Raw genomic sequence first — 57,671 nt, forward strand, 5'->3', positions numbered from 1 at the left:
GCATCAGCAGAATGGTCAGCCACGATCCCGTGCCAATCAGGCTATCAAGCAAAAAATACGCTCCGAACAGTGCCGTGCCGATACCGATCAGGAGCCAGTAGCGGCCAAGCGTTGCCAGCGGATGCCGCAAGACCAGCCGGCCTGCTTTGCCAAACGCCCGTAAGCCGCCCTGTTCATCTTCCATGAACAGCAGCACTTTTGCATAATCGCTGATGCAGAGCACCAGTGTTGCCAGTACAAACCCAACCGAAAAACCGCCGGAGACGATCCAGAACAAACCGCGTTCGGTGAACTGCTCTTCGGCCAGAACGGCCAGTAAAATCCCTGCCAGCAGTGGTATCAGCAAGGCGGCTAGCAGAAAAGGTAGTGTAACGGCAAACAGCCGCAGGTACCGGCGGATATAATGGAGGCAGGCCTGCCAGAACAGGCTGACCGGCAGCGGGGCAGCTGGCCGGGCAAACACCATCAGGATACCCCCCGTAAACCAGATGCTCAGAAACAGGTAAACTATACCGGTCCAGCGGCCCACGCTCAGCAGCGGACTGATGGCTTCTCCATGTTTATGCATGAAATCCTGATATACGGTATAATCGAAACCTGCCAGCAGTTCGTTGAACGCCAGTGAATTGCCGTCGAGTCGGGTAAGTGTCGCGTACATCGGCAGGGCCACCAGCAGGCCGAGGACGGTTGAGGTCAGATAGATCAGGATCAGGACGCGGCCGGAGCGCAGCGTTTGTCGTAAACTTGTCAGCATGGGTATGATGGGGTTATGCCAGCCAGGCCAGCCAGTGAAGCCAGTTTTGAATCCAGAAAAGTACTTTTGCCGCATACTTCGCCGCCGGTGCCGATGACGGCTGTCGGGTCAGGCTGTTGTTGTTGAAGTTCGTGTCGATATAAAGCTTTTGCTTCGGGTCGGCTTTGGCCCAGATCAGTTCTCCGGATTCGGTGACCGTGAAGGTTTTAGTCCGGCCCTTGCCGTCCCAGAACAACATCAGTTCCTTGCCGTCGGCAAAGTGCAGCAGTACATCAACCGGCATCCGCGCATCGCCCAGGCGGTCGACGCGCACCGTTGAGGTGTATTGTTTCCCCTGTTTTTTGCTGGAGACCGAGACGAGTTTATAGTCGCAGACATTGTCGCCATACAGTACCTGATCGAAAAACCAGTTCATGTCATTACCATACCGGAAACCGGTGCGGGCGGGGGCAATTTCGTTGACAATGGCGATGAAGCTGTTGGCATTCGGGTGTTTAAACTGCCAGCGGTCGAAATACGTCTGCATGATTTCGTCCATAATTTTCCGGCCCAGCAGCCCTTCCAGCGTACGGAGCCAGGTAGCGGTTTTGCTATACGTCAGGACGCCGTAGTAGTTGTCCGGCAGTTGCCAGGTGTTCCCGAACGAAGCACCAATGGCCGGATTATCGAGGTGTACATAGCCGTCGCGGGAGTTTTCCAGATCGCCGAGCCGGTAGCCGAACAGGTCGGCGGCCGACGTTTTGGGGCCATAGGTTTCGTCCATGATCCGGCCTTCGTAATACTGGTTAAAGCCCTCGTCGAGCCAGGCTTCTTCAAACTCATTGCTGGCCAGCAGCTGCATAAAATACTGGTGGCCGAACTCATGCACGGTCACCATTTCCGGCATCCGTATGCCCTTCGGAATTTGCCAGGCCGTACCGGCGGTGATAAACGTCGGGTACTCCATACCGGCCGCGCCCATGGCATGGATGGGCGGGTCAACTACGGTCAGGTTGGGAAACGGATATTTACCGAGGTATTTATCAAAATACGCCAGGGCGGCCGTGGCAGCATCAATGTGCCGCTGTGCCTGATCCGCGTGTTCGGGCTGGAGCAGAACCGTAATTTTAACGTGCTTCCACTGGCTGGTTGCTTCCTGAAAATGAGGGGAGGCAGTCCAGGCAAAATCCACGACATCTTCGGCATGGTAGCGCAGGGTTTTGGTGCCGTTTTTGTGCATGACCTCTCCCTGCATAAGGCCGGTGGCCTCTACCCAGTACTCCTTCGGCGTGGTAATGTCAACATCATACACGCCGTAATCGGCATAAAACTCCGAATGGGCGTGAAACTGATGGCAGTTCCATTGGCCCTGCCGCGCGTAACGGGTACCGGCCGGTTCATAGACCCCGATTTTCGGAAACCACTGGCCGACCAGGAAGAAGTCACGGCTGAAGCCGGTGCGGGCAAAAATCTTCGGGAGTTTGGCCTCAAACGCTATGTCGAGCGTAATGCTCTGGCCCGGACCAAGGGGCTTACTCAGCGGCACACGGATCACCGTGCGGTCATCGGTGTTCAGGTCGTCGGGCTGGATAAACTGCCAGGCCAGCGCCTCGCCGCCTTGTACCTTCATGGATTTGAGGTTTGTCCAGCCCCACGCCTCCTTGTCGTCGGCGTCGATGTAGTCGCCCCGCAGCTGGCCGCCCGATTCACGCATGAAGGTAGACTTCCGGTCCTTAAATGCATTCAGGTAAAGGTGAAACTGCAATTCGCGGATAACATCGCCGGAGGTATTGCGCCAGGTCAGCGTTTCCTGACCCGCCAGGCGTTTGGTTGCCGGGTTAAGGCTGACCCTGATCTGATAGTTGGCAATACGGGGGCTCAGGGGCGCCGGAAAAATGGGTTTCGGTGCCGGCAACTGCCCGTACGACAGGAGCGGCAGAAGACATAATCCAATCCGGAAAAGCCGGTAGAACGTGTGCATGAACGTAGCGGTTTAGTAACTGCAATCTACAAAAAACAGGTTCCGGACGCTTGTATTATGGTATGAAAGTGAGTTAATACAGCGATCGGCCAAAATATCAACTAAACACTAAACGTTTGGTTCTGTTGTTAATCTAACAGATGCACTGTATCAGACAGGTACGTTGTTAACGGAATAAGGCTATGAAAAGGATTGTCCTGGCGGTCATGCTGGCCGGCATCACAGGTGGAGTATATGGGGTGCAGGCGCGTCCGGTCCGTGCAATGCGGGGAGATACGGCCATGCCGGTTGAAAACCGGAGACTGCCCCGGCCGGCGATAATTCCGGGGGGCGGCCTTGATACGACCCTGAGCCGTTTGCCGGCGCAGGATCAGGGAATTCATGCGGTCGTACCGGACTGGCTGCGGAACCGGAGTACCAGCCGGCCGCTGTATATTATTGACGGGAAAGTGGCCACGGTAAACCAGATGAAAGCACTGCGGGCAGATGATGTCGTGTCAGTAAATCAGATGGATGGCCGGCGGGCCCTGACTACCTACGGATCAAATGCCCGCAACGGACTGGTCATGATCACGACCAGAAAGGGAATGTAATACTTAGCGCAGATCGACTACCTCAACGCCCGGGTACTTAGCCTTGTCGAAGACAAAATAGCTGTCGGTTACCCCGGCGTTTGGTACGAATTTGTTGATTGCGTAGCTGGTTTTCTTACCGGTTTTGTCGGTAGTTGTCCAGCTGCGTACCGATTTGTCAGCCTTATCCACGTTAATCTGGATTTTGCTGATCTGGGCATTTTTCTTTTCCGGCGTCAGCTCAATCTGTTCGAGCGTGCGGGCACCTTCTTTTTTCTCACCCACAAACCGGTAGTTGAATCCTTTGTTGTAAATCGTGTAAATCCGGGCAGGGTTGAGGTCGCTGTTATCCGAGCCGTCGTAATCCTGAACGTTTACTTCGTTTGATTCCTTTACGTAGGTGTGCATGGTTTTTCCATCATTAAAAACCTCCTGTCCACCCAGTTTCAGCCGGAATTTAGTATCCTTAACTGTCAGATCTCCTTTATACGATTCCTTTGCGCCAGCTCCTTCGGTCGTAAACGTAAACGCTGCCTGATACGTCTTCAGCGTTTTATACTTTTTGCTCATTGCGTCCAGAATGTCTTTTGCGCGCTTGTCCTTTTGGGCAGCAGCCGAACCGACAAAGCCGGCCACCAGACAGAATATCAGCATTAATCTTCTCATTGTCAAACTTCAGGTTAGTGAATTTGCCGTAAAATTGGCAATACATTTAATGTTAGACAGCTAACAACCGGAAAAAGTTTAATTTTTGTTTCCTTTACTACTGATCCCGCAACTTGCGGAGAACTTCTTCCAGATGCTGCGGATCCGAGATAAGCACTTCCCGGGCCTTGCTGCCTTCAAACGCGCCGACAATACCGGCCGCTTCCAGCTGATCGATCAGCCGGCCGGCGCGGTTGTAGCCCAGTTTCAGGCGGCGCTGAATGAGTGAGGTACTGCCTTGCTGGTGAATCACAACCAGGCGTGCGGCTTCGTCGAACATCACATCGCGGTTGCCCAGGTCGATTTCCCGCTCCTCAATGTCCTGACCGCCTTCATCGCCGACGTATTCCGGCAGGGCATAGGCTTCGTCGTAACCGCGTTGTCCGCTCACAAAATCACACAGCTCGTCGATTTCTTCGGTATCGACAAACGGGCACTGCAACCGGATCAGGTCGGAGTTGGACGACAGCAGCATATCGCCCATACCGACCAGCTGTTCGGCCCCGCCGGTATCCAGAATCGTCCGCGAGTCGATTTTCGACGTTACCTTGAACGACAAACGTGCCGGGAAGTTGGCCTTGATCAGACCGGTAATGACGTTGACCGATGGCCGCTGCGTGGCAACCACCAGGTGAATACCGATGGCGCGGGCCAGCTGGGCGAGCCGTGCAATCGGCTGTTCGACCTCCTTGCCGGCGGTCATCATCAGGTCGGCCAGCTCGTCAATGATCAGAACGATGTACGGCATGAACCGGTGACCTTTTTCCGGATTCAGCTTGCGGTTGGTAAACTTGGTATTATACTCCTTGATGTTCCGGACACCAGCGTCTTTCAGCAGGTTATACCGGTTATCCATCTCCACACACAGCGAATTCAGGGTATTCACCACCTTTTTCGTATCCGTAATGATGGCCTCTTCGCTGTCCGGGAGCTTGGCCAGGAAATGGCGTTCGATCTTGTTATACAGGGCCAGTTCCACCTTTTTCGGGTCAACCAGGACCAGTTTCAGGTGGGCAGGGTGTTTTTTGTAGATCAGTGATGTCAGCAATACGTTCAGACCTACCGACTTACCCTGACCTGTAGCACCCGCCATCAGCAGGTGGGGCATTTTGGCCAGGTCGGCGATATAAATCTCATTGGAGATGGTTTTGCCGAGAATGACCGGAAGCTCAAAATTGCTTTTTGAAAACTTCTCATTGGTGATCACCGACCGCATCGAAACCATTTCGCGGTTTTTGTTCGGCACCTCAATCCCGATGGTTCCCTTGCCCGGCATCGGGGCAATAATCCGGATACCGAGTGCCGAAAGGCTCAGGGCAATGTCGTCTTCCAGACTTTTGATTTTGGAAATACGCACCCCGTCGGCCGGAATAATCTCATACAGCGTAACCGTCGGCCCGACTTCGGCAAAGATTTTCTTGATGCCGATGCCGAATTTCAGCAGCGTGTCCTCAATCCGGTTTTTATTTTCGGTGAGCTCAATTTCGGATACCTGTGCGCCTTTGCTCGGGTAATCCGTCAGTAGCTCGACGCCCGGATACTGATAGTGTGGCAGGTCGAGCGTGGCGTCATACGGCCCATGCTCTGCCACAAGGCTATCGCTGCTGGCTTCACCAACCGGCACATCAAAGGTCGGGGCTACCGGCTCCTGCGTCTCACCCGGCTGTTTTACCACAAAATCGCTGGCGGGGGCCGTTGCGGCTGCGGCAGGTACCGGTTTACCGTTTTTCGGCGGATCATCAAACGAGATAATCCGGCTGGTACGGGCTGCTTCACCGGCGGCTACGGCCGGTTCGGGCTCACTGGTCACTGCTGCTGCTACCGGCGCGGCTACCGGTGCCGCACGAACGTCGGGTTCCGGTTCGGGTACCGGCGGTACGGCGACCGGCGGCGCAGGCGTTGCGACGGGCTTGCCGTTTGCTGCCGGTTTAGCGACCGGTTTTTCGGCTTCTTCTTCGTCCTCATAATCCTCAATTGCATCGTCCTCGTAATCATCGGTATGCGCCGGTTTCAGGTTTGGCCAGTTAATTTTCCAGTTAAACGACCAGGATGCGGCGTCGAAATAGAAAATGATGAATACAAACAGCAGGAAGCCGATCAAAACGATGCTGCCACCGCCCAGCAACGTAGCCAGTACCTGGTTTATCTCATAGCCAACGCCCCCGCACCATACGCTGGCACTGGAGACACTCCCCGTAATACGGACAAAATAACCGATAAACAGGCTGGTCCAGATCGTAAAGAACAGCATCCCTTTGGTGAGGCGGGCGAGCGGTAGCAGTTCGCGGCCAAACGTAAGCTTCCAGCCAGCCAGAAAGACCACAACCGGCAGCCCAAGGGCGCCCACGCCAAACCACCGGAACACAAATACGTGGGCAATAGACGCGCCGGCGAGTCCCAGCCAGTTTTTGGTTTCGGGAGCGGCGTCCCGTGCCGAATCGTTGACGGCCGCCCGGACCACACTCTGGTCGGCGGGGCCGTGGAGCAGATAAGAAATAAACGCGACAAATAAGCCAATGCCAATCAGAATAAGTAAAACCCCGAATGCGAGCGTAGACCGGTGATCATAAATCCAGCGGTCGAGCCTGCTCACCCAATCCGTTTTACCGGCTTTAGATGACTGTGTTTGTTGTTTAGTCTGTTCACGTTGGCGTGGGGTATTTTTTCCGGCTGGTTGCTTGGCCATATAGGTTAGGTCAATGACTGATGAGGTAAATTTCCGGCTTTTTAACGAAAAAACAGTGCCCCGATACCTGTGCGGTTATGTAGTTTTTTTATCGGCAACGGCAACTTCCTGCTTATTACCGGGAAGCAGTCACCAAGCCTTTGCAGATATTTTTTACAAGGCCCGGCCCTTCGTAAATGAAGCCGGTATAGACCTGCACGAGGGCGGCACCGGCGTCGAGTTTTTCCCGTGCATCAGCCGCCGTAAAAATACCACCGACCCCGATTATCGGGAACGCACCCTGCGAATGGGTATGCAGGTACCGGATCACTTCCGTTGAACGGCTGCGGACCGGTGCTCCGCTCACGCCACCGGCTCCGATGGCGGCCACCTGTTCGGCGTCCGTCCGCAGGTTGTCGCGGCTGATGGTGGTATTGGTCGCAATAACGCCCGCAATCTGTGTATCGCCGACGATGGCAATAATATCATCCAGCTGGCTGTCGGTCAGGTCGGGGGCAATCTTCAGCAGAATAGGTTTAGGCGCTGGTTTTGCCTTGTTTTCCTGCTGTAATGCCTGGAGAATCCGGGTGAGCGGTTCACGTTCCTGCAGGTCGCGCAGGCCGGGCGTATTGGGCGAACTGACGTTGACCACGAAATAATCCACACTGTCGAACAGTTCACGGAAGCTCAGCAGGTAATCGGTCAGGGCGTTTTCATTGGCGGTATCTTTATTTTTACCGATGTTGCCGCCGACGATAATGCCTTTCCGGCGTTCGCGCAGCCGTTGGGCGGCCGGTCCGGCACCTTTGTTGTTGAACCCCATCCGGTTGATCAGTCCGCCGTCGGCTTTGAGCCGGAACAGACGCGGCAGTGGGTTGCCGGGCTGCGGGCGGGGCGTAACGGTACCGATTTCGATAAAGCCGAACCCGAGGTCGCTGAGTTCATTGATCAGTTCGGCGTTTTTGTCAAATCCGGCGGCCAGGCCTACCGGATTCGGAAAGGTAATGCCAAAGACCGTGCGTTGCAGCGATGGGTCGGTGACGACAAACTGTTTGCGGGCCAGCCATGACATGCCGGGAATCGACAGAACGAATTTTAACGAGCTGGTAGCAAAGTGGTGAATCGTTTCGGCGTCGAAACGGAAGAGAATGGGGAGCAGCAAGCGTTTGTACATGCTGCAAATTTACGAGACAGGAAACAGAATGCCCATACTTTTTGCATCTGCTTCCTGTCGTTAGGCCGTAAGGCTAAAGCATTTCGCTTTTGGCCAGCATCTCGCGCGCTACCGTATCATCCTTGCGGACATGCGGGCGAATGATGATCCGCGTACCCCGATCATAGGTGAAGAAGCGGTAGAGCCAGTTGCTGAGGACAATGAGTTTGCTGCGGAAACCGATCAGGTACCAGATATGCACAAACAGCCAGGCTACCCAGGCTACAAAACCGCTCAGGTGCAGTTTTTTCGGCAGATCAGCTACGGCGCGGTAACGCCCGATAATGGCCAGTGACCCCTTATCGAAGTACTTAAATGGTTCCGGCGCCTGCTGTTTGCTGAGCCGGAGCAGGTTTTTGGCCAGTAACGAACCCTGCTGAATGGCAGGCTGCGCCACGCCGGGGTGCCCGTTCGGATAGTCGGTTGTTTTCATCAGCGCCACGTCGCCGATGGCAAATACGTCGCGGGTGCCGTTTACCTGACTGATTTCGTTGACCAGAATCCGCGACCGTTCGATGGCGTCGGCCGGTAGCCCGTCAATGAGCGAGCCCTGAACACCGGCCGCCCAGATCAGGGTCTGGGTCCGGATCTGCTCACCGCCTTTGAAGGTAACCGTCTCGCCGTCGTAGCTTTCGACCATGGTTTTTACCTTGATCTGAATGCCCATTTCGTCCAGGTACTTCCGTGTTTTTTCGCTGGCTTCGGGCGACATCGGCGGCAACACCCGGTCGAGCCCTTCGACGAGATAAATGTTCATCCGCGAAAAGTCTAGGCCCGGATAGTCCGATGGCAGCACGTGTTTCCGCATTTCGGCCAGGGAACCTGCCAGCTCCACACCGGTCGGACCGCCGCCTACAATTACGAAATTGAGCAGGGCCTGCCGGATGTCGGGGTCTTTGGTCATGCTGGCCTGTTCGAACGATTGAAGCAGCTGACTGCGCAGGTTCAGGGCGTCGGTCATCTGTTTCATCGGGAAGGCATTCTGCTGAATCTGCTTGTTGCCGAAATAGTTGGTTTTTGAGCCGCTGGCAATCACCAGATAGTCGTAAGGCAGTTCGCCGATCAGCGTCCTGACCACCTTCCGGGTGGTGTCGACGCCGGTTACCTTCACCAGCCGGAAATGAAAATCATCGCAGTCGTCGAAGAGTTTCCGGAGCGGTTCGGCAATGGCATCTGGTTCAAGCCCGGCCGTTGCTACCTGATAAAGCAGGGGCCAGAACCCGTGATAGTTCTGCTTGTCGAACATCACAATCTGGAAATCGTCGCTCTTCAGGTTTTTGGCAAGATTGATACCCCCGAAGCCCCCGCCGATAATGACGACGCGCGGCTTTTTGGTATCCGGTATATTAAGCGAAAGTTGATCGTATTGAAGCATGGCTGTATTCGGTTGAGTCTTAACAAAGCCACTGATTATGCGTACTTTGTGTTTATAGATATAACAAAAAAGGTTGGTGTGTGGTGCTAAAAAAGCGGTGAAAATGATGTATTGGGAAAGGCTTAAGGACTTTTAACAAAAACTTCTTCCAACTGTCCTATACCACTCCGGGTCCTGTCAGCGTTACTGCAACACACACATGATTTACTTTTTATGCGATTAACGTTTCCTCTTTTCTTTTTACTAAGCCTGTGCGGACTCCACACGTTTGCTCAGCAATCCGACAAAAATCTGATAACCGTTAGCGGGTATGTGCGCGAGGCGGGTAGTCAGGAGGCCCTGATCGGGGTGAATGTCTATCTGGCGCAGACAGCGGCGGGGGCGCGTTCGGTTGGGACTACCACGAATACGTACGGGTTTTACTCGATGACGCTGCCCGCGCAGGATTCCGTCCGGCTTAATTTTTCGTTTGTGGGCTATGGTCTGGAAGAACGGACGGTTGGCCTCCGCCAAAACCGGACGGTCAATGTGCTGCTGACGCCCGGCAAAACGCTCACGGAAGTCACCGTAACATCGACCCGGGAAGCTGACCGCGTCAGTGAAAGTGCGCAGATGAGCCAGATCGATGTGCCGATTTCGCAGATTAAGAAAATACCGACCCTGCTGGGTGAAAAGGACGTGCTGAAGGTGCTGCAACTGATGCCGGGCGTACAGAAAGGCTCCGAAGGGCAGACCGGCGTGTATGTGCGTGGGGGAGGCCCCGACCAGAACCTGATCATTCTCGACGACGCCATTGTTTACAACGCTAACCACCTGTTCGGGTTCTTTTCGGTCTTTAATGGCGATGCGCTCAAAAGTGTGGAACTGACCAAAGGCGGTTTCCCGGCGCGGTTTGGCGGCCGGCTATCGTCGGTGATTGACCTGAATATGAAGGAGGGCAATAAGGAAAAACTGCACGGCGAAGGGGGGATCGGCCTGATCTCGTCGCGGCTGACGCTGGAAGGGCCGCTCAAGCGGAAGCGCGACTCCACCGCCCGGTCGTCGTTTCTGGTTTCCGGCCGGCGTACGTACCTCGATGTGCTGGCGCGTCCGTTTATTACCGCTGCAACTAAGGGCGAATCCGTGGCTGGTTATTACTTCTATGACTTTAATGCCAAGGTAAATTATGATTTCGGGCCTAAAAATAAGCTGTATCTGAGCGGCTATTTTGGCCGTGACCGCTTCTATTTCCGCGAGAAAGACCAGAATCCGAATAGCAGTGGCGGGCAAAGCGAAGCGGGGTTGTTCTGGGGCAACAGCACCGGTACACTGCGCTGGAACCACCTGTTTAATGAAAAACTGTTTGCCAATACCTCGCTGATTTTCAGTGATTATAAGTTTCAGATTTTTTCGAACGAGGAGTCCACCCGGTCGGGCGGGCAGACAGATGTCTACCGGTTACGGTACAATTCCGGCATCCGTGACTTTTCCCTTAAATATGACCTCGATTATTACCCGAGCCCGCAGCATTCGCTGCGGTTCGGGCTGCTGAGCATCTACCACCGGTTTACGCCGAGTGCTATCGTCCTGCGCGATTCGCAGAAGGAGCAGTTCCGGCAGGCTATTGATAATATCGATATACTGGAGTCAGGGGTTTATGCCGAAGACCTCTGGAAACCGACTGATCAATGGCGGATTAATGCGGGTATGCGCCTGAGCCACTATTGGCATAAAGATGCAGGGTATGTGCGGCCCGAGCCGCGGATTTCGGCCGCTTACCGCCTCCGGCCCTCGCTCTCGCTGAAGGGGTCGTATGCGCTGATGAATCAGTATGTTCATTTGCTGTCGAACACCGGTATCGGCCTGCCAACGGATCTGTGGGTGCCAACCACCGACAGGGTGAAGCCACAGCAGTCGCAGCAGGTAGCGGTCGGGATCGCGAAGGATTTCGACCGGAGCTGGCTGGGCAAAGGCGTCACCCTGACCGTCGAAGGGTATTACAAAACAATGGCCAACATCATCAACTATCGCGAAGGGGCCAGTTTTCTGCTCATCAACAATCCGGAGTCGGCAGAACAGGTGCGCTGGGAAGATAACGTTACAAGTGGTAAGGGCTGGTCTTACGGGGCAGAATTTCTGTTGCAGAAAAAGGTCGGCCGCTTTTCGGGTTGGCTGGGTTATACGCTCTCGTGGACGCAATGGCAGTTTGCCGAGCTGAACTTCGGTAAAAAGTTCTTTCCGCGTTACGACCGCCGCCACGATATGTCGGTGGTTGGTATTTATGAAATCAGTCCGAAAATTACCCTCTCGGGCACATGGGTATACGGCACCGGTCAGGCCCTGACCCTGCCGGTCGGTAAGTATGAGGCAATGGAAAACGGTTATCCGGGCGGTTATTACTCGTCGGGGACAATTCCTCAATTGTCGCGGCAACTGGCCAATGCGCTTCAGGTGAATGATTATGGCCCTAAGAACAGTTTCCGTGCCGAGCCGTATCACCGGTTCGACGTAGGTATCCAGTTCCATAAGAAAATGAAGCGCCACGAACGGACCTGGGAGTTTAGCCTGTATAATGCCTACAACCGGCGTAATCCGTTTTTTTATCAGCTAAACACCAAATACCAAGGGCAGAACCAGCCGGCAAAGACTGTGTTGCAGCGGATCTCGGTGTTTCCGGTAGTGCCTTCATTCAGTTATAATTTCACATTTTAAGCCAGCCCGCCATGATTCGTTATGTATTCTTAGGTATACTCGTCAGTTCAGTTCTGTTTATGGCAGGCTGCGGAAGCCTGGTGCAGGATGTGCCGGATGCCAAAGTGCCGCAGGAGTCGGAAAAACCGGTTGTCGTCAGCTTTATCTCGCCGCAGGATAGCTTACTGGCGGTCAGTGTCCAGCTAACCCGGACCGTGCTGGGAACGTATCAGTCAGGTACGATCGTCAGTAATGCCGTGGTAACGATTGCCGACGGAAACCGGTTTATTGCCCTGCCGTATGTACAGGGTTCAAACGGCATCTATGCAGCGCCCGCCCGGAATTTCCCGTTGCAGGCGGGTAAGACATACACCTTATCGGTGAAGATGGCATCCGGACAGGAATTATCGTCGTCGGCTACCATTCCGGAAAATATCCCGGTTCAGTCTGTTATCATTGATTCGACGGTGGCCATCTATAATGGCGCCCAACCGGTTTATCGTCATACCGCGCAACTCAAATGGGAAGACGTAGCCGGGCAGGCCGATTACTACCGGATTCGCGGCGATCAGGTAGTCACCAGGGTTGTGACTGGCCCGAACACCCAGACACAGACCGCTTCGTATGTAACGGCGGTTTTGTTTGACAATCAGCCAAACCGTTACCTGATTTCTGATCTGAATCAGGATGGGTTGGTATTGACATCGGCAAAAGGACTTTATGCGCGGTTTACAGAAAATACGACAGGACAACCAGCAGGGCCGGCAAATACGGTTAACTTATATCTGCTGCACACCGATAAAATGTATTATGACTACCACAATGCGCTGAAGAATTACAGTGAATCCGACGGCAATCCGTTTGCGGAGCCGGTTTTACTGCCCGGCAATATCCGGGGAGGGGGGCTCGGGTGCTTTGCTGCCTTCAACCAGTCGGTAGTGCGGTTTACACCAAAATAAAGGCAAGGTCAGGGCCGGAGCAATCCGGCCCTGATCACTTCAGGGCATCGTCGTATCGTTGGCATCTGCCAGCAGTTGCGGGTACTTTTTCCGCAGCCGGTACCGTGTCTTCTTGAGCGATTCCGGTGAAATGGCGAGCATATTGGCTATGTTCCGCGACGGGAGCTGCAGGTGCTGAAGGGCCAGTAACCGCGTTTCGGCGGGGGTGAGGTCCGGATAGCGGCTCCGCAGCTTGGTGAAAAACTCCGGAAACGCCTTGTCAAAACGCGTTTTAAACTCTTTCCAGTGATCTTCGGTCAACAGAATACTTTCATGCAGGCTGCGGATGGCAGCAGGCTCCTGCGCCGGTTCTGCGCTATCCGGCTGTTGCCCGGTTGCTGATTTAAGCCGGAGCGTGATGTCTTCAATCAAGGCATTGCGCTCATTCAGAAAGCGGACATATTCCTCCAGCTGTTTGGTTGCGTTGGCCAGTTGTTCTTCCGTTTGCCGCTGCCGGATTGCCTGTTGCCGGATGGTCTGGTGGCGGCGTTTGTTCAGCCAGAAGAGCAGGCCGGTGAAAATGACGATCAGCGCGCCGATAATCAGGTTCCGGCGCAGAACGGCACGTTGTACCTTCTTTTGTCCGGCTAAATATTTCTCTGCCTGAAGGGTGCTCTCCAGCACCGTGATTTTCTTGTAGTCAAATTCCTGCTTCAACGAATCTTTAAGCGCCAGAAGCGAGTCCTTGTATGCCGCGGCAGTCCGGAAATCACCGGTTTTGTGGTGATAAAGGCCTAACGTCTCATATCGGATCAGGTCATAGCCGGGGTGCGTCCACACAGGCATCACCACGGCCGGAGGAGCCAGATAGGTTTTTGCCTTACTGACAGAATCGAGGTGCAGAAGCGCATTGGCGGCATAAAACCGGCTGATAACCGCATTCTCAGGAATTACTTTTTCGTTGGTCCGGATATCCTGGTATAAAAAGGGGAGCGCTTCTCTATAGTTGCCCTGAAGGCGTAGTACATTGCCCAGGTTACCTGTAATTAAGGCTTCGTAATCCTGCCGCTTCTCTTGTCTGCATGCCTGGATACCTGCCTCAAAAGCCGTTTTTGCTTTGTCAAAGCGTCTCATTTTCAGGTAGGAAAGTCCAAGGTTATTCCATACGCCGGAACGGGCAAAGATATCGGAGTGACCGTGTTTCAGCGCCAGCCGTGAGTAATAGGCAGCCGTGTTGTAATCTTCGTAATAGTAATAGACCTCGAAAAAACCTTTTAAATAAAACTGAGGCAATGCCGATGGATCAGGATACGCTTCGTCAAAAATGGCCTTTGCCCGGAATAGGTCGGGCAGGGCTTTACTATACTGATTAGCATAGAATGCGGCCATTCCTTTCATGTAAAATAAATAGCCTTTCAGGTCTGTATACGGCGATTGCTCGACGTAGGCTGTCAGCGCAGCGTCCTGTTTCAGATCTGCTTTATTCAGCTGCTGATGCTGGAGACCGACAACGTGAACGTAATGTGTTAACCGGTGGTCGCCCAGGGTAGCCGCTGCCGTCTGCAGGCTGTCAAGGTAGGACGGGCGCAGGTACACAATCCCTGTCCGGAATACTATGTTGAGTAACTGTTCGATCCGCTGATCGGGGGTAAACCGGGCAAGCTCCTGTACAAGCAGTGGGGGCTGACTATAAACGTATGGTAGTAAAAAGTAGAGTAGTCCGGTAAGTATAGCTATCTTTCTGTGTGTCCTTTGGGTAAAAGCGTAAAGAGAATACTCAGTAAAGATGATTTTACACATACGGCAGTTCCTGATCAACCTGTTAGGGGGCACTTACACAAAGGTATAAAAAAAGCGATGGCACAACTGAACCAGTTGTGCCATCGCTTCTAGTAATCAGGGACTGACTTACGCTTCAGCGCTGTTCATCACCTCTGTTTGCTTACGGATCGACTCCATGTGAATAATCTTGTAGATCTCTTCAACCAGCTCCGGATACAGACCGAATTTCTTCGCCTGCTCGGTACGGGTATTCAGAATCTCCTTCCAGCGGTCAGGCTGGAACAGGGTCACATTGTTGTCGCGTTTGTATTCGGCCAGTTTCTCTACCAGGGCCATACGGGCCGCCAGCATCTCTACCAGTTGGCGGTCTGTATTGTCAATTTTCTGGCGGAGTTGTTCCAGAGCGCCTTTAAACTCAAGGTTTTCTGACTGTACCGTACGGATGTGCAGGTGGTCCAGCATTTCGCCGAAAGCGGCAGGGGTCAGCTGCTGGGCAGCGTCACTCCATGCTTTGTCCGGGTCAATGTGCGATTCCACGATCAGACCGTCATAGTTCAGGTCCATCGCCATCTGTGCCAGTTCGTACAGGTATGCACGCTTGCCGGCCATGTGGCTTGGGTCACCGATCATTGGCAATTGCGGGAAGATCGACTTCAGTTCGATCGCCAGCTGCCACATCGGAATGTTGCGGTACTTGCTTGATTCGCCTGTTGAGAAACCACGGTGAATGGCACCCAGCTTGGTGATACCGGCTCCGGCGATACGCTCAAACGCACCTACCCAGAGAGCCAGATCCGGGTTAACCGGGTTTTTAATCAGTACCGGAACGTCAACACCACGCAGGGCGTCAGCAATTTCCTGTACGTTAAACGGGTTAACCGTCGTACGTGCGCCGATCCACAGAATATCTACGCCATATTTCAGGGCTAATTCAATGTGCTCAGGCGTTGCCACTTCCACAGCAAACGGCAGTCCCGTTTCTGCTTTAGCGCGCTGAATCCACGGCAAAGCCGCTTCGCCCATGCCTTCAAAACTGCCTGGACGTGTACGGGGTTTCCATACACCGGCCCGAATGACATGAACCGCGTTTTGTTGCGCCAACTGGCGTGCGGTTTCACAAAGTTGTTCTTCGGTCTCTGCGCTACAGGGACCCGCAATAATTAGAGGTTTGCCGTCGGTCTTGATCCACGATGCTAACGGCTCAACGGCTAAATCTGGCTTCATGACAGATAAAAACAAGTTATGTACTCAACTACCTTAACTAGGAACTTTCAATTTAAATTTTTGGTATATTTGCAAGTGAAACCACTGTGTTTCAAGTTGATTTCATCATTTGTATTGTACGATTATTAGTCTGTTGAAGTAGTAGCGTTTAGGTTGATTAACCGAATATACCGAAATTTCGTTTAACTTTCGGAGCTGTTTAAAAAACCGCTGTATTATTCATTGCTAATCGCTCCTTCAGCGGCACAAACGTATGTCGAACCGCAGTAATTCAATGCTAACGACTGTCCAAAGACTTGCCGACCCACAATCGGGCGAGGCTAGTCCTGTCTCATTTGAGGACACTTCAATTGCTTTTTTATCCCAGTCCGACTTTAAATTAAAGAAAACGTACTGGCTCTTTGCGTTGATGAATAAGGGATGGCTTGTAAAAGTAGGGACTTTTTTTATAAAAATTGCCCTTAAGTTACAGTTACCCATCAAAAAAATCATCAAAACGACAATTTTCGAACAGTTCTGCGGCGGGGAAACCATCCGTGACTGCGAAAAGACGATTCAGACGCTGCACAACGCCCGCGTCGGAACCATTCTCGACTACTCTGTGGAAGGAGAAGACAACGAAAAGAGTTTCGATGAGACGGTTCTGGAAATTATCCGGACCATCGAACGGGCACACGATTCTGTGGACATCCCCTTCTCTGTCTTTAAGGTAACCGGCGTAGCCTCAACGGAACTGCTTGAAGCAGTGCAGTGTGGTGACCCGCTCACCGATGAGCAGAAAGCGGCTTTCGAACGGGTACGCCAGCGGGTAGATGCCCTCTGCCGCCGGGCTTACGAGAAGAACGTGAAAATCTTTGTCGATGCCGAGGAAAGCTGGATTCAGGATACCATTGATATGCTGGCGTATGAGATGATGGACCGGTATAACCACGAAAGTCCGATTGTCTATAACACCTTCCAGATGTATCGCTGGGAAATGTACGATAAGTTTGTGAAGGCAACTGAACAGGCGCGTGCGCACGGCTATGCCCTCGGTGCAAAACTGGTACGGGGTGCTTATCTGGAGAAAGAACGGATCCGGGCTCACGAAGGTGAATATCAGGACCCGATCCATGCTACCAAACAGGATACAGACCGCGATTACAACCGGGCAATCGACTATGCGCTCGAGCACCGCGATGTTATCTCCATTTGTCTGGGTACGCACAACGAGTATAGTTGTCAGTACACGATTCAGAAAATGAAGGACATGGACATTGCCGGTAACGACAAGCACATCTGGTTTGCACAGCTTCTGGGTATGAGCGATAATATTTCGTTTAACCTGGCGAATGCCGGCTACAATGTCGCTAAATACGTGCCATACGGGCCGGTAGAAGCGGTAATGCCGTATTTGTTCCGCCGTGCCGAGGAGAATAAGTCCATTGCCGGACAGAGCAGCCGGGAATATACACTTGTTAAAAAAGAGCTTTTCCGCCGGAAAGGTTGCCGGGTATAGTTTTTCATGCGCAGCAAAAGCGCTGTGCCAGCCGCGAAAGCGGCTGCTTTTTTTTCATCGTGCAGTGACGGCGGCAATAGCCGCAGTAAGCTGCCAGGTACACATATGATCCAGAAAAGCCCTCTTAAGTATTTTCTTTTTGCCATTGTGCTCATTGCCGTTGATCAGGCCGTTAAAATGGCGGTACATCATTTCATGGCCCCCGGTTTTGCCGGACAGATTAAGCTGGTCGGTGACTGGTTTAAACTGCATTATGTCCTGAATCCGGGCATGGCGTTTGGCATGCAGCTCAGCCATACCTATGGTAAACTGATTCTGAGTGTATTCAGGTTATTTGCGATGGCGGGCATTGGCTGGTATCTGGTCTATCTGGCACGGCGCGGGGCACCCGATGGCTTATTGTGGGCCATGGCGATGATCCTGGCCGGGGCTGTGGGTAACGTCATTGACAGTACGTTTTATGGTGTGTTGCTGGGCAATGCCCCCTACGATGCGCCGACGCCGTGGTTCCACGGTCAGGTAATCGATATGGTTTTTATTGATGTCTGGGAGGGTTTCATTCCGGAGTGGGTGCCGGTCTGGGGCGGTCAGTATTATTCGACGCCGATCTTTAACATTGCCGATGCCTGTATTTTTGTCGGGGTATGTTTTATTCTCTTCTTCCAGCGCCGCTATTTCGGCGAGCATCCGGCAGAGGAAGAATCCTACTTGCCCGACGACGTGATGCCGGATGCCAATGAAGCCTCGGTAGTACCGACCCCAACCGACGGATTTACCGACGAAACGCCACAGGCGGAAGCCGTTACCGGCGAAGAACAACCGGCCACCGGTACAGAAGCAGACCAGCCGGTCGCTGATGCCGAAATCCCTGCCGTTGCGGCTGAGGAGCATCCTGATGTAATTACGCCGCATGCCGTAGCCGATAATGCATCGGTTTCTGAACCGGAGCAAAAGGAAGAAAAATAGCCCCTTCCGGAGCGTGTAAGCTGCTCAGCTCATCACTAACCGCATAAAGCAGAAGCGCCCGTTTTCATCACGAAAACGGGCGCTTCTGCTTTATATCCGAAAGAAACTTACTGAATCTCCTCCAGCGGAGTAAAGTCTTTAAACGTACGCTTAATGGCTTTATCCGTAGCTTCTTTTTTGTTCTGCCAGTTGGCATCCAGCTCCAGGGCGACCAGACCGCTCAGACTCATGATTGCCCGGAAGTCATCCAGGCGTTTCACGAAATCACCGCCGCGGCGGGAAGCTTTCAGGGCAAATTCACGGGCAAAGACATCCCCTTTGTTCTGGATTTCGGTTTTCTTACCCAGTACGTAGTTATAGCGTTCGAGCAGGTCTTTCATCGACTTACCGATTACTTCTGTCGCTTCGAGCGTACCCATGGTCAGTACGGCTGTACCGCCAACCGCCGATACATAACGCATATTGGTCTGAACGCTCTGGCTTTTGTTATTGGCAATGATAGCCGGTGTTATCCCGCCAACGGCGCCGAGTGAGGCATTGGCCACTGAGCGGTTACGTTTGCCTTTTTTGGCTTTGCGGTAGCTCCGTTTCAGTTCTTCTTCCTTTTCGCTGAGCTGCTCAACCAGATTCCAGGCACTAACCAGTACCTGCCGGTATTGCGCATACAAGGCGCGGTCCTTTGCCTCCTCATTAATGGCGTTCTGTACCGTAAAGGTAATTTTACGTTCATCGCGGTTCTGGGCCTTATCGAGGGCATAGAACGTAATCTGCACCTGTAACGTATCCAACGGATCTTTCACGAAATCGTAGCCGGGCGTCCAGATAAACTCATACTGATTGTCCGTATTCTTTATCAGGGCGCTTTTCGGTATATTCTGATTATCGGAAAGAAAATCAAAGGCCGATATATCGTCGTCTCCGTTGGGGTCAGAAAGGTAAAACTTCAGGTTTACCGACGCGTTTTCCTTCACCTTGTAGCGTTGTTCTTTAGGAACCACCGTAATGTCCGGCGGCAGATCCATTTGGGTAACTTCTACTTTCAGGCGGCCTTTTGTGCGGCTTTTTGCCGGCTGGTCTTCGACCCAGAATTCAATATAAATAAACTTCTCGTTTTTAAGCTTATTGAACTGGTTCAACGATAGCGTCCAGGTCATTTCTCCCTGCGAACTAAGCTTGCTGCCTTCCGGCATCTGATCGCTGATCGGAATAAAGACAATCGGATCATTGTCTTCGTCCTTAATGGCCGAAGGGTCCATTTTGTACACATTCTGCGTACGGTACCGTACGTAGAACGGCGGGAGCTCACCAATAACCGGCGGGCGGTTTACGTGCCGGACTTTCAGGTCAATACTTTGCGTGGCCGACTCGCCAAACTGGTTATGTACTTCGAGAAGAAGCGGGATTGTTTTTACGGTCTGAATGCGGTCGGCAATGTCATAACCGGGTTTCCAGGTAAATGTACCGGCCGAGTCGAGTAACATGCCATCCAGTTGCCCCTGCGCCAGTCGGAACGAGACCGAATCAGCGTTGGTGCCAATGGCTTTAAGGGAAAAACGCAGTGTCTGACCTTCCTGAACTACATTCCAGTCGGGCTGCTGAGGAAGAACGATACGCAGTGGTTTATTATCCTGGGCGAAACCGGTGAACGACACCAACAGTGCCAGCACCAATCCGATTATAGGTTTTAATGGAATTATCATTAGAAACTATCAGAGGGGGTTCGTTTACGGAAACGCAAAAATACAACGAAGATTATTGCCGATGATACTTTTCTTAGTCAAAACGTTCTTGGTGGTCAGTTTTATTGTATTTTTCAAGCATATTCTAGCAAGTAAAAAGCCATTCATCACAAGATGAATGGCTTAACAGAAAGACTGTATGCTGTTTACTGAAATCCGGATAAAAGGGACTATTCAGTAAATTAGTTTTTCTTAGGGGCCGGAGCCGGTGTTTTTGCCGGAGGCGTAGCCGCACCGGTACCGGTTGCCGCAGGAGCAGGCTGAGGGGTTACACCCATTTTTTTCAGGACCAGTTCCGTAATGTTGTTGTCTTCCGGAGCATACAACAAGACAACGGCGGTACCTGCACCCGCATCCAGGTTGAAGACGTAGTTATAGCCGTTTTCTTTTGCCACGGCATCAATGTTCTTCTGGATTTTCTGGATAACAGGGTTTACCAGCTGCTGGTATTTAGCCTGTAACTGCTGCTGTGCGTTCTGTTCGAACTCCTGAATCCGCGTCTGCAGACCCTGCAATTCCTTCTCACGGTCAGCACGGATTACGTCAGACATCTGAGCCGCACCTTTCTGGTACGTTTCGAATTTTGTCTGCAGTTCCGTATTCAACCGCTTGAGTTCGTTGGCAGCCTGTTGCTGCTGGATCGTTAATTGGTTCTGGATATCCTTGCTTTCCGGTACTTGCTGCAACAGATAGTCCATGCTTGTATAACCCAGTTTCAACGGACCAGCTGCTGACGTCGTTGGTGCTGTTTGGGCTTGTGCCTGAGCGCTGACGCCGCCTAACAGAAGGGCAGCTACGAACGCCATGACGAGACTTTTCTTCATCGGGAACTTTGTTTGTACGTTATTTTGGTTTTGCGGTTGTTTGCGTGGCCGGACCATCCGGAGTCAGCTGGCCTCCTGCCGGAGCCTTTTTATTTGCTTTATTGTCTGCATCTAACCCCAGCTCTTCCATGACATAGTCTGTGTAGTCGTGCCGTGGGTTAGTATACAACATAACAAAGTCGCTGGCTTTGTCGAACATAAAGTCGATCCGCTTCTGGGCGGCTACCTTGTCGATAGCCCGCTGAACGACTTCCATCGGTACTTTAATCAGTTCTTTCTTTTTCTGATAAAGCATGCCTTCGTAGCCAAATACTTTATTGTTGTACTCGCGTGCTTCCCGTTCCTTATCCGCAATAACACGCTGGCGCTCACGCTTCATGTCATCGGTCAGCAGAATCTCTTCTGCCTGATAAGCCCGTTGCAGCTTTTCAATTTCTGTCTGCTTGTCCAGAATGTCTTTAGACCAACGGTCGGCAAACTTATCGATCTCTGAGAGTGCTTTCTGGTACTCCGGCATCTTGCTGAAAATAAACTCTGTATCCACATAGCCTATCTTCTGGGTTTGCGCAAAAGTGTCGTATGTGCCCAAAAAGAAACACAAAATTACGAAAAAGAGTCCTTTATTCATGCGCTTAATCTTGAATTTTTTGCAGGTCGTGGTTTAGTAACAAATTGATTGTCAATCCTGAATCAGACTCTTTGTCTGTTAGATTGGCAATCGGGAAGGAGGTTTAACCGGTGCCTTAACTAAAAGAAGACAAATAGCTTGGTACGTCAGAATCAGTACGTAACGGGCTATTTATCTTCTTTTATTATGAAACGAACGGATGATTAATTTCTTATCGGAACTGCTGACCGATCGTGAAGTGGAACTGACCGGTGTTGGCTTTCTGAACACCCGGCAAGGCATCAAAGCCCCAGCCGTAGTCAATACCGATCAGACCAAAGGCCGGCATGAAAATACGGGCACCTGCACCGGCAGACCGCTTAATATCAAACGGGTTAAACTGTTTGTAGCTTCCCCAGTTATTACCGCCTTCAACAAAACCCAGTACGAAAATGGTTGCCGACGGGTTCAGCGATACCGGATAACGTAGTTCCATCACGTACTTGTTATACACGACACCACCCTGACTAGCCTGGTTGGCATCAACCGCCCGGTTGTTGTCGGCTGTATATACCCGGCGATCCGGATAACCGCGGAGACCGATGATGTCCTGCGCGAGGGCAAATACACCCTGACCGGCCAGACCTGAACCCCCTAACACGAAGCGTTCAAACGGCCCGATTTCGGTACGCGAATTATACCGGCCCAGGAAGCCCATGTGAGCGCGGGCACTCAATACCAGTTTGCCGACAACGGTCTGGTACCAGGTAGCATCGAACATCCATTTGTGGTATTCAACGAACTTGAACCGGTCTTCGGCTGATGGCTTGTAATCGGCCGGGCGGAAGAGCGAATACGGCGGCGTAAACGAGCCACTTACCGAGAACGTAGACCCTGAACGCGGGAACTGCGGGTTATCGACACTGTTCCGGGCCAGCGTTGTGTTAAACGTAAAGTTGTTTGACCGGCCGTTGCGGTAACCGTTATAGAACAGGTCAATATTGTCGAGGTTGTAGCGCTGATACGTCAGCGAGTGATTCAGCGTAAAGAAGTCATCCGGCTTTTTCAGCTGACGACCCAGACCGACCGTAATCGCCGTGTTATCGTAAGCACCGACTGCCGTGGCACCCCGTGCACCCCGTGTGTAGAAGTCAAGGCCGTACTGACGGTATACGGTGTGGCTCATGCTGACCGACAGGGCGTTTGGCTTGCGGCCACCTAACCACGGCTCAACAAACGACAGGGTATAGGTCTGGAACTGCTTACCGTTGGCCTGGAAGCGCAGCGATACGCGCTGACCGTCGCCCGACGGCAGTGGCCGCCATGAGCTGAGGTTACCGATGTTCTTTGCCGAGAAGTTGTTGAACGTCAGACCGAGGGTACCGACAAAGCCGATAAAACCACCCCAGCCACCGGAAAGCTCAATCTGATCAGACGGCTTTTCTTCAACAGTGTACTCGATGTCAACCGTACCGTCCGGCTGCGGAACCGGCTGAATACCGATTTTTTCCGGGTCAAAATAGCCGAGGGTGGCTAATTCGCGCTGTGTACGGATCAGGTTTGTTTTCGAGAACTTCTGGCCCGGCAGCGTCCGGATCTGGCGCATAACCACGTGGTCGCTGGTTTTCGAGTTACCGTTCAGGATAATGCGGTTGATCGTTGCCTGCTTGCCTTCAAAAATCCGGATTTCAAGATCGATGGAGTCACCTTCAATCGTCCGCTCAATCGGTGTGGCGCTGTAATACAGATAGCCATCATCCATGTAAAGCGAACTAAGATCCTGACCCGGGTTACCGTTCAGTTTTTTCTCAAGCTCTTCGGTGTTGTATACATCTCCTTTGCGGATACCAAGCACCTCACGCAGACGGGTGTCCGGATGCAGGTAATTGCCTTCGAAGTCAATGTTACGGATGTAGTATTTACGGCCTTCGTTCAGGTTCAGCACCAGATCAATGGTATTGCCACCCTTATTGATAACCGTATCGTGTTCGATGGCGGCATCGCGGTAGCCCAGCTTGTTATAGTATTCAACAAGCTTCTGTTTGTCTTCCTCGTATTTCTTCGGCACGAATTTCGACGGCGAGAACACGCGGCCAAAGCGCATCTGCTTCGTGCTCTTCATTTTCAGACGTACCTTCGACTCATCGAGTTCCGAACGTCCGACAAACTGAATATCATGGATTTTAACCTTAGGCCCCTTGTCAATCTGCACACGCATGGTTGCGTTGTTGCGGCTGCTGTCGGGGATCGTTGTAATTTTTACTTTGGTATTGAGGAAGCCTTTTTCAACGAAGAATTTCCGCACCGACATCTGGGTATTTTTCACCACCGTTGTCGTGATGATTTTACCGATGTTGAGCTTTACCTTATCTTTCAGTGATTCCTGTTCGCCTTTCCGGATGCCGACAAAGTTAACCTTGAACAGACGGGGACGTTCTTTTACCGCAAAATTGAGGGAGATTTTACCGTCCTGTACCGTATTCGCAAACAATTCTACTTCATCGAGCAGGCCCGAATCCATCAGTTTACGGATGGCAGAGCCCTGTGCTTCGCCCGGAATCCGGATTTTGTCACCAACTTTCAGGCCCGACAGCGAGACCAGCGAGTTTGGGTCCAGAAAGCGGGTTCCCGTGACGGTAAGGCCTCCGATCTCGTAATCTTTCGGATCAGCATAGTTAGTCAGTTCGTTGGCCGGGGCGGCCGGGGTGGCCGCTGCACCCGCACGTGGTGCCGCACCGACACCTATCCTGACCTGGGCAAAAGAGGCTATTGGCAACAAACCAACGGCTATAACGCTAACGCTGAGCCAGTTTTTGAGGTTAAACACGATGTAATTGTATGTTAAAAACTTTGTCATCCATCTTTACCTGTTACTTCACCAACTGCTCACTGGTTTTACCAAAGCGCCGTTCGCGGCCCTGGTAGGTGAGGATGGCTTCATAGAGGTGTTCCCGCCGGAAATCGGGCCAAAGCACGTCGGGCATATAAAATTCAGAATACGCCAGCTGCCACAGCAAAAAGTTACTGATACGCATCTCGCCGCTTGTCCGGATCATCAGCTCCGGATCGGGCATATCGCGGGTACATAAGTGCCGGCTGAATACCTCTTCCGTGATCTGCTCCGGCTGGAGTCGTCCGGCGGCAACTTCGGCTGCAAGCTGCCGGGTTGCTTCCAGAATTTCCCAGCGTCCGCTGTAGCTCAGGGCCAGTACCAGCGTCAGGCCGGTATTGCCTTTTGTTGCCTCAATTGCTTCCTGCAATTCATGCCGGCAATCAGTAGGGAGGCTGGCTGTATCGCCAATGGTCGCCAGACGAACATTGTTGTTCATCAGCGTTTTCAGCTCTCCGCCGATTGTATGTACCAGCAGCTGCATCAGCGCGTCGACTTCGAATTTCGGGCGGTTCCAGTTTTCGGTCGAGAACGCATACAATGTCAGGTATTGAACGCCGAGTTCGGCGCATCCTTCTGTTACTTCCCGGACTGCTTTGATGGCATTACGGTGGCCGAATACCCGTGCTGCGCCCTGTCGCTTGGCCCAGCGTCCGTTTCCGTCCATGATAACGGCAATGTGCTTAGGCAGATTGCGCGGGTCGATGTGTTCCTTCATGCAGAAACCCGTCTTTTAAGTTTTTTTAACGCAGGGACAATAATTTAAGACCTTTACACGTGGACTATTTTGACAGGACTATGACATCGAAAGGGTAAACCTCCGGTCTGACAGCCCCTTAAAACAGTATCAATCGCGTTGATCTGTCAGTACCCAGCTGAAAATGAGTTGGCAAATTTACGGAAATGTAGGGGGAATAAAAATAGACTAACCGAATAGGGAATGGCATCTGTCTACGTTAGAAGTATTAAGTTTTAGTAATAGTTTTGCTGATTATTCAGTATCATTGGTGCTGATTTGCAGATCGGGCGTGTTCCGGCCCGGTAATCCATAGTCATCTGGTTGAAAAACACACGATTATTTATGCGTATTGTTCGTAATCCGTTCGTAAAAGCCCTTGCATTCGGGGTATTGGTCAGTGGTATTCTGTTTGGTTGTAAGAAAGACGGTGAAAACGGAGGAGGAGGCACTGCCCAGCCTAAAACTGCGGCCGATGTCGTTAAGGAAGACGCTAACTACAGCATTTTTCAGGCTGCACTGACCCGCGCCAACCTGGCAGATGCGCTGAAGGCAACGAACCTGACGGTTTTCCTGCCGAACAATGCCGCCTTTCAGGCGTCGGGTTATGCGGATGCGGCAGCGATTTCGGCCCTGCCGGTAGCTACCGCGGAGAGCATCGTCAACTATCACGTGTTAAATGGAAAGGTTGCCGTTGCTGATATTCCCGGCGGAACAAACGTATCGGTGCAAACTAAAGGCGGACAATCGGCCTATATCACTAAAACAACCAGCGGTACCGTAGCCACGGTAAGCATCAACGGGGCGAAAATTGTGACGCCGGATGTACAGTCGGCCAACGGGATTCTGCATGTTATCGACCGGGTACTGGTGCCGCCGGTCACCAATATGCTGGATGCTGCCAAAGCTGATCCGGCTAATTTCTCACTGGTTGTCGCTGCCGTAACGCGGGCCTCAACTGTAAACCCGACACTGACATTACTGCTGAGCGGCAGTTCGGCTACCCCGCTGACGGTTTTCCTGCCGGATAATGCGGCGATGACCGCTGCCGGCTTAACGGCAACCGCCATCAATACGCTGTCGCCAACGGCTCTGTCGGCATTGATGTCCTATCATGCAACCAACTCGCTGCTTTTCTCAAGCCAGCTGGCAGCAGGACAGCTGACAATGCTTAACGCCGGAAAGGTAACGGTAACGGCCTCGACAACCGGAGTCGCCACACTGAGAGGTACCAAAAACACAACGGCTGTCAATGTCAAGCGGGCTAACTGGCTTACTACCAATGGTATAATTCATGTAATCGATCAGGTTTTGCAGCAGTAGGTAACTCGCAGCAGGCTGAATACTATACCGATGGTCGGGGCATTGCTCCGGCCATTTTTGTTATCTGTGCATTGATTTTCCAACCTTTTTGCAACGCTATGGGTCATCAATGCGTAATTTTGTAAAAAAACGCGCGTAATGAAGAGTTCCTTTTTAATGCTGGCCAGTGGCATTCTCATGCTGCTTGGCCTGAACGCATGTAATCTAAATCAGGTAGATTCATCTCAGGCTGCATATGACGAAGATCTGAAAAAGATCGACGCCTATGCAACCGCCCAGAAACTGGCCGGTAAACAGACGGCTTCAGGTTTATACTTTGCAATTACTAAAAGTGTTCCATCCAGCAAAAAACCATCGCTGGGAGAGGAAGTAATGTTTACCTATAAACTGTCGCTGCTGAATGGTACTGTCGTTGACAGCACTGCAAAACCGGCATTTTATCCGTTTGGCCTGGGTGCTTTGCTGCCGGGTCTGGAAGAGGGTTTATCGTTGATCGGTGAAGGCGAAACAGCGGTGTTATTGCTGCCATCTGCGTTGGCCTATGGTACGCAGGGTAACTCGAAAGTTCCGGCCAATTCAGTTGTCCGGTTTGATGTACAGCTGGTACGCTCCCGCACGGAAGACCAGCAAATAGATGATTACATCATTGAAAAAGGCTATAAACTGACAAACCGCTCAACGACCGGACTACGGATTATTAAAACATTGGATAATCCCACCGGGGCTGCTTTGGCAACCAACCAGACGGTAACGGTGAAATATGCCGGCCGGACGTTCCGCAGCTCAAGCGACTTCGATGCCGGAACCTTGTCCATGATTCTTGGTCTGCGTCAGGTGGTTTCGGGTTTCGAAGAAGGCGTGGGGCAACTCCGCGTAGGCGAAAAGGCAACCATCATCTTCCCGTCGTCGCTGGGCTATGGCTCACAGGGCCGGGCCAATAACGGTGTGTATGTCATTGCCCCCTACGCACCGCTCGCGTTTGACATTGAAATCGTCTCTGCGAAATAAGCAGACACTAAAACAATTATATAGTGGTATGGTTTAAAGAGTTTGAGTCACAGCCTCAATGCTGTGTCATCAAACTCTTTTTTTATGTCCGAACCTGTATCTGTTGTCTGGCTTCGCCGAGATTTACGCTTACACGACAATGCGGCACTCTACCATGCACTTACCTCCGGCCGCAAGGTTATCGTTCTCTTTATTTTTGACAAAGTCATTCTGGATCAGCTCGATGACCGTGCTGATCAGCGTGTTGAGTACATTCATACTGAAATTCTTGACCTGCATACCCAACTGCGCCGGGCAGGGTCCTCGATGATTGTCCGGTACGGCGAACCGTTGCCGGTCTGGCAGCAATTGCTGAACGAATTTCCGGTGGAAGAGGTCTTTGTCAACCGCGATTATGAGGTATATGCCAAAGACCGTGACAAGGCGGTCAGCGGTTTACTGGCCGAACACGGTATCGCTTTTCAGGCCTTTAAGGATCAGGCAATTTTTGACCACGACGAAATTCTGACCGGCAGCAACACCCCTTATACGGTGTTTACTCCATACAGCCGTAAATGGCTTGGGCAGCTTAACCCGTTTTATCTGAAGGCATACCCGACCGAAAAATATTACGATGCTTTTCTTCAGCTGGAAGAGCAGCCGGTGATCAGTCTGGCAGCGATGGATTTTAAACCGGCCGGTAAGCCCTTCCCCAAAAAAACAGCCAGTGATAATTTGCTGAAACACTATCAGGAAACCCGCGATTTTCCGGCTAAGAAAGGTACATCGGAGCTGAGTCTGCATCTGCGGTTCGGTACGATCAGTATCCGGGAGCTGGCCCGGCAGGCACAGGCTACCAGTGCTACCTACCTCAATGAGCTCTGCTGGCGCGACTTCTATTTTCAGGTGTTACACCATTTCCCGCATGTAGAAAAAGAATCGTTCCGGCGGGAGTACGATGCCATTCCGTGGCGGAACAATGAAGCTGAATTTGAGAAGTGGTGTGCGGGGCAAACGGGCTACCCGCTGGTCGATGCCGGTATGCGGCAACTGAACGAAACCGGCTGGATGCATAACCGTGTCCGGATGGTAGTGGCCAGTTTTCTGTGTAAACACCTGCTGATCGACTGGCGGTGGGGAGAGGCGTATTTCGCCCGTAAACTCCGCGATTATGACCTGTCGGCCAACAACGGGGGCTGGCAGTGGGCGGCCGGAACCGGAACCGATGCGGCGCCCTATTTCAGGGTATTTAACCCAACTGAGCAGGCAAAGAAATTTGATCCGAAAGGCGAATACATCCGCCGGTGGGTTCCTGAATTTAACAGCCTTGGCTATACTAAACCGATCGTTGAGCATGCCATGGCCCGGCAACGGGCGATTGACACGTACCGGTCAACGCTCAAAGGCGAATAAAAAAAGCGGGGGCTGCTAAACAGCCCCCGCTTGTCGTTATACCCATTCCCATTGATGAACAGGCCGTAAGGTGAGTCCCCGCCGCCAGCGCAGAAAGCGCGGCCGCCGGAAACGAAGGACAACCAGGCCAAGCAGCTTTTTGATGGGCAGACTTGATTTCGACGTAGACAGATCGTCGTCTTCGTCGTCGCCGCCTAAAGCGCTTGCCAGCCAGCGTTCCACCGCTGATGGTTCTCCCCACAAAGCAGTATTAACCCGCGGCCCCCATGTACGGCTCGCAAACAGGCCTGCTTCCTGTCGTTTTTCAGCATCTATCGCCTCGTCTCTCGATTTCTTATCGAGGGTGGCAGCGGCCAGCCAGCGGGGCAATGGACGTGTGAGGAAATTAATGGTCCGTTGGGACAAGAGCAACCGGTATTGATTCGGATTTGATAACAGCTCTTTATACGCCAGGACCCGGAACAAATACTGGTTGGTTTCACGGTGCAGCCGCAGCCGGTAGTAGTTTTTGTGCTGCTGATGGCTGATCCGCTTCTGGATATGGGTCAGCCCGCTGTTGTAGGCGGCGGCGACCAGTGTCCATGAACCAAGTTCGCGATGAAGGTCGAGCAGATATTTGCAAACCGCAACGGTTGCTTTCTGCAGGTGATACCGTTCATCTACGTTTCGGGAGACCTTTAGTCCCAGGGCCCGTGCTGTTCCCGGCATGAGCTGCCAGTAGCCGGAGGCACCTTTGGGAGAAACACAATCATTGACAAGTTCACTTTCGGCCAATGGCAGATACCGGAAGTCGCGCGGAATACCATATTCCTCTAAAATGGGATCAATGATCGGGAAGAAAACGGCAGAGCGCTTTCTCAGGTCATACAAACATTCTTCCTGCTTACTGAACGATTGCAGGGTTGTCATCCAGCGGCGGCTTACGCCCGGTTGGCCGACTGGTACTTCTTCACCACAAAAGAACACCGGAAACACTCGGCGGAGTGTGTCAACGTTCATCAATGAAGGAGAATTCAATCCACGATGACCGACGAAAACTTGATTGGTGTCGGCCTTGATCATGGCTGGCAAAGCAATCGGTTTCGTGATTGCCATGACCAGTGATAGTCCAATTTGTTTAATCAAAGCGTCAGGTATTTGTTGTGGTTTAATCTGACAATAAAGCCCGTCGTTTAGAACGGGCTTACAATTCAGAAAAACGAAATTACCTGATAATCTGGTATGTTCAAAATTTAAAATCTAAGAATTATCCAATGGTCTGACCGTTTAAATATGAGGTTTTCCTGTTTTTGGTCAAAACAAATGATAAGATCCCGGAACTGGATTCTTTCTTTTTTACAGGAAAACGTATGGTATCCTAAAAGATTGTATGGTGCAGAAAATCCAGATAAATACTGTTACTCCACCCGAATCCGTCCTGGGTCGGATACTCGCCGCCGCCCGCCGGGAGCGCCTCGTCCACTACGTTGTATTTCTCCATCATCCTGCCGGTTTCCCGGAAAACACGGTCGTTCAGGGCCAGCCAGCGGCGCTGAATCGTGCGGGCAGTGTCGCGGAAACCATAGCGTGTCAGCGCCCGGACGGTCAGCCACTGCAAGGGTGCCCAGCCATTCGGCGCGTCCCATTGCTGCCCGGTCTGCACGGGTGTTGTTATGACTCCGCCGGCGTATAAAAAGTTTTGTAAAATGTGTTGGTGGACCAAATCTGCCTGACTGGCGGAAGCAAATCCAAAAAATAACGGGAAGACGCCGGCCAGTGACAGAACCGGCGTCGGCCGGCCGGTTGTCAGGTTAATGTCCATAAAAAAGCGTTGCTCCTCGTCCCAGCACCAGGCCAGGACAGCAGCCTTCCGGCTGTCAGCCTTTTCCTGATACCATGCCGACCGCGCAACGTCCCCCGCCTGTTGACTGGCTTCGGCCAGGGCCTGTTCGAGGTGCCAGAGCAGGCAGTTCAGATCAACGGGTACAATATCGGTGGTGGCAATGGTAGCCATCGACTGCCCGTCGAGGAACCACCGGCTGCTGAAATCCCAGCCCGACTCGGCCGCCGCCCGGATGTGGCGATACAGTGTCTCTGGCAGTTGCCCCGAGGTATGGGCCAGTTCTACATCTTCGCGGTACGATTCCGGCCGTGGCGTCGGCAAGTCATCGTAATAGCGGTTGAGGAGGCGCCCGTCGGGCATGCGCACGACGCGCCGGTATGCAGGGCTGTCGGCCGTAAGCAGCTGGTGGCCATTCATCCAGAAGGCATATTCGCGTTCGAGCTGATCATGGTAGCGGAGAAACGCATCCGGCACCCACTGACTCAGTAACCGCACCATGAGCGAAAAAAAAGGTGGTTGTGACCGGCTCAGGTAATAGCTCCGGTTACCGTTCGGGATGAAGCCATACCGGTCAATCAGGTTGCCGAAATTAGCGATCATGCTTTCGATCAGCGTGTATTTGCCTGATTGCAGCAGACCGAGCATGGTAAAATAGCTGTCCCAGTAGTAAATCTCCCGGAACCGCCCGCCCGGTACCACATAGGGGTGTGGCAGCGGGAGCAGTGACCCTCCGGCCGTCTGCGGATCGGCGGGCCGTGTCAGAACATGCCACAGGTTATCAATATGTTGTTCGGTCGGGATGGTAATGTCACTCTGCCAGGTCGTCTGCGGTGTGTGGGGCAGGGCAAAGTGTTGTTTCACAAAGGCTGCCAGCGAAAAGCCCGGCTGGTCTTTGTTCTCCAGATACGTAGCATAAATACCGGCCGTATCCTGAAGCGGCAGACAGTCGGCAAAGGTTTTGGAATCGGGAAAAATCCGGTGCATCTGCACCGTATCAAACAAGCCCCCGAGCTGTTCGGCGGGAGAAAGCGTAGTGGCAGTCATGAACGACAAGTTATCAGGAAGTTACGGTCTGATTCTGCGTCAAAAATACACACTTTCTGATTTGAAAAAATCAGCCGCGGCGTTATGTTTACGCACCCAAACGTAACTCCTTAACCTATATGTCAAACCAGCGCATTAAACTGTCGCTTATCCTCAATTATTTTGTTTTTGCCATCCTGCTGAACAGTGTCGGTACGGTTATCCTGCAGGTCCAGAATAACTACGGCATTACCGCCTCGCAGGCCAGCATTCTGGAAGCGTTCAAGGATCTCAGCATTGCTGCGGCTTCCTTTGTGGTAGCGTCTTACCTGACCCGGATCGGTTACAAGCGTTCGATGATGCTGAGCCTGGTACTGGTCTCTGTTGCCTGTCTGGCTATGCCGCAGCTGCCGTCGTTCTGGATGACTAAACTGCTCTTTGCCGTAACCGGCGTCAGCTTTGCCCTCATTAAAGTATCCGTATTTGCTACCATTGGCCTGATTACCGATGACCAGAAAGACCACGTCAGCTTCATGAATTTTCTGGAGTCGTTCTTTATGATCGGTGTTTTGTCCGGCTATTTTCTGTTTAGTTCGTTTATTGATGACAATCACCCGGAGTCGCGGGCGTGGCTGAACGTGTATTACCTGCTGGCAGGCATCACACTGGTGGCCTTACTGCTGCTGCTGTCAACGCCTATCGACAAGTCGGGTGTCACCCACGAGGCCGGTAAAAGCCTGACCGATGATCTGTCGGATATGCTGAAACTGGCCGTCCGGCCGCTGGTAATGGTGTTTGTGATGAGCGCCTTTGTCTATGTGCTGCTGGAACAAGGCATTATGTCGTGGCTCCCGACGTTCAACAGCCGGATTCTGCACCTGCCTACCTCACTGAGTATTCAGATGGCCAGTATTCTGGCGGCATCAACGGCCTTCGGGCGTTTTCTGGCGGGGATTATTCTGCGCCGGATGCCGTGGTTCACGCTGCTGTCGGTGTGCCTGATTGTGGCGGCCGGTCTGGTACTGGTTGCGCTGCCACTGGCGGCGTCGGCGCATCAGAGTGATGGCGCAGCCATCACCGGCTGGAGCACTGCGCCGCTGGCCGCGTTTGTGTTTCCGCTGATCGGCTTATTTCTCGCCCCGATCTATCCGGCCATTAACTCGGTAATTTTAAGCAATCTGCCGGTCCGGCAACACGGGCCGATGTCGGGTCTGATTGTTGTCTTTTCAGCACTGGGCGGCACTACCGGGTCGATTCTGGTCGGGCATGTGTTTGATGCTTACGGCGGGCAGACGGCATTCTACTTTTCGTTGCTGCCACTGGCCGGGCTGCTGGTTATTCTGTTTTTGTTTAACCGCATGCAACCTGCGCGGACAACGCCGCTGGAACCGGTTTCGGCCATGCACTGACCTTTGTATGTAATTGAGCGAATTAGTGAATGTGCGATTGAGTGAATAAGCCACTGAAATACAGTAGCTTGTTTTCTGATAAAATCTAATTCTGTTTACTTAAAGGGATATATGCCGGCCAGCCCCGGAGACAGACAGAATTTTATTCTGTCTGTCTCCGGGGCTGGCCGGTAAGATTATAAAAACGCGTCCGGATTAGTCTTCCGGTACAAAAGTCAGAAAGCTGAACTGCTTTTCGTCGAACATCTCCCGGGCAATGTCCTGCAAATGATGCGGCTCAACTGCGCGGATTTCGTTAAAAATATCCTCCAGTGACTCAACGCGGTCAATATCCAGAATGCTTTTGGCCATCATCAGCATAAAGCTCTGATTCCCTTCTTCGGCCATTGCCAGCTGCCCCATCAGCTGTTCTTTGGTCTGATGCATCTGATTGGCCGTGAGGGATTTTGTGCACAGCAACTGCATCTCTTTCTGAATCAGGCTGTAGGCACGATCAACTTTTTTAGGGTCGGTACCAAAATAGATACCCAGAAATCCGGTGTCCAGAAACGGTGTAAAGCTGGCATCAATGGAATAGACCAGCCCGAATTTTTCGCGCAGGTTCATGTTCAGCCGCGAGTTCATGCCCGGCCCGCCCAGCAGGTTGATGAGCATAAAAAACGGCAGCCGCTTTGGATCGGTCAGCGAAAACGCCGGCCGCCCCAGTGCACATTGCGCCTGGGTAATCGGGCGTTTAACCACCTGCCGGACAGCCTCATAGCTGGCGGGTGGTTTCCGGATCCGGCTGGTGCTGCTACGCGGGATATCGGCCAGGTATTTTTCGGCGATCCGTACGACCTTTTTAAACGGGTAGTTGCTTACCGACGAAAAAACAATGCGGTCTGTATCCAGGTTCTGGGCAATAAACTCCTGTAGGTTTTCGCGCGTAAATGACTGAACGGTCTCGGTTGTTCCCAGAATATTGCTGCCCAGCGGGTGGTTCTGAAACACCAGCTGGTCGAAATCGTCCTGTAAGGCATCTTCCGGCGAATCGTAATACATTGCCATCTCTTCCAGTACTACATTCCGTTCGCGTTCGATCTGCTTTTCGGGAAAAACCGAATGAAAAGCAATGTCGGCCAGCAGCTCGGTTGCTTTTTCGAAATGAATTCCGAGCAGCGAGGCATGAAAGCAGACCTTTTCCTTGGTTGTATAGGCGTTTAGTTCGCCCCCGACGTTTTCCAGACGGTTAAGGATGTGATAAGATTTGCGTTTCTTTGTGCCTTTGAATGCCATGTGCTCCCAGAAATGGGCAAGGCCCTGCTGGTGTGGTTTTTCATCCCGGCTGCCAATGTCGAGCATGATGCCACAGTGTGCAATCTGGGTATGGGGTATTTGTTTATGTACAATACGGATGCCGTTGGGCAACGTAACTAGTTCGTAGTCTTCCATTCTGTTAAATAGGAGTACAAAGGTAGTGAAGTAATATCGCGGAATTACCTTTTACTCACTGCCAGTTAATGATAACGACAAGTACTGCCGGTCGGTTCCTGATCATTCAGACCGCGTTTATTGGTGATGTAATTCTGGCAACGGCGTTGCTGGAACAACTGCATGGGCAGTTTCCGGCGGCACGGCTGGATATGCTTGTCCGGCAGGGAAACGAAGGGCTGCTGAAAAATCACCCGTTTCTGAATCACGTACTGATCTGGGAGAAAAAAAAGCGGAAATACGGGAGCCTGTGGGAGTTATTGAAACGGATTCGGCGTACACGCTATGATGTAGTGATTAACCTGCAGCGTTTCGGGGCAACCGGTGCGCTAACGGCATTCTCAGGCGCCGGTGAAACCATCGGTTACGATAAAAATCCCTTTGCCCGATTATTTACGCGCACGGTGCCACACCGCATTGAGCCGGGTGTGCACGAAGTAGACCGGAACGCCGGGCTGATTGCCCACCTGGCTGCCGACCGCTTACCCCACCGTCCGAAGCTTTATCCGTCAGCGGCAGACTATACGGCGGTGGAACCCTACCAGACCGGCCCCTACGTTTGCATGGCGCCCACGTCAGTCTGGTATACCAAGCAGTTCCCCCGTGAAAAATGGGTTGAGCTAATCGGGCAGCTACCTGAAACCTATACTATCTATCTATTGGGTGCTCCGTCCGACAGCAGTGCCTGCGACTGGATTGTGTCCGAAACGGCCGGTAAACGGCCGGTCATCAGCCTGACCGGAAAACTGTCCTTACTTCAGTCGGCCGCGTTGATGCAGGGATCAGTGATGAATTACGTTAACGACTCCGCGCCGATGCACCTGTGCTCGGCCCTGAATGCACCGACCACCGCTATTTTCTGCTCGACAGTACCGGACTTTGGCTTCGGGCCGCTTGCTGACGAGTCCCGTATTCTGGAAACCAAACTGGATTTAGACTGCCGCCCGTGTGGCCTGCACGGCTACAAAAAATGCCCGCTCGGGCATTTTAACTGCGCGTACTCGATTGATGTGCAGGGGTCGTAGGGTTTGGGGTAGGGGGCGTAGGGCAAGGAGCAGAGGGGATCACTGCACTTGGCTCTCAGCTCTACGCCCTACACTTCACAAGGCCCGTAGGGCCGCTACAGCGCAGCGTCGGTAGCATTCGATAGCATTTGGTTGCATGCAGCGTTGGCAAAAAACAACCATTTGCGAAACCGCCGCGTGCCGTCAGGTACGCTACCGGTTCTGTACCTGACGGCACAGAAAAAAACGCGCTGAATTAATGGGCTACCGCTACCGAATGCTACCGACGCTGCGCTGTTGAAGCCCTACGGGCTTTTGTGAAGCAGAGGGGTAAGAGCGGAGAGCTTAGAGCTTAGAGCAGTGATCCCCTATGCTCCTTGCCCTACGCCCCTGCCCCGAGCGCTCCGCCCTACACTCCAAGCCTTGTACGCTACATCCTATGCTCCACGCCCTGTGCGCTCCGCTATTATCCCTTTGCTCCCAGTGATAGCGTGTGGCCCATTTTGTCGCGCTTTGTCTGGAGATAGCGCTCATTGTGTGGGTTCGACGGCAGTTCTATCGGGACAGATTCAACGATTTCAAGGCCGTAGCCCATCAGACCGGCCCGTTTTTTCGGGTTGTTGCTGATCAGCCGGATTTTGTGAATACCCAGATCACGCAGTATCTGAGCGCCTACGCCGTAGTTACGGGCATCCATCGGCAGGCCTAACTCAAGGTTCGCTTCTACCGTATCGCGGCCCATTTCCTGAAGTTTGTAGGCTTTCAGCTTGTTCAGCAGACCAATGCCGCGCCCCTCCTGATTCATGTACAGGACTACGCCTTTGCCTTCGCGTTCGACCATTTCGAGGGCGGCATGTAGCTGACCACCGCAATCGCAGCGGCACGAGCCAAAAATATCGCCGGTGACACAGGACGAGTGCACCCGCACCAATACCGGCTCATCGGCATCCCATGTGCCTTTGACCAGGGCAAGGTGCGTTTCGTCGGTATCAATCTGTTTGAAGGCAATCAGGTCGAAGTGCCCCCAGATCGTCGGCATATCAACGCCGATCTCCCGGCGGATCATTGTTTCCTGCCGCAGGCGGTATTCGATCAGGTCCTGGATACTAACAAGCTTCATACCGAAGCGGTCGGCCATTTCGCGCAGTTGCGGTACGCGTGCCATTGTACCGTCTTCGTTGAGCACCTCAATCAGCACACCGGCCGGTTTCAGACCCGCCAGTTTAGCTAAGTCGATCGCCGCTTCGGTATGTCCGGTGCGGCGCAGGACACCACCTTCGGCTGCCTTGAGCGGAAAAATATGGCCCGGGCGACCGAGGTCATTCGGGTCGGTCGTCGGGTCAGCCAGTGCCTGAATGGTTTTTGAGCGGTCAGACGCTGAAATACCGGTTGTACAGCCATGGCCCAGCAAGTCGACCGAGACCGTAAACGGCGTTGTATGAACGGATGTATTGTTGCCAACCATCATTTCCAGACCGAGCTCTTCGCAGCGTTCCTGCGTCAGAGGCACGCACATAAGGCCGCGCCCCTCCTTGACCATGAAGTTGACCATTTCGGGCGTAATTTTCTCCGCCGCACAGATCATGTCGCCTTCATTTTCGCGATCTTCGTCATCCACAACGATTACGATTTTCCCGTCGCGGATGTCAGCAATGGCGTCCTCGATAGAGTCAAGCCTGATCGGCGCCGCTGCTGAATTGGTATTATTATTGCTCATGCCTTTGTTTGATGTATCAAATGGAGCCGGTTTATCGTCAAAGGATAACCTGGCAATCCTGTTGAACGGGTATTATCTTTGATCGGTCGGTAACCGTTGATTTGAAACCATAACGACTGGCAACAAAGATACGTTTCCCGGGGCGCTAAAATCTCAAAAGATGCGTTGTATGAAGAGGATCAGGCCGTCATTTATAACGAAAAAATCATTACCTCTGTGAATATCAACAATTACCGGAACCGGATACGCCGCAAACAAAGAAGTGTAGTTGGCCTGTGGATGGCGTTTTTCGTTTTTCTTATGAGTATCGGGACAGGCAATCTGGCGCTGGGGCAGAGCTTATGCACTAACCCGCCTGGATTAACAGAGAAAGGCGGCTTCACACTTGTTTCAGATGTTATCTGTTTAGGTAAAAGTGTGGTCATTAACTCAGATCCTAATATTACTTTGCCTAAGTATGTTTATTTGTATGATGGCTCTCGAGACCTATTAGCTCTTGATAAAGTAGCAACTGAAAATCCATCATTTCAATATGCAAATCCTGGTTCATATACCATATTACAATTTGGGACTAAAAATGCAAATAGTACTATTGCTTGTCAGGTAGTAAATGTGTATCCTACTTCTAAACTAGAATACACCTATCAGATTTGTCCGTCACCGACAGGAGCCGGGTATACGGTCAAACTGAACTTTGCGCTGGATGCCATCACCAAGACATACGATAAAATTGAGGTAAACTGGGGAGACGGGCAAGGGCTTAAGTCATATCCGATGGCTAGTATCAATACTATTTCCTACACCTATACAAATCCGGGCAATTACCTCGTACAAGTCAACGGCGCATTTAATGTGAATGTAGGGTGTATTACGGAAAAAAATATACAAAGCATTCCCGTCCGGACGAAAGAGAAACCGGTAATTACTACCCTTACGTCTACCGGTGCCGGTGCAAAAATCGATATTCAGGCAACACCCGGGGATGTGGTCGAACTTTTACAGAAAAACGGATCAACCTTTCAGCCAACCGGCCTGACGGCGATGAGCGGCGCATCCATTAGTGTGTCAGGGACAAGCGGCACAACGCAGTGCTTTCAGCTTCAGGTGAAAGGTGGCTGTGCTACCGAACTTTCAGATGAGGTTTGTACGCTTAACTTATCGGCTGTTTCGGGGAATCAGCAAAATACACTGACCTGGCAGCCTTACGAAGGCAAGGGCTACGTAGCATTTGCGTCCGGCTATTCAATTAGTCGTACTGATAATGGTGTAACAGGCTCACCTACCCAGATTTCTACGCCCTCTACCGTGAGCACCAGACAGCTTGTTGATAACAACGGTATTCAGTGTGGCGTACAATATTGCTACACCTTACAGGCGCGCATGCTGACGGTGAGTGGCTTCCCGACAACTGTTATTTCTAGTCCCGTATGTGTTACCGGGCAAAGCTCGACCTTGCCGGTCGCGCCGACCAACCTACAAGTGTCAGTAGCGGATAACGGGCAGATTGAAGTTCGCTATGTATCACCTCCGCCCTCGCATACTATGTTGGTCCTGCGGGCCGATAATCCGGCAGGGCCGTTTCAGCAGGTTGGGTCGGTTAGTGGTTCAGGGATTTTTAAAGACCTCGGCGCTAATTCGAATGCTCAGTCATATTGCTATCAAATTGTATTTCAGAATAATTGCGGCAATCTATCAACGCCGTCAAAACCGGTATGCAGTGTCTGGCTAGGGTCAAAATCAGCCGGTATCGACTGGACGGCTGATTCTCCGTTTACGCCGGGAGTGGTACAGGAATATGTACTCGAAATTTATGATCTTGACACCGGAGCATTGGTGGATCAGGAACGTTTAGGAGGTATCACGCATTATGATCCGCCAAATGACCCGTTAAACCAAACGTATCGTTATCGGATCGTGGCTGAAAGTAACACTGGGTTCCCCAGTTATTCAAATTACTTCGAGTTAAAGCGAAATGCCAGTATATTTGTACCAACCGCGTTCACACCGAACGGCGACGGAAAGAACGATTTATTCGTCCCTTTTGGAATTTACTGGAAGGATGTCAGTTTAACCGTCTACGACCGTTGGGGAGAAGTGATCTACAATGAAGCGATTGTCAATTATAACCAGGATACAAATCCACTTAAAGGTTGGGATGGCAATGTAGCTGGTAATCAGGCTCCAACAGGGACATATCAGTTTTTAATCAGTATAACTGATAAAAATAATAAGCAAGAACTGAAACGTGGTACGGTAACGCTGCTCCGCTAAACGGAAAACGATATGTTTGGAAACTTAGGAAATATGATGGACATGTTCGGGAAGATGAAGGATATTCAGGCCCGGATGAAAGAAGCACAATCGACCCTGTCGGCTATTACTGATACCGGCGAAGCGGGTGCCGGCATGGTAAAGGCAACGGTTAATGGCCTGCGGCAGGTGCTGAAAGTCGAAATCGACCCGGATGTTGTGAAGCCGGAAGACCGCGAAATGATGCAGGACCTGATTGTGGCGGCCATTAATAAGGCCATGGAAAACATTGAGCCTAAAATCCGTGAACACTTAAAAAAATCGACCGAAGGGTTGTTGCCGAATATCCCCGGGTTCGACCTGGGCAGTATGATGCAATAGAAAGTGGTATTCACCCGCTAACCACTTTCTACAGATTCATGGATAAGCTTGCGATTGTCATTCTCAATTACAACGGCCTGCATTTCTTAAAACAGTTTCTGCCATCGGTGATCGAACACGCCGATGGCTTTCGTGTTTATGTAGCCGATAGTGCGTCGACCGACGCCTCAGTAGCCTTTGTCCGGGAAACCTTTCCGACGGTTCGGGTCATCGAACTGCACCAGAACAAGGGGTATGCCGGGGGCTATAATCTGGCCCTTGACCAGCTCCGGCAACAGTATGGCGGAGCGACCTACTATGCCTTAATCAACTCCGATATTGAGGTGACCCCTCACTGGCTCGATCCGATTGTGCGGCTTATGGACGCCAATCCGAAGATCGGAGCCTGTCAGCCCAAAATACGGGATTACAACCGCCGTACGTATTTTGAACACGCCGGTGCAGCCGGTGGCTTTATGGATAGCATGGGCTATGTCTTTTGCCGGGGGCGGGTTTTTGCCACTTTTGAAACCGACGAAGGCCAGTACGATGACAACCGGCCGGTATTCTGGTCAACAGGGGCCTGCTTTGTGGTCCAAGCCGATGTGTTTCATGCCGTTGGCGGCTTCGACGACGATTTTTTTGCCCATATGGAAGAAATCGACTGGTGCTGGCGGATTCAGCAGCGGGGCTATGAGGCATGGGCCTGCGGCGGATCGGCGGTGTACCACGTCGGGGGCGGCACGCTCCATAAATCAAATCCGCATAAAACCTTTCTGAACTACCGTAACAGCCTGTTTATGCTCTACAAAAACCTGCCGGCGGGCAATTTGTGGGGGAAGCTTTTTTTTCGGCTGGTGATGGATGGCCTGTCAGCGCTGCTGTTTATCCGCGAGGGGCAGTGGGCCGATGTATGGGCTATTGTCCGGGCACATTTCGCTTTTTATGGTGCATTGGGCCGGTTGCGGCAACAGCGTAAAGCCCTGCAGCCCCAGGTGCCGCTGAGTCAGTTGCCTGTTTTTCAGAAAAGTATTGTCTGGCAGTATTTTGCACAGGGCCGCCGGAAGTACAGTGAGCTATCTGCCGATTGCTGATTAAAGCTCCCAGATGGTCGGATGTGCGTTGCGCCGGACGTGCTTTTTGAGCTCCAGCCAGAACGCAAGAATAAAGTAAACGATTACCGGAGAGCCGAATGTGAGGAAGGAGGTGTAAATGAAATATAGCCGGATACTGCTGGCCGAAATGTTTATTTTTTCGCCAATACGAGTGCAAACGCCGAAAGCCTGTTGCTCTACGAAATACCGAAGCTTGTTCATGCCAGAACGATGGTTAAAAACGGATAGCAATTTACTCAAATAACGAAGAAAGTACCAGTCCTGCCAGGCACTATCGTGTAAAGTTACCAATCGGTCAAATTGTTTTATCTTATGGGAAATTAATTTTTCGCGAAACTTTGTTTGTTACTGGAACAATTTTATTTACTTTGTGATTAGAGAAAGGCCATAAAAGCATATTTTATGTCTTTCCGACAAAGTCCGGGATTATATCTTGCCAGGTACACGCTGTTTGCTTAGTCTGGGCCGGTTTCACGTTCTTTGTTTGACCTTCGACGAGCATGTTCTATTTCTAATTTTTATTATTTTTTATGCAAACAGGTGTAGTAAAGTTCTTTAACGAGAGCAAAGGTTTCGGATTCATTGTTGACGATGCGACAGGTAAAGACATTTTTGTGCACATTACTGGTCTCAACGGAATCACTATCCGCGAAAAAGATCGTGTACAGTTTGATGTAGTGGACGGTAAAAAAGGTCTGAACGCTACAAAAGTGAAGAAACTAGACTAAATGGTGCCATATATACAGTGCTCCATAACGAAATAAAAACCCCTTCCTGTGATCACAAGAAGGGGTTTTTTAGTGCCTCGCTGTTTTGCGGGACTAGGCTACCCACGCTTTAACGTCATCGGCTTTCGGCATCGGCACGTCCATTTTCAGCTTTTTGCGTACCCCGCCCAGGTCGTTAAACAATTTGTTGGGGTTAGTGGCTTTCAGTTGCTCAATGGTCAGCAGGCCAAGCTGCTGAAGCGCCGGAATCCACTCCTTCGGCACACCTGCCTCAAGGTACTCTGCTTCGGTAGCCACTTCCTGTTTTTTCTCCGGACGCATCTGCGGGAAAAATAAGACCTCCTGAATGGATGGCTGGTTGGTCATGATCATCGACAAGCGGTCGATTCCAAGACCGACACCGGCGGTTGGCGGCATACCGTATTCCAAGGCGCGCAGGAAGTCGTCGTCCAGGGCCATTGCTTCTTCGTCGCCACGCTCGGCGAGCCGTAACTGCTCCTCAAACCGCTCCCGCTGATCAATCGGGTCGTTCAGCTCGGAGTAAGCATTGGCAATTTCCTTACCGTTGCAGATGGCTTCGAAACGCTCGACCAGCCCTGGTTTGCTGCGGTGCTTTTTGGTCAGCGGCGACATCTCAACCGGATAATCGGTAATGAACGTTGGCTGAATCAACTGGTGCTCAACGGCCTCGCCGAAGATTTCGTCGATCAGCTTAGACTTGCCCATCGTGTCGTCGGTTTTGATGCCACGGTCCTCGGCAACCTGACGGAGTGCGGCTTCATCCATGGCCGACACATCAATACCGGTATATTCCTGAATGGCTTCGAACATCGTCAGACGTTTCCACGGCCGCTGGAAGTTAATCTGGTTTTCGCCAACCTGCACTTTGGTGCTGCCCGTTACATCAATGGCGACTTTTTCCACCATTTCCTCGATGGTATCCATCATCCAGAGGTAGTCTTTGTAGGCTACGTAAAATTCTACCTGCGTAAACTCAGGATTGTGGAACCGGCTCATGCCCTCGTTCCGGAAATCCTTGGCAAACTCAAACACTCCGTCGTATCCACCGACGATCAGTCGCTTCAGGTACAGCTCATTGGCAATACGCAGGAACAGGGTCATGTCGAGGGTATTGTGGTGGGTCCGGAACGGCCGCGCGGCTGCCCCGCCGTGAATCGGCTGGAGAATCGGCGTTTCCACTTCCAGATACCCGCGCTCACTGAGGAAGCCCCGGATCGAGTTAACCAGCTTAGTCCGTTTGATAAAGACCTCCCGGACCTGTGGGTTCACAATCAGGTCGACATACCGCTGGCGGTACCGCTGCTCCGGATCGGTGAACGCATCGTAGGTTTCTTTTTCGCCTTTCTCGTTCACCACTTCCTTGACAACCGGCAACGGCCGCAGGGATTTATTCAGAATCTTAAATTCTTTTACATACACCGACAGCTCACCGGTCTGGGTCGTAAACACGTGGCCCTCTACGCCGATGATGTCGCCAATGTCCAGCAATTTCTTGAAAACGGTGTTATACAGCGTTTTGTCTTCGCCCGGACAAAGGTCGTCGCGACGGAAATAAAGCTGCATCCGGCCGCTGGCGTCCTGCATTTCGGCAAAGGCTGCGCTGCCCATAATCCGGAAACCCATCAGACGACCGGCCAGGCGCACCTTCCCATACGTGGCATCGCCTGAAAGGTCGAGGCCGGGCTCGGGTGTTATGTTGGCCCGCAGATCAGCAATGTGCGCGGTAACATCAAACAGTTCGGCAGGATAAGGGTCAATGCCCATACGCATCAACTCTTCCCGTTTATTCCGTCGGTTTATCTCCTGTTCGCTCAGGTTCATTATCTGTAACAGTGTTTGGTAAAATATAGGGGTAAGCCATCTGTTAACGCGGCGGACCCTACTGATTTGGTCTGCAAAATTAGCTATAAAGATGTTGGGAATGAAACCGACTCTTACTGAAGCGCTTTCTTTTCGGCCATTGGTCAGATCCGGTTACCATTCATCCGGAAAATGCTGGCGGGTTGCCGGATTATTACTAGTATTGTGCTATCAAAACAATATCACTAAGCCATCATGAACGAAAAGAATTTAACATCCATCTCAGGCTACATCCTGTTACTGATTGGTCTGCTCTTATTAGTTGGTTCGCCGTTCCTGTTTCTGAACGGATCCATTGTTGCCGGCGTCTTTGCCGTTTTCGCGGGTATTGTCGTCCTGTCTGGTCTGGCGGTTATCAACCCGAATGAAGGGGTGGTTACTACCTTTTTCGGTGACTACATGGGGACAATGAAACAGACCGGTCTGCGTTGGGTTAACCCGCTGTACTCGAAACGTAAAATCAGCCTCCGCGCACGAAACCTGAACGGCCAGACGTTGAAGGTAAACGACAAAATGGGGAACCCCATTGAAATTGCCGCCGTTGTTGTCTGGAAAGTAACCGATACGGCCAAGGCCCTTTTTGAAGTGGACGACTATCAGCTGTTCGTCCAGATTCAGTCGGAAGCGGCGGTGCGTCACCTCGCTAATTCCCACTCCTACGACAGCATAGAAGAGGAAGGTCCTGTAGTTGATGTGACTTTACGGGACAATACCGGTCAGATAAACGAGGTGTTGGAGCAGGAACTGAACGAGCGGCTGGCACGTGCCGGTGTGAGTATCATCGAAGCCCGGATCAGTCACCTTGCCTATGCACCTGAAATTGCGGGGGCAATGCTGCAGCGCCAGCAGGCGTCGGCGGTAGTGGCCGCCCGGAAGCAGATTGTTGACGGGGCCGTTGGCATGGTTGAAATGGCCCTTGCGCGGTTAGCAGAGAAAGACGTGGTCCGGCTTGATGAAGAGCGGAAGGCGGCCATGGTCAGCAACTTGCTGGTTGTATTGTGTGGAGAAAAGAACGTGAGTCCGGTGGTTAACGCCGGAACCCTGTACAGTTAATTGGAATGGCGACGGAAAAAAAAGCATTTGTCTTACGCATTAGCCCGGAAACGCTGAAAGAGTTAGAGCGCTGGGCACAAGAGGAGTTTCGGAGTGTTAACGGACAGATTGAGTTTATTCTGCACGATGCATTGCGTAAACGAAAGAAAACCGTTCGCCGCGACGATGTAGAAAAAGATACTGCCGATGCTGCTTAGCAAGGGGCTTCCCAACCGGGAGGCCCCTTTTGTTATGTTTATTCAATGGTCATCCTGGTTTTGTTGCTATTCCCTAAGCCGGTTCTTTTGCCAATTCAGCGTAACCGTTAAATGTTACTAATAAATAGAAAGTTAATTAATGTAAAACTAACTTCAGGCGATGTCGGAAACTGAGGCAGCGAAGCGACATGTGAATACCTTCCCTCACCTTGAGGAAGGGTGCATACTGCTTTGGGAAAGCTATTGATTTACAGATGTTTCTGCATTGTTTCGCCGATCAGGCGGACACCATCGAGGGTAAGTGACGGAATGATGTCTTCGAAGGTATCCCGCAGCGACGGAATTTTTCCCGACAGGCCGCCGGTTGCCACAGCAATGCAATCGCCGTTAAGTTCTGTTTTGATTTGCTGAACCAAATGGCGGACGAGGCCTTCATAGCCCATCACGATACCTGCCTGAATGGCGTGGGTCGTGTTCTGGCCCAAGGCGGAGGCTGGTTTTTCGATGGGTACTTCCGGCAGCTGGGCCGTATTGGCGAAGAGGGCACGGATAGCCGTTTTGAGGCCTGGTGTAATGGCAACACCCAGAATTTTCCCGTCGCCTGAAACGGTTGTAAATGTCAGGGCGGTACCGAAATCAACGACCACACAGTTGCGCTGGTAGCGGGTATAGGCGGCTAAGGCATTGGCGACGAGATCGGTGCCGATCTCATGCGGACGCAGAATGTCGAGGGGTAACAGCGGGTAAATGCCGGGGCCGATAACAATGGGTTGCTTACCAAACAGGTTGGTCAGCATGTCGCGCATCGTCGGGGTAAGCAGGGGAACAACGCTGCTCAGTACGGTCGTCTGAATCGAGCCAAGAGCGATGTTGGCTTCCAGCAGCCAGAAACGCAGGCGGTTTTCGTAGGCGAGTGCAGGCTCGTCTGTGCGCGCAGGCGTACGCCAGATATGCAACCAGGCGTTATTATGGTAGAGCCCGAAAACGGCGTCGGTGTTGCCGACATCAATGGCAAGTAGCACGATTTTGCTGCTGGGAAATGAATCAATGAACGGAGCGGGGCGAATTGCTGTTCACCCGATAAACCACTCCACCTTGGTACGAAAGTAAGAGAAAAAATTCTATGCGCTGTAACAAATTACGCGGTTTACTGTTTCAGGTAGCTGTAATTGCCACATTATCAGGTTGTAGCTTTAGCGATCAGAAACCGGATAATTTAATCCCGCCGGATAAGATGGCGGATGTGCTGTCAGAAATCCACATGGCTGAGTCGCGGGTTAGCCGCTTGAATCTCCGCTCGATTGATTCGTCGAACATTGTTTATCAGCGGCTCGAAAGTCAGCTATTTAAAAAGCTTTCGGTTGATACGGCTGCTTATCGTGCCAGCTTTGCCTATTATTCCGCGCATCCGGCTGAGCTGGAGGGGGTTTACAAACAGGTGACTGAGAAACTGCAGAAGAAAATAGACGCCGGTAAAAAAGGCGGTAAGCGCCCGACACCATAGAAAAAGGCCTTGTTGCGAACACAACAAGGCCTTTTTCATTAGCCAATCACCAGCTTTTCGATCAGCAGGATAAACAGGTGAATGACTTTGATATGTACTTCCTGAATCCGGTCGGCATAGCCAAAGTGTGGTACCCGGATTTCGACATCGGCTTTGCCGGCCAGCTTGCCGCCGTCTTTACCGGTCAGTAACACGACTTTCATGCCTTTTTCACGGGCAGCGTCAACCGCCCGGATTACGTTGGCCGAATTGCCGCTGGTGCTGATGCCCATCAGCACATCACCTTCATTGCCCAGTCCTTCGATAAAACGCGAGAAGATATACTCAAACCCGTAGTCGTTGCCCACACACGAGATGTGGCTGACGTCGGAAATAGCAATGGCGGCCAGCGAACGCCGGTTGTCGCGGTAGCGGCCCGAAAGTTCTTCGGCAAAGTGCATGGCATCGCAGTGTGATCCCCCGTTACCGCACGAAATTACTTTACGGCCTGATTTGATGGCATCGGCCATGACGACGGCCGCGGCTTCGATTGCCTCCAGATTAGCCGGATTGTCCAGAAACGCATCCAGAACCGACCGCGCTTCGGTCAGTTCCTGACGAATAATATCTTGCATGTTAAGTAGGTTACCTTAAGTAATTGCGGGGCAAAACTCCTGAATTGACGGCAAATCACAAATGATAACGGCAAAAGTTTATTAATAGACAAGGTTGCGATACGCAAAATTCCAGCGCGCCCCGATGGTCAGCAGGTTACTGGTGTATTCCGACGACCGGAACTGGCTCGACCGCAGTCGGTAGGTGTAGCGCGCATCCAGAAACAGATTGTGCTTAAACATGTAGCTGGCGCGGCCTTCGGCATACGAAATGATCGTTTGCCGGCCCTGACCGATGAAGTTGCCTTCGTCGCGGAAACGGCTGGTATAATCCTTCAGGACATCTCGGCCATAATTCCGGCCCGGCGGGTCGTCGCCGTACTGCATGATACTGAACAGACCGGTGACGGTAAGCCGCCGGTGCTGATAACGGGCGATGCCCAGCCATTCAAAGAAATTGGCGCCCAGCGGATGGGCCAGTGGCTGGTTGTAATGCACATAGTTGGTCTGTCCGCCAAAATGCGAATACGTATAGGGCCGTGCCATGTTTACTTCGCCCTGTAAGTCAAGGTTCTGCACGCCGAAGGCATCAATATATTTTAAGCCGGCCTGCGTCGCGTATTTGTTCGTCCATGAACCCTTACCGGCCCGTAAATCACTGATCCGGAATTCGTCGAGCAGAATTTGCCCGTAGGCCATGAAATGCTTAAGAAAATTCACCTTCAGGTCGATACCGGCCAGTGTATTATCAGCGCTGCCACGGTACGATTCGACAAACCGGTACAGAATTACGGGGTTTAAGTAGCCCAGCTCAAGCCGGTCGCGGCTATAGACAACGGCTTCGAATACACCCAGATTAATGTTTTTGGTCAGATTAACACTCAGGTGGTGCATCGCCATGTATTTCTGCGGCACCAGCTGGTTGGCCGGAATACGTTCCTGAACGTTCTGAAGCTCGGTAAACAGGTTGGTATACTGGAAGCGTTTACCGAACCGTGTCGTCAGTTTCAGAAACAGATAAGGCGCCGCATTGTCTGACAGGAACAGCGATCGGTAACCATTACCAATAAAGGTACGGTCATGGCCGAACTGCACGTTAATGGCTTTGAGGACATTGAACGTAAAATGGCCGCGGGCTGCCAGAAAATCAGCGCCACGGTTGCGGTATAGCTTGGCCAGCCCTTCGCCCGGGGCAAAACCGGCATCCACTTCCGGCCGTGCATAAAGCTGCCCGTATTCCTGAATGTATTTAGGGTAATAGGCCTGATTGTCGGCAAAGTAGGTGTAAAAACCCAGCTTTTTCAGAATCGTCCCCCGTACTTCGAGTCCCCTGGTATTGGTGTATAACAGGTTCGTACTACCGGCTTCACGGGTGTAATCCAGGTAAATGACGGGGCTGACGTGCAGATCAAGTTCAGGCGTCTGAAGGCTGTAGAAATCAGATTTCTTCTTATAAAAAATGCCGAAAAGCGGCTTTTCACTATCACCCGGCTGTGCACCGGCAGCCACCGAATGACGGGCCAGCGGATCAATTCTGGTACTGTCAGCAATGGGCTTTACCCATTCCCAGCTATCGTCGCGGAGGTAGCTGAGGTTGAACCGGTCGGTGGCCGACAGCGGATAGTCCTGGTTGGTAAGCACACTATCCGTAAGCTGGATAACGCTTTGCCGGTTGTAGGCCTTCAGCGAACTATGGAAGCCTTCGGACCAGCGGCCCTGCCGGATTTCCATGCGGTCAATCAGATGGTAATAGTCAGTATTGAGCGGGATGTATGGGCTTTGTGCAAGTGCTGACGAACAAAACCCAATCAGGCACCCCGCCAGAACATGCAGCGGCTTTTTCATAATCAGCCGACAAATTAGGTATCTTATTTGGATTAACAGGTGTCCTGTTGCTAAATTACCGCTCTCCTCCGCGAAACGATCCGTCACATTATGTTTGTTTTTGCTCATCAGTCTTCCCTGGCCAATCAGTATATCGCTGAATTGCGTGATGTTACCTTACAAAAAGACCGGCTTCGGTTCCGGCGTAATTTAGAGCGTGTCGGCGAGCTGATGGCGTATGAATTATCAAAGGTACTGCCTTATCAGAACGCCAAAGTAGACACGCCGCTCGGAGTTGCGGAAACCCAGCTGCTGATCCGTCAGCCGGTTCTGGCAACGATCATGCGCGCCGGTCTGCCGTTTCATCAGGGCTTTCTGAACTACTTTGACCATGCCGACAATGCTTTTGTGGGTGCGTATCGGGGCTATGCCAGCGACGACGATGAGTTTGAGATCGAGATGGACTACATTGTCGGTCCTGACCTGACCGGCCGTACCCTGATTCTGGTTGACCCGATGCTGGCAACGGGCCGATCCATCGAAAAAGTATACCACGCCATGCTGCGGTACGGGATTCCGGCGCAGACGCATATTGCTGCGGTTATTGCCAGTCCGGAAGGAATCGGTTATTTACAGGAGCGCCTGCCCCAGTGCCGTCTCTGGCTGGGGGCTATTGATGAGCGCCTGAATGACCATTACTACATCGTGCCGGGTCTGGGCGATGCCGGTGATCTGGCCTTCGGACCTAAGGTCTAATACAAGACCTGTACGCTGCCCCGGTAGGGCTTCTGGTGTGGAATCTGTATCTGGTAGGTATACGGGCCTACCGGTACTTTTTCCGATTTAAACGTACCGTCCCACGGTTTGAGGTATCCCGTTGAGCTGAAAACAACCGATCCCCAGCGGTCAAAAATCGTCACGACCGCCTCCGTCAGCGATTCGATGTTCTGGATCCTCCACTCATCATTGACGCCATCGCCGTTAGGCGTAAAGGCGGTTGGCATGTAGAGGTAGGTTTCGCAATAGATATTGACCCCCTGCGAGACGGTATCAACGCCACAGTTGTAAAGGAATTTTTTCTGAACCGTATAGTTTCCCAATTCATTAACCGTCAGTGTCGGCTTGGTTTCACCGTCGAGGTCAAGGCCATCGCGTTGCCATTGGTAGACAAATTTCGGGTCACTTTCGGTTGTCAGCGTCAGCGGGGTTGCTTCGCAGTGGAGAATGGCCGTCAGGCTGGTTCCGTTTGCGGTGATGGCCGGCGGCGTGGTTTTGTTCTGCTTACAATCGACCACTACAAACTGAAACTCGCGCTGGACCTGTCCGATTTGTTTCCCGCCCCGGAACTCCTTTACCAGTACGGCAAACGAATACAAGCCTAACTGATTTGCTGTAACGGTCAGTTCGCCGGTTGTCGGGTTAATCTGAAGCGTAGGATTGCCGGGAACCGCTTTCGCCGCGCTGAACCCGCTGACCCAGTTTATGGCCGGATAGGTTGTATAGGAGTTGCCGGTACCAAATACGTTTGCGCGGGTAGAGTAGCCGGCCAGCGGGTCAACCAGTTCGTATTGAAGCCGGTCACCGTCGGCGTCGGTTGCCTTAAAACTTACTTTAAACGAGCGGTTAATGCAGACATAATCAGCCGGCGGTACACCGAAATCGGGTGATGAGTTCTGAAAGCCGATGTTGTTTTGGACAACGGCCGGAAAATCAAGGCGGAACAGCTGACCGGTATTGCCCGCATTCTGAATGTTGGCAATGTCTACGTTCCGGCAGCAGCGTTCATAGATAACATAATACCCCTGCGGATCATTGTATTTGCCGGCCGGCAGGTTCACCAGCTTTGAATACACCAGCATATCCAGATCCAGCTTCAGCAGGGCGTCACAGGCAGACGTACTTTGCAGGAGTGGCGTTGGTGAGCCCTTTACCAGATCAAAGCGGTCAACGCGCAGATTGGTGCTTTTACTGAAAATATAAACCCCGAGTACATCATCGATACTGTTCGGCTCCAGGTTCCGCTTGTCGATAAACAGCGACAGGGACAGGTTATAGAAACCAGGTGTAGCGGAGGCCTGTAAGCTCATGTTGCCGCCATATATATGGTTGGCTTTTAGGGTATTGCTACACAGGAGCGCCGCTAACAGAATAAACAGTAAGTGTAGATGTCCTTTCATATTTCTTTCCGCCTTCACGATTTTTTACCCATAAAAATACAAAAAGCCGCGTTGAAAATAACGCGGCTTTACTTTGTGGTAAAAGGTTAGGGTAAGAAATAGGGAATTAGTATGCGACTCCGGAGGAGTCAAACGTATCTAGTTCATCAGTTCGTCGAACGTCAGTGATACATAGTACATTGAGCCGACATTGGCGCTGCCAAAGGCCTGGATGTATGTTTTGCCGCCGATGTTGGTACCGCCTACTTTCAGGATAGATTTGAATGGCTGCAGCTTGTAGCTAACCTGCGCATCGAAGTTCGTAATGGCCGGAACCTGCGTATTGCTGAATAACGAAACCCCGATAGTCGTTGGCTGAATGAAACTCGCTTCGTAGTTGAAACCATCCTGATGACGCAGTGCCAGGTTGAAGCCCAGCTTGTTGCTGCTGGTCACGCGACGGCCGAAATTGATATTGAAGCGGTTTTTCGGTGTATTGAAGCCGGCATATTGCTGCTCAGGGGTTGGCGTAAAGTTTGCCAGATTGTTATTGGCAAAGTTACCGCCAACGTTGAAGCCGCGCGGCAGCGAATAGTTCAGACTGATGGCAAAACCGTTGACCTTGATTTTTCCGGCTGCGTTTGCCGGCCGCGAGTACCCTTTAAAGTAACCGGCGCCAATACCTGATTCAATCGGTAGGCCGGGAGCGGCCGGTTGCGTTGGTACAACAATGACCGTACCCCCCAGGAAGTTAGTATAAGTGCTTGTGTAGTAGTAGGCATCCACAAACAGTTTCTTCGCGATCAGGCCTTTATAGCCGAATTCAATGGACTGAATACGTTCCGGTTTCAGCGGCGATGCCTTGTATTTCGGCAGTTTCGCCAGGGCGAAGGCCGGAGCCAGCTGACTGACAAGGCCCGGAACCTGCGCCTGTAGGATGCCTGGCAGCTGCGCCTGCAGAACGCCTGGCAGCTGGGCAGAAACACCTTGCTGAATCGCTGCCGCTGCGTTGGCTGCCGGCAGCTGACCGGCCGCAACCATGGCATTTATCTGAGCGGTTACCGCTGCCGTTACCTGCGTCGTAATCTGCGCCGTAGCCTGTTGTGTCACCGCCGCCGTTGCGTATTGCGTTGCGGCCTGTACGATAGTCGGATCATCCTTGATTTTCTGGGCAATGACTGCCGTTGACAGGTTGTCGCGCAGGATACCGCTGCCCAAGTTATACCGGGCGTCGAACTCCGGCAGACCGCCGATCAGCGTACCGGCCGGTGTCGGTAGATCGATGTACTGGTTCTGGGTAGTCGGGATACGGAAACCGGTCTGGTACGATACCCGCAGGTTCTGATCGCCGAACGAACCAACCGCCGATACACGTGGTGAGAAAACACCGTCAAAGTTTTTGTTTTTATCGTAGCGCAGTGAACCCGTCAGCTTCAGGTGATCGCTGAACAGGTTTTTACCAGCCTGTACGAATGCGCCGTACTCATTGATCGGAATGGTACCGCTGCGGCCTTCTTTCGTATCAGCAAACAGCGTTCCGTTTGACCGGAGCTGATACTGGCGGAAGTTGGCACCTACCAGGAGCTCCAGAAATTTGATCTGATTCTTTAAATTATAAACACCTTCTACGTGATAGAGGTTGGTTTTATCGCTGAATGCACCGCCGCCGTCTACAATCGCTTTGTTACGGTAGGTGTCCAGTAAGGATTTGTAAGCGTCTGTACCCGGAACCGGCATGCCCTTGTCGGCTGTAGCGCGGGCCGTTACGTGAGCGTCTTCAACCGACTGACCGGCAGCACGGGCCTGCGCAAAGGCGCCGGTATATTCACCAAACCATGTTGCGTTAGGCTTGATCGCGTTCAGCATGTTTACCGCGGTCAGACCGGCGGTGTACGACTGACCCGAGCGCTCCTGCGTTGTGTAGGCACGCAGGGTGAAGTTATCGCCGCGCAGTTCCAGTTTAGCTTGTGTGAGGCTGAAGTTGCGGAGCGAGTAGCGTCCGGCCCCTGTATACACGGTTGTTCCTTGTCCGTAATTGACCTGTCCGATGGCTTCAATGCGGTCGTTTATGCGGTAATGAAGGGCAACATTGCCTTTAAAGCTTTTGGTATTGTAGTCGACCATATCGCGTTCCATGTAACCCGTACGGCTAACTACCTGATTCGGAACCAGACCGGCTAACGCTGACGGTAAACGGCCTGCCGTAACCAGCGAACTGGCAACGCTGCTGATGTTTGTCTGGATTTCGTCACCGTAGATATTAACCCCATCATAATCAGGGTTAACGCCTTTTACGCGGGTGCCGTTCTGAATGCCGCCAACGTTCAGGTTGGTGTAATTGTTAGCTTCCCAGTCCTTAGCCTGGATATAAGCGAGGTTTACCTTAAATGCAAATTTATTGTTAAACGCTTTCGCATAACGCAGCGAGAAATCCGAGAACGGTGTTGTGGTTTTAGTCCGGCCCTGAGCCGACATAACACCGGCCTTGGCCGTAGCGCTCAGGCCCTGATACAGGAACGGGCTCTTGCTGTTCATCAGAATCAGACCGTTGATCGCGTTCGGGCCGTACAGCGCCGAGGCAGCACCCGGTAAGACTTCGACGCTTTCAACGTCCAGCTCCGGCATACCCACAATATTGTCAACCGGGAAGTTGAGGCCCGGCGCCTGGTTGTCCATCCCGTCGATCATCTGTACGGTACGCGGGTTACCGGTTGAGTTGAATCCGCGGGTGTTGATCGATTTGAAGAGCAGGCCCTGGGTCGTCATATCAACACCTTTCATATTGGCGAGAGCGTCGTAGAACGAAGGAGCAGCCGTCTCGCGGATGGCGCGGATGTCCATTTTTTCGACGGCTACCGGCGATTTCATAACACTTTCTTCCACGCGGGATGCGGCCACTACAACCTCCTGACCTAAAACGACCTGTTCTTTCAGCTGCAGGTTAATATCGGAGCGGTTGCCGGTAATGGTAATTTCCTGGCCTTCATAGCCAACGGAGGTAACAACAATATTGAATGGTGTCGGAACGCTGGTACTGAGCGAAAAGTTACCTTTCGTGTCAGTAATCGTACCGATAACTTTACCTTTGATGGCAATACTTACCCCGGCGAGTGGTTCTTTGCTGATTCCGTCTGTAATACGGCCCGACAGTTTGGTCTGAGCCATGGTTGTGAGCGTTAAAAAACAGAGAAAAACTGTTAAGTAACGGTTTAGCCACGTAGTTGTTCGTCTCATAGATAGATTGGTTTCGTAGGTTGTTTGTGAATCATTAGTAATCGCAAAACTAAAATTATTCTATTCATTTTGTTCTAAAAAATCTTTTTTTAATAAAAAAAACGGGCCTTATGATGCATGTATCGGAGAAAAATGAACGTATAGGTTTATGTAAGTACAATTTGTCACTGAAAATACTAGTGAGTCTCACCATAACTGTCTTTCTGGTGGGTTGCCAGCGCCGGCCTTATCAGATTACGGGAAGTTATGACACTTTTCCGGCTCCGGCAGCACCTTCTTACGCCGATCAGCATGCCTGGGCCGCTTTACCTGACCGGCGTGATGCTGCTGATTCGATTCCGAAGGGGGCGACGGTAAAGGATGCGCAGAAAGACGCCGGCACCGATGTGTTTTTCATCCATCCGACGATCTATACCGGTAAGCAGCAGGGACCCTCTGCCTGGAACGCCGATATCACCGATGCCGTCATGAATAAGTGGGTTGATCAGTCAACGATCCTGAATCAGGCGTCGGTTTTTAACGGGTCGTGCCGGGTATTTGCCCCACGCTACCGGCAGGCACATTACTACTCGTTTCTGACGAAGAATAAGGCTGACAAGGAAAAGGCGCTCGCCTTGGCGTATGACGATGTAAAGGCGGCGTTCCTGTATTATATGGATCATTATAACCGCGATGCGGCCGGTAATCCGCGGCCGGTCGTGATTGCGGCCCATAGCCAGGGAACGGTACATGCGACACGGCTGCTGACTGAGTTCTTTGATGGCCAGCCCCTGCGCCGGCAGCTGGTGGCCGCCTATCTGGTGGGCATTGCTACACCGGCCGGCATATTTAAAACGATTCCCGCCGGAGAATCGCCGGACCAGACCGGCTGCTTTGTGTCGTGGAATACGTTTTCGCGTAACTACATCCCGACCTACTACGAAGACGGACTGAATAAGGCATTGTGTACAAATCCGCTGACATGGTCTTCGTCGGACACGTACGCCGGCTATGACCTTAACAAAGGTGGGGTAGGCCCGAAATTCAACCTGCTGGCGAAGCCGGCCGATGCGCAGGTGCATAACGGTTTGCTCTGGATCGGGCGTCTGCATGTACGGGGAGCCGCTTTACTCCGTACTAAAATCTGGCATCGTGCCGATTATAACCTGTTCTGGATGAATATCCGCGAAAACGTGGCGCAGCGGATCAGGGCCTATAACCGGCAGGCCATGCGCTGATAGCAGAACCCATAACCCGAAAAGTGACCAATAGTAAGGCTGGAAAAATAAAGACTGCTTTGTAGTTAAATAAAACGGACTATGGTTTACTTGAGCGCTTTGAGTTTGGCTTTTCAGTAGACCATATTGTTTTTTGCCCATATGTTTTTGTATAAATTGGATCAGGTCCTAATAATCTGACCAAACCATAAAGTTTTCGCTGATTTTCTTAACAAAATCGCATTTTTGTACGCTACTTTAGGTAGGAACTATTCAGATAAGACATTAGATCAATGAGCAATACGTACGTAGTAATTATGGCTGGTGGCATAGGAACTCGTTTCTGGCCGTTCAGCCGTACAACTAACCCGAAACAATTCCACGATGTATTAGGCACCGGCCGCACCCTGCTTCAACAAACTGCTGACCGTTTCGATGGCATTTGTTCGCCCGAAAATATTTACGTAGTCACCAGTGAGAAATACAAAGACCTGTGCCAGCAGCAATTACCACAGCTATCAGATGAGCAGATACTGTGCGAACCAATCGGACGAAATACAGCCCCATGCATTGCGTATGCTTGCTATAAAATCCGCGAGCATGATTCAAATGCAAACATTGTTGTGGCACCTGCCGATCATATTATTCTTAAAGAAGAGGAATTTCGCCGCATTATCCGGATTGCCCTGAATGCAACACAAGAGCGGGAAATCCTGGTTACGCTGGGGATTCAGCCAAGCCGTCCGGATACCGGTTACGGATATATTCAGTACCTGCCTGATTCGGAAGGGGATCTGAAGAAGGTGAAAACCTTTACGGAGAAACCGCATCTGGAGCTGGCGAAACAGTTTGTTGATAGCGGGGAGTTTGTCTGGAATGCCGGCATTTTCGTTTTTAATGCCAATGCCATTACCCGTGCATTTGAAGCTTTCCTGCCCGACCTTGCCGAAGTATTTGAGGAAGGTAAACCGTCGTATTACTCGGATCAGGAACCGGCTTTTATTGGAAAAGCCTATTCGCTCTGCAAAAATATCTCGATTGATAACGGGGTGATGGAGCGGGCTGATAACGTTTATGTAGTACTGAGTAATTTCGGCTGGTCGGATCTGGGTACATGGAAGTCGCTGTATGAGGTATCGGAAAAAGACGAGAGCCAGAACGTGATCGACGGGAAGGTAATGCTGTATAACACGAAGAACTGCATCATTAAGACACCGGCTAACCGGCTGGTAGCTATCAACGGGCTGGATGGCTACATTGTGGCCGAATACGACAACGTGCTGCTGATCTGCCGCAAGGACGAAGAGCAGAAGGTAAAGGATTTTGTTGCCGATGCCAAGGACAAAGGCGCGGAATTTGTATAACCGGCGTCGTGAAAATAAAAGCGGGCGAAACATGTTTCGCCCGCTTTTATTTTCAGGTTATTTTATGAGTTCTTTCCGTTTCAGGATTGTTTCCAGGAATTTAAGGTCATGCTCGCTGTTGAAAATGCTGAAAGGCCAGTAGATGAACTGGGCTTTAGACAGTCCGCGGGTTACGGTTCTGGCAAACCAGTTGGCTTTCACATTTTTCAGCGCCTGTTCGTTGTCGAGGAACACAATGTAGGCGTCCTTATCCTTGACCACATCCTTGATCTGATCCCATTTCAGTAAACCGCCTTCCTTTGCGTTGATACGCATCAGAATCTGCCGGCTGTCGATCTCATAAATGTATTTATCGAAAAGCGGCTTGCTCTGCTCCATCTGGGAGATACCGGTAATTTGCACGGCCCAGAAAAGAACATACAGGATAGTCAGCAGGAGGATAACGATGTAGATCCAGATGTTCGAATAAATACCTGTAATACCCAGGATCGCGTTTACCAAAATCAAACCGAGCGGGATAAAACCCCATTTCCAGTTATCTTTCACCCAGAGGCGAAGCGCTATGTTGATATACGTCTTTTGGTCGATCGCGTATTTTTTTGTTTTAACAATCATAGTACCTTAAAATGAAGGCACAAAGATAAAGCGATTTATGGTTTCGGAGGTATGACGATCCGGCTCTGCGGCAGGGTTTTTTTGTTTTCATTTGTTCTTGCGTACATGCAGCGTATTGATCACCAGCTGGCGACGGGCATCCTGACGCATCAGAACATATATCGAAAAGGCCTGATCCCGGGTTTCATAAATGCCGGTACTATATTGCAGCTTTGTTGTATTGCCCTGATAAATGTACTGGAAACGACGCGGTGGGTGCTTCCGGAAAAACGACTGAAGGATCAGCTCGGCATGGTTGGCCGATACCGAAGGAAA

General features: G+C 51.8%; 46 protein-coding genes (2 of these 46 running past the window's edge). 20 read left to right on the forward strand and 26 right to left on the reverse strand.

Going from position 1 to position 57,671, the window contains the following annotated elements:
* Nucleotides 1-754, reverse strand: the 5' portion of a protein-coding gene (locus AC23NW_RS00475) for a hypothetical protein (RefSeq protein ID WP_487446990.1). 95 nt of this gene lie to the left of the window's left edge; only the first 754 of its 849 coding nucleotides appear in the window; the start codon lies at nucleotides 752-754; its stop codon lies beyond the left edge, outside the window.
* A 13-nt stretch (nucleotides 755-767) separates the two neighbouring features.
* The gene (locus tag AC23NW_RS00480) at nucleotides 768-2,714 is read right to left on the reverse strand and encodes a M1 family metallopeptidase (protein ID WP_487446991.1); all 1,947 of its coding nucleotides are present in this window, start codon (nucleotides 2,712-2,714) and stop codon (nucleotides 768-770) included.
* Nucleotides 2,715-2,896: 182 nt separating this feature from the next.
* On the opposite strand from AC23NW_RS00480, the gene AC23NW_RS00485 reads away from it, so the two are divergent.
* Nucleotides 2,897-3,307: a hypothetical protein gene (locus AC23NW_RS00485; protein ID WP_487446993.1), complete on the forward strand. Its 411-nt coding sequence runs from the start codon at nucleotides 2,897-2,899 to the stop codon at nucleotides 3,305-3,307.
* 3 nt (nucleotides 3,308-3,310) lie between these two features.
* On the opposite strand, the gene lolA1 is transcribed toward AC23NW_RS00485, so the two are convergent.
* The 4 genes from lolA1 to AC23NW_RS00505 all read right to left on the reverse strand — a co-directional run bounded on the left by lolA1 (nucleotide 3,311) and on the right by AC23NW_RS00505 (nucleotide 9,244).
* Nucleotides 3,311-3,952 carry an outer membrane lipoprotein periplasmic chaperone LolA1 gene (gene lolA1 / locus AC23NW_RS00490; RefSeq protein ID WP_487446994.1) on the reverse strand — a complete coding sequence of 214 codons (642 nt, stop codon included), beginning with the start codon at nucleotides 3,950-3,952 and terminating at the stop codon, nucleotides 3,311-3,313.
* Between the two features lie 97 nt (nucleotides 3,953-4,049).
* A complete protein-coding gene (locus AC23NW_RS00495; RefSeq protein WP_487446996.1) occupies nucleotides 4,050-6,677 on the reverse strand; it encodes an FtsK/SpoIIIE family DNA translocase in 2,628 nt (875 codons plus the stop codon).
* Between the two features lie 115 nt (nucleotides 6,678-6,792).
* Nucleotides 6,793-7,830: a quinone-dependent dihydroorotate dehydrogenase gene (locus tag AC23NW_RS00500; protein ID WP_293838170.1), complete on the reverse strand. Its 1,038-nt coding sequence runs from the start codon at nucleotides 7,828-7,830 to the stop codon at nucleotides 6,793-6,795.
* A gap of 73 nt (nucleotides 7,831-7,903) precedes the next feature.
* Nucleotides 7,904-9,244 (reverse strand): NAD(P)/FAD-dependent oxidoreductase, encoded by a 1,341-nt coding sequence (locus tag AC23NW_RS00505; RefSeq protein ID WP_487446997.1) that lies wholly within the window; start codon nucleotides 9,242-9,244, stop codon nucleotides 7,904-7,906.
* A 213-nt stretch (nucleotides 9,245-9,457) separates the two neighbouring features.
* On the opposite strand from AC23NW_RS00505, the gene AC23NW_RS00510 reads away from it, so the two are divergent.
* Both AC23NW_RS00510 and AC23NW_RS00515 read left to right on the forward strand, forming a co-directional pair.
* Nucleotides 9,458-11,935: a TonB-dependent receptor gene (locus AC23NW_RS00510; RefSeq protein WP_487446998.1), complete on the forward strand. Its 2,478-nt coding sequence runs from the start codon at nucleotides 9,458-9,460 to the stop codon at nucleotides 11,933-11,935.
* Between the two features lie 11 nt (nucleotides 11,936-11,946).
* Nucleotides 11,947-12,873, forward strand: coding sequence for a DUF4249 domain-containing protein (locus tag AC23NW_RS00515; RefSeq protein WP_487447000.1), 927 nt, complete (start codon nucleotides 11,947-11,949; stop codon nucleotides 12,871-12,873).
* Between the two features lie 39 nt (nucleotides 12,874-12,912).
* On the opposite strand, the gene AC23NW_RS00520 is transcribed toward AC23NW_RS00515, so the two are convergent.
* Nucleotides 12,913-14,652: a tetratricopeptide repeat protein gene (locus AC23NW_RS00520; protein ID WP_487447002.1), complete on the reverse strand. Its 1,740-nt coding sequence runs from the start codon at nucleotides 14,650-14,652 to the stop codon at nucleotides 12,913-12,915.
* A gap of 108 nt (nucleotides 14,653-14,760) precedes the next feature.
* The gene (locus AC23NW_RS00525; protein WP_293838184.1) at nucleotides 14,761-15,858 is read right to left on the reverse strand and encodes a chorismate mutase; all 1,098 of its coding nucleotides are present in this window, start codon (nucleotides 15,856-15,858) and stop codon (nucleotides 14,761-14,763) included.
* Nucleotides 15,859-16,132: 274 nt separating this feature from the next.
* Between AC23NW_RS00525 and AC23NW_RS00530 the strand changes: the two genes are divergently transcribed.
* Nucleotides 16,133-17,356 (forward strand): proline dehydrogenase family protein, encoded by a 1,224-nt coding sequence (locus AC23NW_RS00530; protein WP_293838187.1) that lies wholly within the window; start codon nucleotides 16,133-16,135, stop codon nucleotides 17,354-17,356.
* 105 nt (nucleotides 17,357-17,461) lie between these two features.
* The gene (locus AC23NW_RS00535; RefSeq protein ID WP_487447004.1) at nucleotides 17,462-18,322 is read left to right on the forward strand and encodes a lipoprotein signal peptidase; all 861 of its coding nucleotides are present in this window, start codon (nucleotides 17,462-17,464) and stop codon (nucleotides 18,320-18,322) included.
* Between the two features lie 107 nt (nucleotides 18,323-18,429).
* Here the strand turns inward: AC23NW_RS00535 and AC23NW_RS00540 are convergent, their stop codons facing one another.
* The 5 genes from AC23NW_RS00540 to uppS all read right to left on the reverse strand — a co-directional run bounded on the left by AC23NW_RS00540 (nucleotide 18,430) and on the right by uppS (nucleotide 25,100).
* Nucleotides 18,430-20,022 carry a hypothetical protein gene (locus AC23NW_RS00540; protein ID WP_487447005.1) on the reverse strand — a complete coding sequence of 531 codons (1,593 nt, stop codon included), beginning with the start codon at nucleotides 20,020-20,022 and terminating at the stop codon, nucleotides 18,430-18,432.
* A gap of 221 nt (nucleotides 20,023-20,243) precedes the next feature.
* Nucleotides 20,244-20,885: an OmpH/Skp family outer membrane protein gene (locus AC23NW_RS00545; RefSeq protein WP_293841785.1), complete on the reverse strand. Its 642-nt coding sequence runs from the start codon at nucleotides 20,883-20,885 to the stop codon at nucleotides 20,244-20,246.
* A 19-nt stretch (nucleotides 20,886-20,904) separates the two neighbouring features.
* Complete coding sequence (locus tag AC23NW_RS00550; RefSeq protein WP_293841788.1) at nucleotides 20,905-21,513, reverse strand: OmpH/Skp family outer membrane protein; 609 nt, start codon at nucleotides 21,511-21,513, stop codon at nucleotides 20,905-20,907.
* A 211-nt stretch (nucleotides 21,514-21,724) separates the two neighbouring features.
* Nucleotides 21,725-24,349, reverse strand: coding sequence for an outer membrane protein assembly factor BamA (gene bamA / locus AC23NW_RS00555; protein ID WP_487447008.1), 2,625 nt, complete (start codon nucleotides 24,347-24,349; stop codon nucleotides 21,725-21,727).
* Nucleotides 24,350-24,362: 13 nt separating this feature from the next.
* Entirely contained in the window at nucleotides 24,363-25,100 is a 738-nt protein-coding gene (gene uppS / locus AC23NW_RS00560) for an undecaprenyl pyrophosphate synthase (RefSeq protein ID WP_293841793.1), read from the reverse strand.
* Between the two features lie 363 nt (nucleotides 25,101-25,463).
* On the opposite strand from uppS, the gene AC23NW_RS00565 reads away from it, so the two are divergent.
* The 3 genes from AC23NW_RS00565 (at nucleotide 25,464) to AC23NW_RS00575 (ending at nucleotide 28,841) form a co-directional block, all read left to right on the forward strand.
* Nucleotides 25,464-26,441 (forward strand): fasciclin domain-containing protein, encoded by a 978-nt coding sequence (locus AC23NW_RS00565; protein ID WP_487447010.1) that lies wholly within the window; start codon nucleotides 25,464-25,466, stop codon nucleotides 26,439-26,441.
* Nucleotides 26,442-26,579: 138 nt separating this feature from the next.
* Nucleotides 26,580-27,449 carry an FKBP-type peptidyl-prolyl cis-trans isomerase gene (locus AC23NW_RS00570; protein WP_293841798.1) on the forward strand — a complete coding sequence of 290 codons (870 nt, stop codon included), beginning with the start codon at nucleotides 26,580-26,582 and terminating at the stop codon, nucleotides 27,447-27,449.
* A gap of 84 nt (nucleotides 27,450-27,533) precedes the next feature.
* A complete protein-coding gene (locus AC23NW_RS00575) occupies nucleotides 27,534-28,841 on the forward strand; it encodes a cryptochrome/photolyase family protein (RefSeq protein WP_487447012.1) in 1,308 nt (435 codons plus the stop codon).
* A gap of 36 nt (nucleotides 28,842-28,877) precedes the next feature.
* Here AC23NW_RS00575 and AC23NW_RS00580 read toward each other — a convergent pair whose 3' ends face one another.
* Nucleotides 28,878-29,966 carry a lytic transglycosylase domain-containing protein gene (locus AC23NW_RS00580; protein ID WP_487447013.1) on the reverse strand — a complete coding sequence of 363 codons (1,089 nt, stop codon included), beginning with the start codon at nucleotides 29,964-29,966 and terminating at the stop codon, nucleotides 28,878-28,880.
* Nucleotides 29,967-30,198: 232 nt separating this feature from the next.
* Nucleotides 30,199-31,707 (reverse strand): alpha,alpha-trehalase TreF, encoded by a 1,509-nt coding sequence (treF, locus tag AC23NW_RS00585; protein WP_487447015.1) that lies wholly within the window; start codon nucleotides 31,705-31,707, stop codon nucleotides 30,199-30,201.
* Nucleotides 31,708-31,826: 119 nt separating this feature from the next.
* Here treF and AC23NW_RS00590 point away from each other — a divergent pair, with 119 nt between their 5' ends.
* Nucleotides 31,827-33,095, forward strand: coding sequence for an MFS transporter (locus AC23NW_RS00590; protein WP_487447016.1), 1,269 nt, complete (start codon nucleotides 31,827-31,829; stop codon nucleotides 33,093-33,095).
* Nucleotides 33,096-33,290: 195 nt separating this feature from the next.
* Here the strand turns inward: AC23NW_RS00590 and AC23NW_RS00595 are convergent, their stop codons facing one another.
* Nucleotides 33,291-34,526 (reverse strand): M16 family metallopeptidase, encoded by a 1,236-nt coding sequence (locus AC23NW_RS00595; RefSeq protein WP_487447018.1) that lies wholly within the window; start codon nucleotides 34,524-34,526, stop codon nucleotides 33,291-33,293.
* A gap of 68 nt (nucleotides 34,527-34,594) precedes the next feature.
* Here AC23NW_RS00595 and AC23NW_RS00600 point away from each other — a divergent pair, with 68 nt between their 5' ends.
* Nucleotides 34,595-35,590: a glycosyltransferase family 9 protein gene (locus tag AC23NW_RS00600; RefSeq protein WP_487447020.1), complete on the forward strand. Its 996-nt coding sequence runs from the start codon at nucleotides 34,595-34,597 to the stop codon at nucleotides 35,588-35,590.
* Nucleotides 35,591-36,035: 445 nt separating this feature from the next.
* Here AC23NW_RS00600 and AC23NW_RS00605 read toward each other — a convergent pair whose 3' ends face one another.
* Entirely contained in the window at nucleotides 36,036-37,286 is a 1,251-nt protein-coding gene (locus AC23NW_RS00605) for a bifunctional 3,4-dihydroxy-2-butanone-4-phosphate synthase/GTP cyclohydrolase II (protein WP_487447022.1), read from the reverse strand.
* 216 nt (nucleotides 37,287-37,502) lie between these two features.
* Between AC23NW_RS00605 and AC23NW_RS00610 the strand changes: the two genes are divergently transcribed.
* From AC23NW_RS00610 to AC23NW_RS00620, 3 genes are read left to right on the forward strand one after another with little or no spacing between them, the layout of a single operon-like run.
* Nucleotides 37,503-39,557 (forward strand): T9SS type B sorting domain-containing protein, encoded by a 2,055-nt coding sequence (locus AC23NW_RS00610; RefSeq protein WP_487447023.1) that lies wholly within the window; start codon nucleotides 37,503-37,505, stop codon nucleotides 39,555-39,557.
* Between the two features lie 12 nt (nucleotides 39,558-39,569).
* Nucleotides 39,570-39,917 carry a YbaB/EbfC family nucleoid-associated protein gene (locus AC23NW_RS00615; protein ID WP_487447025.1) on the forward strand — a complete coding sequence of 116 codons (348 nt, stop codon included), beginning with the start codon at nucleotides 39,570-39,572 and terminating at the stop codon, nucleotides 39,915-39,917.
* A 38-nt stretch (nucleotides 39,918-39,955) separates the two neighbouring features.
* The gene (locus tag AC23NW_RS00620; RefSeq protein ID WP_487447027.1) at nucleotides 39,956-40,990 is read left to right on the forward strand and encodes a glycosyltransferase family 2 protein; all 1,035 of its coding nucleotides are present in this window, start codon (nucleotides 39,956-39,958) and stop codon (nucleotides 40,988-40,990) included.
* Here AC23NW_RS00620 and AC23NW_RS00625 read toward each other — a convergent pair whose 3' ends face one another.
* Nucleotides 40,991-41,212 (reverse strand): PspC domain-containing protein, encoded by a 222-nt coding sequence (locus tag AC23NW_RS00625; RefSeq protein ID WP_293838093.1) that lies wholly within the window; start codon nucleotides 41,210-41,212, stop codon nucleotides 40,991-40,993.
* Nucleotides 41,213-41,541: 329 nt separating this feature from the next.
* Between AC23NW_RS00625 and AC23NW_RS00630 the strand changes: the two genes are divergently transcribed.
* Nucleotides 41,542-41,739: a cold-shock protein gene (locus tag AC23NW_RS00630; RefSeq protein ID WP_293838096.1), complete on the forward strand. Its 198-nt coding sequence runs from the start codon at nucleotides 41,542-41,544 to the stop codon at nucleotides 41,737-41,739.
* 93 nt (nucleotides 41,740-41,832) lie between these two features.
* Here AC23NW_RS00630 and lysS read toward each other — a convergent pair whose 3' ends face one another.
* On the reverse strand, nucleotides 41,833-43,581 hold the full coding sequence (gene lysS, locus AC23NW_RS00635) for a lysine--tRNA ligase (RefSeq protein WP_487447030.1): 1,749 nt from the start codon (nucleotides 43,579-43,581) through the stop codon (nucleotides 41,833-41,835).
* 234 nt (nucleotides 43,582-43,815) lie between these two features.
* Here lysS and AC23NW_RS00640 point away from each other — a divergent pair, with 234 nt between their 5' ends.
* Both AC23NW_RS00640 and AC23NW_RS00645 read left to right on the forward strand, forming a co-directional pair.
* On the forward strand, nucleotides 43,816-44,673 hold the full coding sequence (locus AC23NW_RS00640) for an SPFH domain-containing protein (protein ID WP_487447031.1): 858 nt from the start codon (nucleotides 43,816-43,818) through the stop codon (nucleotides 44,671-44,673).
* A 5-nt stretch (nucleotides 44,674-44,678) separates the two neighbouring features.
* The gene (locus AC23NW_RS00645) at nucleotides 44,679-44,870 is read left to right on the forward strand and encodes a type II toxin-antitoxin system antitoxin (RefSeq protein ID WP_293838104.1); all 192 of its coding nucleotides are present in this window, start codon (nucleotides 44,679-44,681) and stop codon (nucleotides 44,868-44,870) included.
* Between the two features lie 248 nt (nucleotides 44,871-45,118).
* Here AC23NW_RS00645 and AC23NW_RS00650 read toward each other — a convergent pair whose 3' ends face one another.
* The gene (locus AC23NW_RS00650; protein ID WP_293838110.1) at nucleotides 45,119-45,892 is read right to left on the reverse strand and encodes a type III pantothenate kinase; all 774 of its coding nucleotides are present in this window, start codon (nucleotides 45,890-45,892) and stop codon (nucleotides 45,119-45,121) included.
* Between the two features lie 101 nt (nucleotides 45,893-45,993).
* Here AC23NW_RS00650 and AC23NW_RS00655 point away from each other — a divergent pair, with 101 nt between their 5' ends.
* Nucleotides 45,994-46,374 carry a DUF4296 domain-containing protein gene (locus AC23NW_RS00655; RefSeq protein ID WP_487447033.1) on the forward strand — a complete coding sequence of 127 codons (381 nt, stop codon included), beginning with the start codon at nucleotides 45,994-45,996 and terminating at the stop codon, nucleotides 46,372-46,374.
* 38 nt (nucleotides 46,375-46,412) lie between these two features.
* Here the strand turns inward: AC23NW_RS00655 and lpcA are convergent, their stop codons facing one another.
* Both lpcA and AC23NW_RS00665 read right to left on the reverse strand, forming a co-directional pair.
* Nucleotides 46,413-46,988, reverse strand: a complete 576-nt coding sequence (lpcA, locus tag AC23NW_RS00660; protein ID WP_487447035.1) for a D-sedoheptulose 7-phosphate isomerase — start codon at nucleotides 46,986-46,988, stop codon at nucleotides 46,413-46,415.
* A gap of 81 nt (nucleotides 46,989-47,069) precedes the next feature.
* A complete protein-coding gene (locus AC23NW_RS00665) occupies nucleotides 47,070-48,812 on the reverse strand; it encodes a hypothetical protein (RefSeq protein WP_487447036.1) in 1,743 nt (580 codons plus the stop codon).
* A gap of 90 nt (nucleotides 48,813-48,902) precedes the next feature.
* On the opposite strand from AC23NW_RS00665, the gene upp reads away from it, so the two are divergent.
* Nucleotides 48,903-49,547 carry a uracil phosphoribosyltransferase gene (gene upp / locus AC23NW_RS00670; RefSeq protein WP_293838122.1) on the forward strand — a complete coding sequence of 215 codons (645 nt, stop codon included), beginning with the start codon at nucleotides 48,903-48,905 and terminating at the stop codon, nucleotides 49,545-49,547.
* On the opposite strand, the gene AC23NW_RS00675 is transcribed toward upp, so the two are convergent.
* Together AC23NW_RS00675 and AC23NW_RS00680 are read right to left on the reverse strand one after the other, a co-directional pair.
* Nucleotides 49,544-50,968 carry a T9SS type B sorting domain-containing protein gene (locus AC23NW_RS00675; protein ID WP_487447038.1) on the reverse strand — a complete coding sequence of 475 codons (1,425 nt, stop codon included), beginning with the start codon at nucleotides 50,966-50,968 and terminating at the stop codon, nucleotides 49,544-49,546. The two genes, upp and AC23NW_RS00675, sit on opposite strands and share 4 nt — an antisense overlap.
* Nucleotides 50,969-51,106: 138 nt before the next feature.
* Complete coding sequence (locus AC23NW_RS00680; protein WP_487447039.1) at nucleotides 51,107-54,112, reverse strand: carboxypeptidase-like regulatory domain-containing protein; 3,006 nt, start codon at nucleotides 54,110-54,112, stop codon at nucleotides 51,107-51,109.
* Nucleotides 54,113-54,360: 248 nt separating this feature from the next.
* On the opposite strand from AC23NW_RS00680, the gene AC23NW_RS00685 reads away from it, so the two are divergent.
* Together AC23NW_RS00685 and AC23NW_RS00690 are read left to right on the forward strand one after the other, a co-directional pair.
* Nucleotides 54,361-55,398, forward strand: coding sequence for a DUF3089 domain-containing protein (locus tag AC23NW_RS00685; protein WP_487447041.1), 1,038 nt, complete (start codon nucleotides 54,361-54,363; stop codon nucleotides 55,396-55,398).
* A gap of 272 nt (nucleotides 55,399-55,670) precedes the next feature.
* On the forward strand, nucleotides 55,671-56,741 hold the full coding sequence (locus tag AC23NW_RS00690) for a mannose-1-phosphate guanylyltransferase (RefSeq protein WP_487447042.1): 1,071 nt from the start codon (nucleotides 55,671-55,673) through the stop codon (nucleotides 56,739-56,741).
* Between the two features lie 57 nt (nucleotides 56,742-56,798).
* Here AC23NW_RS00690 and AC23NW_RS00695 read toward each other — a convergent pair whose 3' ends face one another.
* Nucleotides 56,799-57,356, reverse strand: a complete 558-nt coding sequence (locus tag AC23NW_RS00695) for a YcxB family protein (protein ID WP_487447044.1) — start codon at nucleotides 57,354-57,356, stop codon at nucleotides 56,799-56,801.
* A gap of 87 nt (nucleotides 57,357-57,443) precedes the next feature.
* A protein-coding gene (locus AC23NW_RS00700; protein ID WP_487447045.1) for a DUF4783 domain-containing protein crosses the window boundary here: on the reverse strand, nucleotides 57,444-57,671 show its 3' portion. Its footprint extends 147 nt past the window's final position; 228 of the gene's 375 nt are visible here — the last part of the coding sequence; its start codon lies off the right edge, out of view; it ends in the stop codon at nucleotides 57,444-57,446.

Source organism: Arsenicibacter sp. R0_47 (genome assembly GCF_057652235.1).

What these genes read in the sequence shown, in the direction of transcription:
- AC23NW_RS00480 (WP_487446991.1), bottom strand. Translation starts at nt 2,714, where the DNA reads ATGCACACGTTCTACCGGCTTTTCCGGATTGGATTATGTCTTCTGCCG.
- AC23NW_RS00485 (WP_487446993.1), top strand. Translation starts at nt 2,897, where the DNA reads ATGAAAAGGATTGTCCTGGCGGTCATGCTGGCCGGCATCACAGGTGGA.
- lolA1 (WP_487446994.1), bottom strand. Translation starts at nt 3,952, where the DNA reads ATGAGAAGATTAATGCTGATATTCTGTCTGGTGGCCGGCTTTGTCGGT.
- AC23NW_RS00495 (WP_487446996.1), bottom strand. Translation starts at nt 6,677, where the DNA reads ATGGCCAAGCAACCAGCCGGAAAAAATACCCCACGCCAACGTGAACAG.
- AC23NW_RS00500 (WP_293838170.1), bottom strand. Translation starts at nt 7,830, where the DNA reads ATGTACAAACGCTTGCTGCTCCCCATTCTCTTCCGTTTCGACGCCGAA.
- AC23NW_RS00505 (WP_487446997.1), bottom strand. Translation starts at nt 9,244, where the DNA reads ATGCTTCAATACGATCAACTTTCGCTTAATATACCGGATACCAAAAAG.
- AC23NW_RS00510 (WP_487446998.1), top strand. Translation starts at nt 9,458, where the DNA reads ATGCGATTAACGTTTCCTCTTTTCTTTTTACTAAGCCTGTGCGGACTC.
- AC23NW_RS00515 (WP_487447000.1), top strand. Translation starts at nt 11,947, where the DNA reads ATGATTCGTTATGTATTCTTAGGTATACTCGTCAGTTCAGTTCTGTTT.
- AC23NW_RS00520 (WP_487447002.1), bottom strand. Translation starts at nt 14,652, where the DNA reads ATGTGTAAAATCATCTTTACTGAGTATTCTCTTTACGCTTTTACCCAA.
- AC23NW_RS00525 (WP_293838184.1), bottom strand. Translation starts at nt 15,858, where the DNA reads ATGAAGCCAGATTTAGCCGTTGAGCCGTTAGCATCGTGGATCAAGACC.
- AC23NW_RS00530 (WP_293838187.1), top strand. Translation starts at nt 16,133, where the DNA reads ATGCTAACGACTGTCCAAAGACTTGCCGACCCACAATCGGGCGAGGCT.
- AC23NW_RS00535 (WP_487447004.1), top strand. Translation starts at nt 17,462, where the DNA reads ATGATCCAGAAAAGCCCTCTTAAGTATTTTCTTTTTGCCATTGTGCTC.
- AC23NW_RS00540 (WP_487447005.1), bottom strand. Translation starts at nt 20,022, where the DNA reads ATGATAATTCCATTAAAACCTATAATCGGATTGGTGCTGGCACTGTTG.
- AC23NW_RS00545 (WP_293841785.1), bottom strand. Translation starts at nt 20,885, where the DNA reads ATGAAGAAAAGTCTCGTCATGGCGTTCGTAGCTGCCCTTCTGTTAGGC.
- AC23NW_RS00550 (WP_293841788.1), bottom strand. Translation starts at nt 21,513, where the DNA reads ATGAATAAAGGACTCTTTTTCGTAATTTTGTGTTTCTTTTTGGGCACA.
- bamA (WP_487447008.1), bottom strand. Translation starts at nt 24,349, where the DNA reads ATGACAAAGTTTTTAACATACAATTACATCGTGTTTAACCTCAAAAAC.
- uppS (WP_293841793.1), bottom strand. Translation starts at nt 25,100, where the DNA reads ATGAAGGAACACATCGACCCGCGCAATCTGCCTAAGCACATTGCCGTT.
- AC23NW_RS00565 (WP_487447010.1), top strand. Translation starts at nt 25,464, where the DNA reads ATGCGTATTGTTCGTAATCCGTTCGTAAAAGCCCTTGCATTCGGGGTA.
- AC23NW_RS00570 (WP_293841798.1), top strand. Translation starts at nt 26,580, where the DNA reads ATGAAGAGTTCCTTTTTAATGCTGGCCAGTGGCATTCTCATGCTGCTT.
- AC23NW_RS00575 (WP_487447012.1), top strand. Translation starts at nt 27,534, where the DNA reads ATGTCCGAACCTGTATCTGTTGTCTGGCTTCGCCGAGATTTACGCTTA.
- treF (WP_487447015.1), bottom strand. Translation starts at nt 31,707, where the DNA reads ATGACTGCCACTACGCTTTCTCCCGCCGAACAGCTCGGGGGCTTGTTT.
- AC23NW_RS00590 (WP_487447016.1), top strand. Translation starts at nt 31,827, where the DNA reads ATGTCAAACCAGCGCATTAAACTGTCGCTTATCCTCAATTATTTTGTT.
- AC23NW_RS00595 (WP_487447018.1), bottom strand. Translation starts at nt 34,526, where the DNA reads ATGGAAGACTACGAACTAGTTACGTTGCCCAACGGCATCCGTATTGTA.
- AC23NW_RS00600 (WP_487447020.1), top strand. Translation starts at nt 34,595, where the DNA reads ATGATAACGACAAGTACTGCCGGTCGGTTCCTGATCATTCAGACCGCG.
- AC23NW_RS00605 (WP_487447022.1), bottom strand. Translation starts at nt 37,286, where the DNA reads ATGAGCAATAATAATACCAATTCAGCAGCGGCGCCGATCAGGCTTGAC.
- AC23NW_RS00615 (WP_487447025.1), top strand. Translation starts at nt 39,570, where the DNA reads ATGTTTGGAAACTTAGGAAATATGATGGACATGTTCGGGAAGATGAAG.
- AC23NW_RS00620 (WP_487447027.1), top strand. Translation starts at nt 39,956, where the DNA reads ATGGATAAGCTTGCGATTGTCATTCTCAATTACAACGGCCTGCATTTC.
- AC23NW_RS00625 (WP_293838093.1), bottom strand. Translation starts at nt 41,212, where the DNA reads ATGAACAAGCTTCGGTATTTCGTAGAGCAACAGGCTTTCGGCGTTTGC.
- AC23NW_RS00630 (WP_293838096.1), top strand. Translation starts at nt 41,542, where the DNA reads ATGCAAACAGGTGTAGTAAAGTTCTTTAACGAGAGCAAAGGTTTCGGA.
- lysS (WP_487447030.1), bottom strand. Translation starts at nt 43,581, where the DNA reads ATGAACCTGAGCGAACAGGAGATAAACCGACGGAATAAACGGGAAGAG.
- AC23NW_RS00640 (WP_487447031.1), top strand. Translation starts at nt 43,816, where the DNA reads ATGAACGAAAAGAATTTAACATCCATCTCAGGCTACATCCTGTTACTG.
- AC23NW_RS00645 (WP_293838104.1), top strand. Translation starts at nt 44,679, where the DNA reads ATGGCGACGGAAAAAAAAGCATTTGTCTTACGCATTAGCCCGGAAACG.
- AC23NW_RS00655 (WP_487447033.1), top strand. Translation starts at nt 45,994, where the DNA reads ATGCGCTGTAACAAATTACGCGGTTTACTGTTTCAGGTAGCTGTAATT.
- lpcA (WP_487447035.1), bottom strand. Translation starts at nt 46,988, where the DNA reads ATGCAAGATATTATTCGTCAGGAACTGACCGAAGCGCGGTCGGTTCTG.
- AC23NW_RS00665 (WP_487447036.1), bottom strand. Translation starts at nt 48,812, where the DNA reads ATGAAAAAGCCGCTGCATGTTCTGGCGGGGTGCCTGATTGGGTTTTGT.
- upp (WP_293838122.1), top strand. Translation starts at nt 48,903, where the DNA reads ATGTTTGTTTTTGCTCATCAGTCTTCCCTGGCCAATCAGTATATCGCT.
- AC23NW_RS00675 (WP_487447038.1), bottom strand. Translation starts at nt 50,968, where the DNA reads ATGAAAGGACATCTACACTTACTGTTTATTCTGTTAGCGGCGCTCCTG.
- AC23NW_RS00680 (WP_487447039.1), bottom strand. Translation starts at nt 54,112, where the DNA reads ATGGCTCAGACCAAACTGTCGGGCCGTATTACAGACGGAATCAGCAAA.
- AC23NW_RS00690 (WP_487447042.1), top strand. Translation starts at nt 55,671, where the DNA reads ATGAGCAATACGTACGTAGTAATTATGGCTGGTGGCATAGGAACTCGT.
- AC23NW_RS00695 (WP_487447044.1), bottom strand. Translation starts at nt 57,356, where the DNA reads ATGATTGTTAAAACAAAAAAATACGCGATCGACCAAAAGACGTATATC.